At 50.6% G+C, this 54,051-nt stretch carries 63 protein-coding genes, 1 other RNA gene and 2 pseudogenes (1 of these 66 only partly in view); 47 read left to right on the plus strand and 19 right to left on the minus strand.

The window, feature by feature from the left end:
• The 5 genes and pseudogenes from AC2CGP_RS17935 to AC2CGP_RS17955 all read left to right on the plus strand — a co-directional run.
• Positions 1-186, plus strand: partial view of a DUF1272 domain-containing protein gene (locus AC2CGP_RS17935; RefSeq protein ID WP_213759432.1) — the 3' portion only. Its footprint begins 42 nt before the window's first position; only the last 186 of its 228 coding nucleotides appear in the window; the start codon falls outside the window, past its left edge; its stop codon occupies positions 184-186.
• 309 nt (positions 187-495) lie between these two features.
• A complete protein-coding gene (locus AC2CGP_RS17940) occupies positions 496-1,332 on the plus strand; it encodes an AraC family transcriptional regulator (protein WP_142689252.1) in 837 nt (278 codons plus the stop codon).
• Between the two features lie 75 nt (positions 1,333-1,407).
• Positions 1,408-1,770, plus strand: a complete 363-nt coding sequence (locus AC2CGP_RS17945) for a cupin domain-containing protein (protein WP_015370120.1) — start codon at positions 1,408-1,410, stop codon at positions 1,768-1,770.
• 199 nt (positions 1,771-1,969) lie between these two features.
• Positions 1,970-2,500, plus strand: coding sequence for a dihydrofolate reductase family protein (locus AC2CGP_RS17950; RefSeq protein ID WP_213759433.1), 531 nt, complete (start codon positions 1,970-1,972; stop codon positions 2,498-2,500).
• Between the two features lie 145 nt (positions 2,501-2,645).
• A pseudogene (locus AC2CGP_RS17955) lies at positions 2,646-3,139 on the plus strand (phage polarity suppression protein).
• Between the two features lie 631 nt (positions 3,140-3,770).
• Here AC2CGP_RS17955 and AC2CGP_RS17960 read toward each other — a convergent pair.
• The 7 genes and pseudogenes from AC2CGP_RS17960 to AC2CGP_RS17990 all read right to left on the minus strand — a co-directional run bounded on the left by AC2CGP_RS17960 (position 3,771) and on the right by AC2CGP_RS17990 (position 11,344).
• Positions 3,771-4,679 (minus strand): hypothetical protein, encoded by a 909-nt coding sequence (locus AC2CGP_RS17960; protein ID WP_196338342.1) that lies wholly within the window; start codon positions 4,677-4,679, stop codon positions 3,771-3,773.
• A gap of 2 nt (positions 4,680-4,681) precedes the next feature.
• Positions 4,682-5,749, minus strand: a complete 1,068-nt coding sequence (locus AC2CGP_RS17965; protein ID WP_196338343.1) for an AAA family ATPase — start codon at positions 5,747-5,749, stop codon at positions 4,682-4,684.
• Positions 5,742-6,938, minus strand: a complete 1,197-nt coding sequence (locus AC2CGP_RS17970) for a DUF262 domain-containing protein (protein WP_196338344.1) — start codon at positions 6,936-6,938, stop codon at positions 5,742-5,744. Before AC2CGP_RS17970 ends, AC2CGP_RS17965 begins: the two co-directional genes overlap by 8 nt.
• Positions 6,939-6,946: 8 nt before the next feature.
• Positions 6,947-8,133: pseudogene (locus AC2CGP_RS17975) on the minus strand (integrase domain-containing protein).
• Between the two features lie 352 nt (positions 8,134-8,485).
• A complete protein-coding gene (locus AC2CGP_RS17980) occupies positions 8,486-9,679 on the minus strand; it encodes a hypothetical protein (protein WP_447864625.1) in 1,194 nt (397 codons plus the stop codon).
• A gap of 8 nt (positions 9,680-9,687) precedes the next feature.
• Positions 9,688-10,710 carry a site-specific integrase gene (locus tag AC2CGP_RS17985; RefSeq protein WP_447864626.1) on the minus strand — a complete coding sequence of 341 codons (1,023 nt, stop codon included), beginning with the start codon at positions 10,708-10,710 and terminating at the stop codon, positions 9,688-9,690.
• A gap of 1 nt (position 10,711) precedes the next feature.
• Positions 10,712-11,344: a phage repressor protein CI gene (locus tag AC2CGP_RS17990; RefSeq protein WP_484502404.1), complete on the minus strand. Its 633-nt coding sequence runs from the start codon at positions 11,342-11,344 to the stop codon at positions 10,712-10,714.
• A gap of 119 nt (positions 11,345-11,463) precedes the next feature.
• Between AC2CGP_RS17990 and AC2CGP_RS17995 the strand changes: the two genes are divergently transcribed.
• From AC2CGP_RS17995 to AC2CGP_RS18045, 11 genes are all read left to right on the plus strand, one after another.
• Positions 11,464-11,709, plus strand: coding sequence for a Rha family transcriptional regulator (locus tag AC2CGP_RS17995; RefSeq protein WP_484502405.1), 246 nt, complete (start codon positions 11,464-11,466; stop codon positions 11,707-11,709).
• Positions 11,710-11,744: 35 nt separating this feature from the next.
• Positions 11,745-12,254, plus strand: coding sequence for a phage regulatory CII family protein (locus AC2CGP_RS18000; RefSeq protein ID WP_484502406.1), 510 nt, complete (start codon positions 11,745-11,747; stop codon positions 12,252-12,254).
• 7 nt (positions 12,255-12,261) lie between these two features.
• On the plus strand, positions 12,262-12,462 hold the full coding sequence (locus AC2CGP_RS18005) for a phage filamentation protein Fil family protein (protein WP_484502407.1): 201 nt from the start codon (positions 12,262-12,264) through the stop codon (positions 12,460-12,462).
• A complete protein-coding gene (locus tag AC2CGP_RS18010) occupies positions 12,426-12,767 on the plus strand; it encodes a DUF5347 domain-containing protein (protein WP_347290295.1) in 342 nt (113 codons plus the stop codon). Before AC2CGP_RS18005 ends, AC2CGP_RS18010 begins: the two co-directional genes overlap by 37 nt.
• A gap of 67 nt (positions 12,768-12,834) precedes the next feature.
• Positions 12,835-13,068 carry a DUF2732 family protein gene (locus AC2CGP_RS18015; protein WP_484502408.1) on the plus strand — a complete coding sequence of 78 codons (234 nt, stop codon included), beginning with the start codon at positions 12,835-12,837 and terminating at the stop codon, positions 13,066-13,068.
• Positions 13,068-13,295 carry a TraR/DksA family transcriptional regulator gene (locus tag AC2CGP_RS18020; protein WP_484502409.1) on the plus strand — a complete coding sequence of 76 codons (228 nt, stop codon included), beginning with the start codon at positions 13,068-13,070 and terminating at the stop codon, positions 13,293-13,295. Before AC2CGP_RS18015 ends, AC2CGP_RS18020 begins: the two co-directional genes overlap by 1 nt.
• Complete coding sequence (locus AC2CGP_RS18025; protein ID WP_484502410.1) at positions 13,292-13,594, plus strand: hypothetical protein; 303 nt, start codon at positions 13,292-13,294, stop codon at positions 13,592-13,594. Before AC2CGP_RS18020 ends, AC2CGP_RS18025 begins: the two co-directional genes overlap by 4 nt.
• Positions 13,591-13,887, plus strand: a complete 297-nt coding sequence (locus tag AC2CGP_RS18030; protein ID WP_484502411.1) for a DUF3850 domain-containing protein — start codon at positions 13,591-13,593, stop codon at positions 13,885-13,887. The genes AC2CGP_RS18025 and AC2CGP_RS18030 overlap by 4 nt, the downstream gene beginning before the upstream one ends.
• Positions 13,884-14,756, plus strand: coding sequence for a DNA adenine methylase (locus AC2CGP_RS18035; protein ID WP_484502412.1), 873 nt, complete (start codon positions 13,884-13,886; stop codon positions 14,754-14,756). Before AC2CGP_RS18030 ends, AC2CGP_RS18035 begins: the two co-directional genes overlap by 4 nt.
• A complete protein-coding gene (locus AC2CGP_RS18040) occupies positions 14,753-15,583 on the plus strand; it encodes a hypothetical protein (protein WP_484502413.1) in 831 nt (276 codons plus the stop codon). The genes AC2CGP_RS18035 and AC2CGP_RS18040 overlap by 4 nt, the downstream gene beginning before the upstream one ends.
• The gene (locus AC2CGP_RS18045; RefSeq protein ID WP_484502414.1) at positions 15,580-17,991 is read left to right on the plus strand and encodes a replication endonuclease; all 2,412 of its coding nucleotides are present in this window, start codon (positions 15,580-15,582) and stop codon (positions 17,989-17,991) included. Before AC2CGP_RS18040 ends, AC2CGP_RS18045 begins: the two co-directional genes overlap by 4 nt.
• An 18-nt stretch (positions 17,992-18,009) precedes the next feature.
• Here the strand turns inward: AC2CGP_RS18045 and AC2CGP_RS18050 are convergent, their stop codons facing one another.
• Positions 18,010-18,237: a hypothetical protein gene (locus AC2CGP_RS18050; RefSeq protein WP_046669924.1), complete on the minus strand. Its 228-nt coding sequence runs from the start codon at positions 18,235-18,237 to the stop codon at positions 18,010-18,012.
• Between the two features lie 136 nt (positions 18,238-18,373).
• Here AC2CGP_RS18050 and AC2CGP_RS18055 point away from each other — a divergent pair, with 136 nt between their 5' ends.
• Positions 18,374-18,562: a hypothetical protein gene (locus AC2CGP_RS18055; RefSeq protein ID WP_063090871.1), complete on the plus strand. Its 189-nt coding sequence runs from the start codon at positions 18,374-18,376 to the stop codon at positions 18,560-18,562.
• A 572-nt stretch (positions 18,563-19,134) separates the two neighbouring features.
• On the opposite strand, the gene AC2CGP_RS18060 is transcribed toward AC2CGP_RS18055, so the two are convergent.
• Entirely contained in the window at positions 19,135-20,004 is an 870-nt protein-coding gene (locus tag AC2CGP_RS18060; RefSeq protein WP_484502415.1) for a hypothetical protein, read from the minus strand.
• Positions 20,005-20,960: 956 nt separating this feature from the next.
• On the opposite strand from AC2CGP_RS18060, the gene AC2CGP_RS18065 reads away from it, so the two are divergent.
• Positions 20,961-22,727, plus strand: a complete 1,767-nt coding sequence (locus AC2CGP_RS18065; RefSeq protein WP_484502416.1) for an AIPR family protein — start codon at positions 20,961-20,963, stop codon at positions 22,725-22,727.
• 50 nt (positions 22,728-22,777) lie between these two features.
• Here AC2CGP_RS18065 and AC2CGP_RS18070 read toward each other — a convergent pair whose 3' ends face one another.
• Positions 22,778-23,815, minus strand: coding sequence for a phage portal protein (locus AC2CGP_RS18070; protein ID WP_484502417.1), 1,038 nt, complete (start codon positions 23,813-23,815; stop codon positions 22,778-22,780).
• On the minus strand, positions 23,815-25,581 hold the full coding sequence (locus AC2CGP_RS18075; RefSeq protein ID WP_063447425.1) for a terminase ATPase subunit family protein: 1,767 nt from the start codon (positions 25,579-25,581) through the stop codon (positions 23,815-23,817). The genes AC2CGP_RS18070 and AC2CGP_RS18075 overlap by 1 nt, the downstream gene beginning before the upstream one ends.
• 143 nt (positions 25,582-25,724) lie before the next feature.
• On the opposite strand from AC2CGP_RS18075, the gene AC2CGP_RS18080 reads away from it, so the two are divergent.
• The 11 genes from AC2CGP_RS18080 to AC2CGP_RS18130 all read left to right on the plus strand — a co-directional run bounded on the left by AC2CGP_RS18080 (position 25,725) and on the right by AC2CGP_RS18130 (position 31,160).
• Complete coding sequence (locus AC2CGP_RS18080; protein ID WP_484502418.1) at positions 25,725-26,558, plus strand: GPO family capsid scaffolding protein; 834 nt, start codon at positions 25,725-25,727, stop codon at positions 26,556-26,558.
• Positions 26,559-26,574: 16 nt separating this feature from the next.
• Complete coding sequence (locus AC2CGP_RS18085; protein ID WP_484502419.1) at positions 26,575-27,639, plus strand: phage major capsid protein, P2 family; 1,065 nt, start codon at positions 26,575-26,577, stop codon at positions 27,637-27,639.
• Between the two features lie 3 nt (positions 27,640-27,642).
• Complete coding sequence (gpM, locus tag AC2CGP_RS18090; RefSeq protein ID WP_045895157.1) at positions 27,643-28,293, plus strand: phage terminase small subunit; 651 nt, start codon at positions 27,643-27,645, stop codon at positions 28,291-28,293.
• A gap of 93 nt (positions 28,294-28,386) precedes the next feature.
• Positions 28,387-28,851 carry a head completion/stabilization protein gene (locus AC2CGP_RS18095; protein ID WP_484502420.1) on the plus strand — a complete coding sequence of 155 codons (465 nt, stop codon included), beginning with the start codon at positions 28,387-28,389 and terminating at the stop codon, positions 28,849-28,851.
• A complete protein-coding gene (locus tag AC2CGP_RS18100; protein ID WP_181626913.1) occupies positions 28,851-29,054 on the plus strand; it encodes a tail protein X in 204 nt (67 codons plus the stop codon). Before AC2CGP_RS18095 ends, AC2CGP_RS18100 begins: the two co-directional genes overlap by 1 nt.
• A gap of 3 nt (positions 29,055-29,057) precedes the next feature.
• Positions 29,058-29,273 carry an HP1 family phage holin gene (locus AC2CGP_RS18105; protein ID WP_241221344.1) on the plus strand — a complete coding sequence of 72 codons (216 nt, stop codon included), beginning with the start codon at positions 29,058-29,060 and terminating at the stop codon, positions 29,271-29,273.
• Positions 29,254-29,769 (plus strand): lysozyme, encoded by a 516-nt coding sequence (locus tag AC2CGP_RS18110; RefSeq protein ID WP_484502421.1) that lies wholly within the window; start codon positions 29,254-29,256, stop codon positions 29,767-29,769. Before AC2CGP_RS18105 ends, AC2CGP_RS18110 begins: the two co-directional genes overlap by 20 nt.
• Complete coding sequence (gene lysB, locus AC2CGP_RS18115) at positions 29,766-30,194, plus strand: Rz-like lysis system protein LysB (RefSeq protein ID WP_484502422.1); 429 nt, start codon at positions 29,766-29,768, stop codon at positions 30,192-30,194. Before AC2CGP_RS18110 ends, lysB begins: the two co-directional genes overlap by 4 nt.
• Positions 30,085-30,327 carry an Rz1-like lysis system protein LysC gene (lysC, locus tag AC2CGP_RS18120; protein ID WP_484502423.1) on the plus strand — a complete coding sequence of 81 codons (243 nt, stop codon included), beginning with the start codon at positions 30,085-30,087 and terminating at the stop codon, positions 30,325-30,327. The genes lysB and lysC overlap by 110 nt, the downstream gene beginning before the upstream one ends.
• Positions 30,290-30,721 (plus strand): phage tail protein, encoded by a 432-nt coding sequence (locus AC2CGP_RS18125; RefSeq protein WP_484502424.1) that lies wholly within the window; start codon positions 30,290-30,292, stop codon positions 30,719-30,721. Before lysC ends, AC2CGP_RS18125 begins: the two co-directional genes overlap by 38 nt.
• Positions 30,714-31,160: a phage virion morphogenesis protein gene (locus AC2CGP_RS18130; protein ID WP_484502425.1), complete on the plus strand. Its 447-nt coding sequence runs from the start codon at positions 30,714-30,716 to the stop codon at positions 31,158-31,160. The genes AC2CGP_RS18125 and AC2CGP_RS18130 overlap by 8 nt, the downstream gene beginning before the upstream one ends.
• Here AC2CGP_RS18130 and AC2CGP_RS18135 read toward each other — a convergent pair whose 3' ends face one another.
• Positions 31,161-32,060, minus strand: coding sequence for a DUF2971 domain-containing protein (locus tag AC2CGP_RS18135; RefSeq protein ID WP_484502426.1), 900 nt, complete (start codon positions 32,058-32,060; stop codon positions 31,161-31,163). It abuts the gene before it with no gap.
• 99 nt (positions 32,061-32,159) lie between these two features.
• Between AC2CGP_RS18135 and AC2CGP_RS18140 the strand changes: the two genes are divergently transcribed.
• From AC2CGP_RS18140 to AC2CGP_RS18205, 14 genes are all read left to right on the plus strand, one after another.
• Complete coding sequence (locus AC2CGP_RS18140; protein ID WP_484502427.1) at positions 32,160-32,738, plus strand: phage baseplate assembly protein V; 579 nt, start codon at positions 32,160-32,162, stop codon at positions 32,736-32,738.
• Positions 32,735-33,094 carry a GPW/gp25 family protein gene (locus AC2CGP_RS18145; RefSeq protein WP_484502428.1) on the plus strand — a complete coding sequence of 120 codons (360 nt, stop codon included), beginning with the start codon at positions 32,735-32,737 and terminating at the stop codon, positions 33,092-33,094. Before AC2CGP_RS18140 ends, AC2CGP_RS18145 begins: the two co-directional genes overlap by 4 nt.
• Positions 33,081-33,989 (plus strand): baseplate assembly protein, encoded by a 909-nt coding sequence (locus tag AC2CGP_RS18150; protein ID WP_484502429.1) that lies wholly within the window; start codon positions 33,081-33,083, stop codon positions 33,987-33,989. Before AC2CGP_RS18145 ends, AC2CGP_RS18150 begins: the two co-directional genes overlap by 14 nt.
• Positions 33,982-34,587, plus strand: coding sequence for a phage tail protein I (locus AC2CGP_RS18155; RefSeq protein WP_484502430.1), 606 nt, complete (start codon positions 33,982-33,984; stop codon positions 34,585-34,587). The genes AC2CGP_RS18150 and AC2CGP_RS18155 overlap by 8 nt, the downstream gene beginning before the upstream one ends.
• The gene (locus tag AC2CGP_RS18160) at positions 34,584-36,506 is read left to right on the plus strand and encodes a phage tail-collar fiber domain-containing protein (protein ID WP_484502431.1); all 1,923 of its coding nucleotides are present in this window, start codon (positions 34,584-34,586) and stop codon (positions 36,504-36,506) included. Before AC2CGP_RS18155 ends, AC2CGP_RS18160 begins: the two co-directional genes overlap by 4 nt.
• Positions 36,506-37,126: a tail fiber assembly protein gene (locus tag AC2CGP_RS18165; RefSeq protein ID WP_213706792.1), complete on the plus strand. Its 621-nt coding sequence runs from the start codon at positions 36,506-36,508 to the stop codon at positions 37,124-37,126. The genes AC2CGP_RS18160 and AC2CGP_RS18165 overlap by 1 nt, the downstream gene beginning before the upstream one ends.
• Positions 37,127-37,259: 133 nt before the next feature.
• Positions 37,260-38,432 (plus strand): phage tail sheath protein, encoded by a 1,173-nt coding sequence (locus AC2CGP_RS18170; protein WP_484502432.1) that lies wholly within the window; start codon positions 37,260-37,262, stop codon positions 38,430-38,432.
• Positions 38,433-38,441: 9 nt separating this feature from the next.
• Positions 38,442-38,957 (plus strand): phage major tail tube protein, encoded by a 516-nt coding sequence (locus tag AC2CGP_RS18175; RefSeq protein WP_063447388.1) that lies wholly within the window; start codon positions 38,442-38,444, stop codon positions 38,955-38,957.
• 54 nt (positions 38,958-39,011) lie between these two features.
• Positions 39,012-39,314, plus strand: a complete 303-nt coding sequence (locus AC2CGP_RS18180; RefSeq protein ID WP_484502433.1) for a phage tail assembly protein — start codon at positions 39,012-39,014, stop codon at positions 39,312-39,314.
• 14 nt (positions 39,315-39,328) lie between these two features.
• Complete coding sequence (locus AC2CGP_RS18185) at positions 39,329-39,448, plus strand: GpE family phage tail protein (RefSeq protein WP_012440340.1); 120 nt, start codon at positions 39,329-39,331, stop codon at positions 39,446-39,448.
• Entirely contained in the window at positions 39,441-42,515 is a 3,075-nt protein-coding gene (locus AC2CGP_RS18190) for a phage tail tape measure protein (RefSeq protein WP_484502434.1), read from the plus strand. Before AC2CGP_RS18185 ends, AC2CGP_RS18190 begins: the two co-directional genes overlap by 8 nt.
• Positions 42,512-42,997 carry a phage tail protein gene (locus tag AC2CGP_RS18195; protein ID WP_032706391.1) on the plus strand — a complete coding sequence of 162 codons (486 nt, stop codon included), beginning with the start codon at positions 42,512-42,514 and terminating at the stop codon, positions 42,995-42,997. The genes AC2CGP_RS18190 and AC2CGP_RS18195 overlap by 4 nt, the downstream gene beginning before the upstream one ends.
• Positions 42,994-44,094, plus strand: coding sequence for a phage late control D family protein (locus tag AC2CGP_RS18200; protein ID WP_484502435.1), 1,101 nt, complete (start codon positions 42,994-42,996; stop codon positions 44,092-44,094). Before AC2CGP_RS18195 ends, AC2CGP_RS18200 begins: the two co-directional genes overlap by 4 nt.
• Positions 44,095-44,159: 65 nt before the next feature.
• Positions 44,160-44,378: an ogr/Delta-like zinc finger family protein gene (locus tag AC2CGP_RS18205; protein ID WP_484502436.1), complete on the plus strand. Its 219-nt coding sequence runs from the start codon at positions 44,160-44,162 to the stop codon at positions 44,376-44,378.
• Between the two features lie 181 nt (positions 44,379-44,559).
• Here AC2CGP_RS18205 and ssrA read toward each other — a convergent pair.
• Positions 44,560-44,922: a transfer-messenger RNA gene (gene ssrA / locus AC2CGP_RS18210) on the minus strand.
• A 143-nt stretch (positions 44,923-45,065) separates the two neighbouring features.
• Positions 45,066-45,548 (minus strand): SsrA-binding protein SmpB, encoded by a 483-nt coding sequence (gene smpB / locus AC2CGP_RS18215; RefSeq protein WP_015370247.1) that lies wholly within the window; start codon positions 45,546-45,548, stop codon positions 45,066-45,068.
• A 153-nt stretch (positions 45,549-45,701) separates the two neighbouring features.
• Here smpB and AC2CGP_RS18220 point away from each other — a divergent pair, with 153 nt between their 5' ends.
• Both AC2CGP_RS18220 and AC2CGP_RS18225 read left to right on the plus strand, forming a co-directional pair.
• On the plus strand, positions 45,702-46,139 hold the full coding sequence (locus AC2CGP_RS18220) for a type II toxin-antitoxin system RatA family toxin (protein WP_015370248.1): 438 nt from the start codon (positions 45,702-45,704) through the stop codon (positions 46,137-46,139).
• The gene (locus tag AC2CGP_RS18225; protein ID WP_015370249.1) at positions 46,129-46,419 is read left to right on the plus strand and encodes an RnfH family protein; all 291 of its coding nucleotides are present in this window, start codon (positions 46,129-46,131) and stop codon (positions 46,417-46,419) included. Before AC2CGP_RS18220 ends, AC2CGP_RS18225 begins: the two co-directional genes overlap by 11 nt.
• Positions 46,420-46,482: 63 nt before the next feature.
• Here the strand turns inward: AC2CGP_RS18225 and bamE are convergent, their stop codons facing one another.
• The 3 genes from bamE to nadK all read right to left on the minus strand — a co-directional run bounded on the left by bamE (position 46,483) and on the right by nadK (position 49,595).
• A complete protein-coding gene (bamE, locus tag AC2CGP_RS18230) occupies positions 46,483-46,821 on the minus strand; it encodes an outer membrane protein assembly factor BamE (protein ID WP_020078157.1) in 339 nt (112 codons plus the stop codon).
• A gap of 147 nt (positions 46,822-46,968) precedes the next feature.
• A complete protein-coding gene (gene recN / locus AC2CGP_RS18235) occupies positions 46,969-48,630 on the minus strand; it encodes a DNA repair protein RecN (RefSeq protein ID WP_213759435.1) in 1,662 nt (553 codons plus the stop codon).
• 86 nt (positions 48,631-48,716) lie between these two features.
• The gene (gene nadK, locus AC2CGP_RS18240; protein ID WP_015370252.1) at positions 48,717-49,595 is read right to left on the minus strand and encodes an NAD(+) kinase; all 879 of its coding nucleotides are present in this window, start codon (positions 49,593-49,595) and stop codon (positions 48,717-48,719) included.
• A 123-nt stretch (positions 49,596-49,718) separates the two neighbouring features.
• Here nadK and grpE point away from each other — a divergent pair, with 123 nt between their 5' ends.
• Positions 49,719-50,309 (plus strand): nucleotide exchange factor GrpE, encoded by a 591-nt coding sequence (gene grpE, locus AC2CGP_RS18245; RefSeq protein WP_015370253.1) that lies wholly within the window; start codon positions 49,719-49,721, stop codon positions 50,307-50,309.
• A 103-nt stretch (positions 50,310-50,412) separates the two neighbouring features.
• On the opposite strand, the gene AC2CGP_RS18250 is transcribed toward grpE, so the two are convergent.
• Complete coding sequence (locus AC2CGP_RS18250) at positions 50,413-51,699, minus strand: HlyC/CorC family transporter (RefSeq protein ID WP_026612238.1); 1,287 nt, start codon at positions 51,697-51,699, stop codon at positions 50,413-50,415.
• Between the two features lie 17 nt (positions 51,700-51,716).
• Positions 51,717-52,508: a cytochrome C assembly family protein gene (locus AC2CGP_RS18255; RefSeq protein ID WP_015703199.1), complete on the minus strand. Its 792-nt coding sequence runs from the start codon at positions 52,506-52,508 to the stop codon at positions 51,717-51,719.
• 166 nt (positions 52,509-52,674) lie between these two features.
• Here AC2CGP_RS18255 and ffh point away from each other — a divergent pair, with 166 nt between their 5' ends.
• The gene (ffh, locus tag AC2CGP_RS18260; protein WP_020078159.1) at positions 52,675-54,039 is read left to right on the plus strand and encodes a signal recognition particle protein; all 1,365 of its coding nucleotides are present in this window, start codon (positions 52,675-52,677) and stop codon (positions 54,037-54,039) included.
• Positions 54,040-54,051 lie beyond the last annotated feature (12 nt).

Genomic DNA, 54,051 nt, shown 5'->3' on the forward strand with positions numbered 1-54,051 from the left:
TTGCCTCCTGAATCGAAAGAGGCATACATCTGTTCATTCGAATGCACATTTTGCATTGATTGCGTGACCCAACGGCTTAATGGCCAGTGCTCGAACTGCGGAGGGGAACTGCTGCGACGTCCAATACGCCCCGAAGCATCTCTCCTGCGATATCCTGCATCCAGTCAGCGTCACTATAAACAGTAGAGATGAAAACTATGTTTGCTCTTTGCTTATAACGTCCTAAGTGATCCTGCTAGTCGTCTGCTGAGTACCAGAAACGGTTGTTAAGTATTGGGGCTCCATCATTGTATTGCTTTATGCAACTGCTGATTATGGTTGCTATGGCAGGCATTTTTCCACCGGAAAAAAAGCCGTAACCTAAGATTACAAGGATTACCCTGGGTTTGAGATGCCCCTTCCTGAAAGATTTCGAAGAAGAACCTTTACGCACTTTCATCATACTTCTTTCAAAACTGCATCCTAAACGTTTATGGTGTGGATTCTCCTACAATTATGAAACAGATGTTATTGATGCCGAATGCACAAAAGAATAAAGACTGGGTCAAGCTTGCACACACGCCAGGGAAAATAGAGCGCCTGGAGGCGTATTTCAGCGGGCATGGTTATGAACCTCATCGGCACGATACATATGCGATCGGCAGGACATTGTCTGGTGTGCAACGTTTCCGTTATCGTGGCAGTAAACAACATAGTTTACCTGGTGGGACGATGGTCTTACACCCGGATGAAATTCATGATGGAGAGGCAGGAACGCTCGAGGGATTTCAGTATCGGATGTTTTATATCGAGCCCGCTTTAATTCAGAAAATTTTAGGCGGCAAACCGTTACCATTTATTCACAGCGGGATCTCATCTGATCCCCGGTTGTTTGCCGCTACCGGGCCGCTTTTAAAAGCGCCAGAAGATTCTATTGATACGCTTGAAGAGGAGGATGCCCTTTACGATCTTGCCCAGACTCTGGCAGTCGTGTCAGGGCAGCGATTTCGTCGATGCCTTGTGGATTATCAGTCTGTCGAGCGCGCTCGCGAATATATACAATCTGAATTCAGCCAGAACATCACGCTGGATACGTTGTCCTCCGTCTGTGGTAAAGATCGCTGGAGCCTGAGCCGGGATTTTCGAACCCTTTTCGGAACGAGTCCTTATCGCTACGTAACAATGCGCCGTCTCGCATACTGTCGACATCTGATTCAGTTAGGCCTGTCACTTGCGGAGTCTGCATTGGAGGCGGGGTTTTCAGATCAAAGTCATATGACACGCCAGTTTATAAAAGCATATGGCATTTCACCGGGTCGTTGGCAAACATTTATTCAAAAACGCCGTCCCTGAGTTGCACGATCGTTCAATACCGGTACCGCAATATTATTTATCCTCGGCGTTTCTTAGCCATTAAGGAATGTCATCATGTACTCACCTGTAAATCTGGAACAGAAGTTCTCTCTCTTCGATACTCACTGGCAACCAAAAGTCATCGCGCAGATGAACGACTACCAATTCAAAATCGTGAAAATAGCGGGCGACTTTATCTGGCACTCACATCCGGAAACCGACGAATCCTTTATCGTAGTTGAGGGGGTTTTGCGTATTGATTTTCGTGACGGGTATGTTCTTGTCAAGCCAGGAGAAATGTTTGTTGTACCTAAAGGTGTTGAGCATAAAACGTCAGCTGAGACGACGGTAAAAATGATGATGATAGAACCCTGTGGTGTCAGGAATACCGGGCATGAAGGTGGGGAACGCACCGCAGAAAACGATATTTGGATTTAATTTGGGGAGATTTTAAGCCAGCCGATCGGCTGGCTTAAATAGTAGAAAACAGGTACATCGGCTTTTCTCCTCACTCAGCTTTGCTTCATGCCTGGAGCGGACGTTGCTAACCTGGTGATGTGGCTTTATCGGGGCATATCAATATCGCTAACATTGCTAAACTCAACGAGATATATGCAACCTGAATACGGAGCTCTTAATGGTCACCACACATGTTTTCATCGCGGTCAGTCTTGATGGTTATATCGCCCGACAGGATGGCGATATCGACTGGCTGTTGAAGCGCGATGACCCGACAGAAGATCATGGCTATGCCGCATTTATCGCAGACAAAGATTGGATCATTATGGGGCGAGGCAGCTATGAGAAGGTGCTGACCTTTGACGAATGGCCTTATGACCGACCCGTGCTGGTGCTTTCCCGTCAGCTAACTGATACTCCCGTGCCCGAAGCGCTGAAGGGTAAGGTGCAGTTTTCATGCTTCACGCCAGGGGAGGCTCTTGCTCACCTGAAGGAGAAAAACGTGCACAGGGTATATATCGATGGCGGGCAGTTAATACAGTCGTTCCTGCGCGAAGGTTTGGTCGCCGATATCGTTGTCACTATCGTTCCTGTTCTGCTCGGTTCGGGAAAACCGCTGTTCGGAGTCCTGCCCCATGATATCGATTTGACGCTATTATCCAGCCGCAGCTTCCCGTCGGGTCTGGTGCAGTCGCACTATCGGCTGTGAATCTGAGCATAGTGGTGACCTCCGCCGATAACCGCTGTGGTGATTGTGAGATCAGCCGAAAAGGATGCCATCTCTACAGAGACACGTGACCACTGTGACATTGCAGCAGGTCTTTGAGGCCTGTCAGACAAACAAAAACACCTAGCTGAAACGTAAAGCCGAACTGGCAGACCTTGAACGGGAATACCGTGAACAGCTCCTTGCCGGTGACGAACAAATCCCGTATAGAATGCAGGATTTACGCGACAATATTGACGTGAAAAAAAGGGAGATTAATCAGGCCGCCGATCGCTATATCCGCTCACATGAGGAGGTGCAGCTGTAAGCATCCGCAATCGGCTCCATGACTTTATGCATCAGCACGGCGCGGAGCTGGTCCCTGAGCTGATGGGATATAACGAACATCTCCCCGCAGTAAAACAGAGCGCCATGCAGCACTCGGTTGATTATCTGCGTGAAGCCCTGTCGGTGTGGCTGGCCGCAGGTGAAAAAATTAATTATTCCGCGCAGGACAGCGATATTTTAACGGCCATCGGGTTCAGGCCTGATGCAGCCTCGCGGGATGATAATCGCCAGATATTCACCCCGGCACAGAACCTGATTTATACCCGCCTACGTGCAGAACTGGCCGCATGGTAGCACGCAAACAAATCCGCGAAAATTCCGCTATTTTTCCCGAAAAAAGCCATGCATACTTAAGGTGCATGGTTTTGCATGCAAATCCCCATATTTTATTTCCCCCACCACGCCAGTACCGATGCGGCTTGAGCCGGTTCGTGCATCTGCATTAAAAGCGACTTCTTAAGCGGGCGGGCGTGGCGGGGAGAGCATTGCGCGCCAGCAGTAATGTGCATATTTTTACTGTTGTTGTTGAGATTCAAACAAGAGAGCTATAAGTAGTGACAACAAGTTATTGGTAGGTAGGGGGATGTGGGATACTTACAGGACGAGGGGGGCTCGCATCGTGAAGGCATACTTATTGGCGTCATGATCGCAACTCATAGATTTTAGAACGAATTATATGTGTACGTGCAATAATCTATCTTTGCAAATTAGATCCTGACACGTACTCTTACATTAAAATCGGCCCACGATGTAGATTGTGTGATATTTAAGAAGAAATTATTCTGCCGCTATACATGTGAATATTGTTACTGATTTATTTATTTGAAAAAAAAGTGCTGATTTTTATTAGGGGGGATTCTATTAAAATGAATAGGTGCCACTTATCATGAGTGATTAAAGTGGCAGCTTAATATTGAGGTGCTAATTAAGTTGATAAGTGTTTGCACACAATGCCAACTATTAGATGACCTTCACTTAATTTATTTATTTTTTCGCTCAGGCTTGAGCCTATATGAAAATGGATTCTACCTTTTTCTCTACTGAGTTTGGTGTGTAATTCAAAGAAAAGAGCCTCCTCATTTATTTTTTTTGTTCTTTCTTTAACTGCATCTTGGTTTCGTTTTGTACTACTGCTTTCTCTAGATAGTTCTACACCATGAGAAAGTGCTTTTTGCTCAAACTGTTCTGGATCTATAAGGTAGTCATATTGTGCATGATCATTAAGATATGATAAATGCTTTATAATAACCGAAAGTTTCGTGTCGTTTTTTTCGCTAATATCTGTTTTAGAAAAATCTCTCGCATCATCGAGAAAATATATATTAGGAAAGCATTTCTCTAGATAACTATCAAATTCGTCTAGACCCATATTGTGGTAAATAGGAAGTTTTCGGAATAAAGAAAGTATTTTATCTTGGCAGTCAATTAATATCATAGAACTATCATCCCACCAAGGTAATTCTTCATTTTCTTTATATAAAAGGCCGCCTGTCTTATTATAGTGTAAAGCCGCGTGAGCTTCTGAATTATATGCGTGATTTTCAGGTTTGTCTATTTCATAACTATCAGTTTCATCAATGATTCTTGCCAGTCTTAAAAGGTAATCCCTTAAATCAGGATCTTGAGTTAAAGGGCCATATAAGATGTCACATAAATTATCGTGACCGCATTTAATTATCCATATATTTGAGGTGAGAGAGAGGCTTGAACGTCCGCAGCTTTTCTTAACAGCTTCGGCCAATTCTAAGAAACACTCAAGTTCTTTGGAGTTATCTTGAATATTAGCACATAACTCCACCACCCATCTCTCATCTAAGTAGTTGATTATATTCATTTTTATTTTTTTGCTAATTTAGATAAATTAATTGTGCTTTGGTCAAAGAAACCTTCTGGCCAGCTTGTGAGCTTCCCATCTTCTTTTATTCTGATTTTCTCTATTTTTGTATCCTTATCTTTCTCACGCGTAAAATAATAAATGATACTTTTTTGAGCCAGTGTAGCACCTACGTTTTTGACTGCTAATCGAACGCCATCAATAAAATGGTCACTATGTGTTTCAACAATTATCTGGACACCACAAGAAGATGCTATAGCTAACAATAATCCGAGAGCTGTTTGGCCTTTTGGGTGCAAATGCGCCTCAGGATTTTCTATTATTAAAATTTTATTTTTATTAGAATGCCATGCTTTCATTTTTGACTGCTTGAAGCTATCTAGGGGAGCCTCTGAAGACATTACTAATGCACTTAACACGATCGGGAGTGAATAACTTATTCCAAACCCTGTATTAGTTGCTCTGAAACCATTAACCCCTAGATGGGAAATATCTTGCTCTTTCGTAACGGAGAAATTCAAATCAACACCAGGTGATATTTCTCCCATCCAGTGATTAATTTGATGCTTTAACGTATTTCCTGTTGAATTAGCATGGCGAAGTTTTTCAGGTATTATAACACTTTCAAATTTTGAGTAATAATCTGCAAAGTACTCACCTTTTTCACCAACAGTAATATCATCAATATCCTGAGGCATAATAGGTAATGTTACGCATGGACCATGTCTATCAGCTGAGATATATTCTACCGAAAACCTATCTATTCTTGTTCTGTGTTTGTTTATATTTTCTCTTAGTGATAGATATAGATAGTTTTTCATTTCTTTACTAGAAAGAAGAATCTGCACAGGCTTTTGTTGAGAGGTCAATTTTGATTTGAGATCGGTAAACCCACCAAATCCTTGAATATAAGGTGAGTGGTCTTTATCTACTAATTTGCACATTCTTATTGCTTGTAGAACTGAACTTTTACCACTGCTATTTAGCCCAGTGAGTACAGTTATGTTAGAAAGTTCTAACTTTGAATAGATAAAGGATTTAAATGATTTTAAAACAAGTTTATCAAGCATTGATTACTCTCTTTAGTAAGTCCAAAAGACAATCTTTACGAAATTTAGCGCCTTGTACTCCAGCACCATGTCGGCTTATTGAATTCATAAACTCATAATTTTTAAGAAGGTCTTTATATTCATTCAGTAAAATATCTTTTTTCAAGATGATTTCGTCATATGAGTCTTTTTTAGCTCTTGTTAATAAGTACAACCATAGTTCGAAAAGAGATTTGTTAACGGGTGTTTTTCTGGTATCTCCAGGTAACGATTTTCGAAAAGAATGTTCTCCAAAAATCTCATATGTTCGGTGCAAACCTAATTCGAACGTGTTAATGATAACGTCATCCTCAGGTATATCAATTAAAGGGAGTTCTTTAATTTTCTCATTATTTAAAGCTTTCATTGTGTTTGATAAAAAATCATCCATATCTCCATAATAATTATGGTAGCCGAATAATGTAAAAGCTAAATACCTTAGTATAAGCTCTCTACCAGCCATTCTGTCATCTTTGACTGTTCTACCTACAACATCATTATAAACATCATTTTCAACCATGGATTTCAATAGTATGCTGGCGCGCCCTTGATATAACGCATGTCTAATCTCTTGATTTGATAGCCGCATTCCACCTGTGTTGATTCTCTTGAAAATATTTCTCTTAACTTTTTCTGGTGTTTCAGGGTTTATAATGATGAATGATAGTTCAGTCTCCATAATATTATTGATTATTTTTATATTTTCATCATTCTTCTCTAAATTAAAATAATCATAGCCATCATATGGAGTGCTCCAGAACTCTAATCCAGATAATTTAAATCCTTTACCATCATAGTCTGGTCCTAAAATAAAATCTTTAATAGTAGTAAGGCGCTGCAATCCATCAACAACTTCCCATACACCATTTTTATCTTCAGAAACATAAAACATCGGTAATGGAATCTTCAGCATCATTGATTCAATTAACTGACTTTTCCTTTTTTTATCCCAAACATAACTACGCTGAAAATCTGGAGCTAGTTTTATTGTATTATTTTTTATACGGCGTAAGACAGTATCCAATGCTACTGTCTTAGGAGTAATTGAAATTGAATCTGTATCGAATGGCTCCTTGTCGGAGTTGTCATCCTGAGACATCTCGTCTTCGAGTTCTACGCCTGAGTAGACCCCTTCTCCTGCTAATTCCTCAATTCTATCGAAGTCGCTCATAATTTTATCTACTTACTTGGTTTAACTATTTCCGCCCACCAACTCATCAACTTTCTCCGTTGACTCAAGTAGGTTGACCTGTTGTATGCTCTACGAACTTCATTTTTATCAATATGCGCAAGAGCTGATTCAATGATATCAGCATTCCAACCATGTTCGTTCATGGCCGTACTTGCTATAGAACGTAATCCGTGAGCGACCAGTTTCCCACCATAGCCTATGCGTTTAAGTGCCGCATTAGCCGTCTGACTATTCATATTTTTTAGGATCATTTCTGCTTGGGAAAACATACTCCCTATGTTTACTGATAGGTTCCATTGTATCAAGTAATTCTAATGCTTGTGCTGATAATGGGACAATATGTTCTCGCTTAACCTTCATTCGTTCGGCGGGAATCATCCAGAGTTTGGCATCGAGATCGATCTCTTCCCATCGAGTACCGGAAGCCTCAGAAGGGCGCACAACTGTCAGGAGCTGCCATTCAATAAGGCAACGAGTCGGAACGGATAGGTTTGACATGACCAAAGAACGCATCAGCGTAGGTAATTCTTCTGGTCGTAGCGTGGGCATGTTCTGCTTTTTGGGTTTCTCAAATGCCATTCCAACACCTGATGCAGGGTTAGCATCAATCAGGCCGGTGTTGACTGCGTAAAACATTATTTCGTTAATGCGCTGGACCAAGCGACGAACAGTCTCTAATGCGCCGCGCGCTTTTATTGGCTCCAGTGCTTCGACAATCGTTCTGGCTTTAAGATCCTGCACTGGTATTGCTCCGATCGCAGGGAACACGTCTTTATCTAGTGAGCGCCAAGTCTCTTTCGCATAATCCTCTGTGACGCTTCTGCTTTTTAACTGGAACCAGTTAGCGGCCACAGTTGAGAAAATGCTATCAAGCTCAATCTGACGCTGTTCTGATGCCTGCTCTTGTTGCTGCTGCGGATCTATCTCTTGTGCGAGCGCGGTTAAGTGCTGGCGCGTAACTGACGAGCGGCTGCGACAGTAAGAGCAGGGTATGAGCCGAGACTCAAATTGGTTCGGCTGCCATTGACCGGACGTTGATAGAGGAAGCTCCAGAGTATTTTACCGGTGGTTTTGACGAGCAAGAACAGGCCATCACCATCATTAAGGGTGAAGTCTTTTCCCGAGATTTGGCTTTAAGGATTTCGTTGTTAGTGAGGGGGGGGATAAGCGCCATGTCTGGATCCCTTCCATAATTGATACACGTTTAATGGACCACAGTATAGTGTGTACCTAAACGTGGACCGATTTTCTCTGGGTTTAGCCGAATATCCTCGGACAACGATAGGCACAAAAAAGCCCGTAGGGCTTGCGCCGTGCGGGCTTTCAGGACTTCATCGGATGACTCTGGTAATCACCGATGGAGAATTTTGGTGGAGCTGGCGGGAGTTGAACCCGCGTCCGAAATTCCTACATACCATTTATACACTAATGAAAACATACATTTATTTTTAAAATCATCATCTTATTGTTTTTCCTATCTGTTGGGTTTTATGTGATTTTAAGTCTTTGCCGCCAAAATGCCGCCATCATTTCTTATCTTCGATGACGCCATACTCAAGCAAGTTATCCATACACTTTTCGAGTTTATGGAAGTCAGTGAGTGGATAGAGGTGAACAATGCTATCGTCAAAATTTTTGATCCCTGACAGACGTTCATTGCGCCTCAAAAACCTTGAAGCCGATTTGGCTTTATCTCTCTCATCTGGGTCGCATGTGTAATCTAGTGTTTTGAGTACTTGCCAAGATACTGGGGGGGTTAGCTTAAACATTTTAATTAATTTGGGGCAAAAATCCTTTGAGATTGTTTGTTGGTAAGTAACTTTTGGTGGGAGTACAACATTGATTGACTTATCTCCATCATTTGTTTTAACCATTTTAGTTGATCTGTAAGCGATACCAACAATGTTAGATTTTCCTCGGCGACTGATCCATTGCATTAATAAATTAGGGATGATGTATTCCTGAGTGAATGATGTGCTGTTGTTCTTTTTTTTAAAATTGCAAGCATAAATTAATGGCATCAAACAAATATATGACATTTTTGTAAGATATGACATTTCATCGTCATTGACTATGCCATAAAAAGATGAGTATAGGATTTCGGAGGTGAAGTCTAAAATTTTAGAATCTTCTTCATTTGATGAGTAAGAAGATATATATAATTTATCAAAATCTGGTTTGTCCATTTCTAGCCAGCAGACATATAAGGAAGAACCAAGATATAAACAGGGCAAGCCTGCAACTGAGTATCTTTGTGCATTAACTAGATGCCGCATAGAGAAAGGAATGTGAAACATCTCTTTTCTATCTTTTATAGAGGAATCGGATTTTCTGACGCGAAAAAGAGGCTTGGATTTGTTGCATATTTTATTAAGTGGGGTTGATATATGATGGATGTAACGAGATGTAGCCTTATCAGAGAATGTTTTGTCAAAATGGTCATATGCTGATTTTATGTCACCAGATAAGAATTTTTCTAGGGAGAAGACTATGCCAAAATATATCTCACTTATTTTTTCTAAACGTCTGTCGATTCTCCTGGATAAAGCATTGTCATTATTTTCAGCATAGTTATTTAGAATGCTGAAGTAGATTTGACATTTGTCTTTGAAATCACTAATTATGTCGGACTCTACTGTAAATGGTAAATTTAATCTTTTCTCCTTGGCTGCAATTGCAAATATTTTATTTAAACCATTAGATAAACTATCGCTTTCCATTTTTATCCTTACAAATAGTTTAATGAATATAGTGGGTTCTTTGTCACAGCATCTTCAAGATGATCAGGTGCAAAATGGGCGTATATCATCGTCATTTTTATATCTGCATGGCCCAGAATATCGCGAAGCACAAGGATGTTTCCACCGTTCATCATAAAATGGCTGGCGAAAGTATGGCGCAGGACGTGGGTGCATTGGCCCTCTGGCAAGTCAATGCCAGCTCGTTTCACTGCACGTTCAAAGGCTTTTCTGCATGGCGTGAATAACTTCCCTCGGTTCTTTGGCAGTTCGTCATACAGAGCCTGTGATATGGGCACAGTACGGTTTTTCTTGCCTTTGGTTTTTGTGTAGGTGATTCGGTATTTTGATAACTGATGGCCCTGCAGGTTTTCGGCTTCACTCCAGCGGGCGCCGGTAGCTAAGCAGATTTTTGCAATCATGAGCAGACTGGGGTTTTCTGAATCGCCGCAGGCATCCAGCAGGCGTTTAATTTCTTCCGGCGCTAGGAATGCTAACTCGCCTTCTGCGATCTTGAATGTTGGTAGTCCGGCGAGTGGGTTGGGTGCTGACCAGTGGCCCAGCTTTTTCAGCGTGCCGAAAACTGATGATAGATTTCGCTGTTCTAGGTTTACCGTGCGTGGCTTAACTGGTGACATAGGAACGCCATCTTCATTTTTGACCTCACCTTTTAGACGCGCTTCACGGTATTTAGTAAAGTCTCCGGCAGTCAGCTCGGAGGCAATTGGATCGCCCAGGCCATTACAAATAATACTGAGTTTCGCCATCAGGCGCTTAGGGTCCGCAAGAGTCTGCCCGTAAAGCGAATGCCATTGTTGAATCACTTCTGACAACTGACGCCTATCATCCTTTTCACCTAACCATGGCTTTTTGTTCACTTCATCCATTGTGAAGTTTTCGAATGCTATGGCCTCGCCTTTCGTCGCAAATTGCTTACGCACACGCTTGCCATCGCGCCCGCTAGGGTAGCACTCGCACAACCATTTTCCGTTTGGCTGCTTTCTGATAGTCATATCAAAGGCTCTTGATTATTTTTAATGCGCGGCCTACTACCTCGATATCATCAAGGCTGCACTCAAAGGATGATTCGTCTTGATGGACCACCAATCTGTTCCCTGGTAGCCGTGTTAACTTCACGATGCTTTTTATTCCGTCAATATCTACCAACCACATACCGTTAACTGGTGGTGTCTGGCTGCGGTCCACTAAATAAGAATCTCCAGAAGTATTCACCAGCAATAGGTTGCTTGGGTCTGAGGGGAGCAGGCTGCTATCAATGATTGCTTTTCCAGCATCGACCAATAAACCACCGTTGAGAGTCGCCTTATCAATTTCGGGGGAAACAAGCTCAGAAAGGGGTTTAACTTTGCTAGAGTTCACGAAATTGATATCTTTTTTGGGGTCAATGTTTGAACCTATCTCGCCCTGTCCGGTAGTGAGCCACAGTAAAGAAACCCCTGTCTCCAAAGCACACTGAATCACCCATTCTGCTGGGAAACTATCTCTTAAGTATCTGTTTGCCATAGTGCTTTTTGATGCGCCTAGGTGATCGCACAGTTGCTGTCTGGACTTGAAATCATAGGCAGCCATTAGCCTATGGATAGCCTCTCTTCCACCGGTATTCTCACCAGCTTTCACCTGTATCATTTTTTAATCCTATTGACGTATCAAATATTGGATCGTAGTATCTCGATGTATCAATTATTGAATCAAATAAAACAAGATAAAACGACGTAAACCAAACCTTAATCGAGAGATACTGCACTATGAGCACAGAGATTTCAATTCGTGTACCAAAAGTGATAGCGACGCCAGCCGAATTTGCTGAATGGGAAGGCTATTCCCGTGGTTCGGTTTATCAGATGATTCATAGCGGTAAACTGGCTAACTACATTGAAAAGAAAGAAAAAAATAAAGGTCGCGTGTTCATTCTTTACCTCAAATATAAAAAGGAACAGGCACGTAAAAACATGGACCAATCAGCCTTTAACTACAACGTAGTTGTCGGTTAGTAAGTTCAATTATGAGAACTTTCTAAGGGGGTTACATGTTTGATTATAAGATTTCCAAACATCCGCACTTTGACGAAGCCTGCCGCGCTTTCGCGCTACGTCACAATATGGCGAAGCTGGCAGCCAGCGCCGGAATGAACGTCCAGACTCTGCGCAACAAACTGAACCCGGACCAGCCGCACCAACTGACGCCGCCGGAAATCTGGGTGCTGACGGATATTACTGAGGATTCCACGCTGGTTGATGGTTTCCTGGCACAAATCCATTGCCTGCCGTGCGTGCCGCTGAATGAAGTGGCAAAAGAGAAAATGCCGCAGTACGTCCTTAAAGCAACGGCTGAGATTGGGCACGTCGCTGCCGGTGCTGTTTCTGGTGAGTCACTGACGACTGCAGGACGCCGCCAGATTATCGACAGTATCAACTCTGTTACTCGCCTGATGGCATTAACCGCGGTATCGATGCAGGCGCGCCTGCAGTCCAGCCCGGCTATGGCTAGTGCCGTTGATACAGTGACGGGCCTTGGCGCGTCGTTTGGCCTGCTGTGAGGTGCTTATGCTGACTAAAGAGCCATCTTTTGCATCGCTGCTCGTTAAGCAAAGCCCGGCCCCGCATTACGGTCACGGCTGGATCACTGGAACGGATGGCAAGCGCTGGCATCCCTGCCGCTCGCAGGATGCGCTGCTGGCTGACCTGTCCACCACGAAACAGGGGAAACCATGGCTATTGAAGGCGATGCTGCGACTGTTCCGCTAAGCGCTGGCCTCCGCCTTAATGGGTTAAACCACATCGCGGAATTAAGGGCGAAAGTGTTTGGCTTAAATATTGATTCAGAATTAGGGCGCTTTATTAGCGATATGCGGGACCAACGGGATATTAACCATGAGCAGAATAAACGCGCACTAGCCGCAATATTCTTTATGGCAAAAATTCCAGCGGAACGTCATAGCGTCAATGTTAGTGAGCTGACGACTGACGAAAAGCGGGAGCTGATTAAAGCAATGAACCATTTCCGTACAGTGGTGAGCTTATTTCCAACTCGGCTAGCCATGCCGAATTAACCAACCACAGAAATTAAAGGCGTAAACCCGCCGGGCATTCCTTTGCCCAAATTCAGGAGAACGAACGATGCGAAATATTGAAACCCGATTCACCAAAAGCGGCCCAGATGATGCTGGCCTCAACCAGATGCTGACGGATGCGCGTATGGAAGAACGCCGCGCGCGTGCTGCAGCAATGGCTGCCCGTCTCGATAGCCTGGCTAGCCGTATTACTTCCCGTCAGCTTAACCATGTTGAGGCGGCAGAGCTGCTGCGTGTCGCAGCTGAAAACATCCAGAACGAAGCGCAGGAGATCCACTGATGGCTGATTCTATGGACCTTGTACAGCAGCGCGTTGAAGAAGAACGCCAGCGCCATATCCACACCGCCCGCAATAAAACGCCGGGCGTTTCTCGCGTCCTGTGTATCGACTGCGGTGCACCGATCCCGCCAGCTCGCCGCCGCGCTTTGCCGGGTGTGCAGTGCTGCGTCACCTGTCAGGAAATCGCTGAACTGAAAGGCAAACATTACGTGGGAGGTGCTGTATGACTACCGAGAAATTAACTAATCCGCTTACTGATAGCGAATTAGCGCGGCTGATTTGGGGCCTGACAGCGGAAGGGTTTCACCCGCGTCTGCTGGCTGGGTTAGTCGAACTGCAGCAGCGCCGTATGAACGATGGTCAGTTAGTGGGGGGTGACCTTGAGAGCGCAGTGGATCGGCTGACTGAGAAGCGTGATAGAACGAAAGGCGGATGGAACACCATGGAGCAAGTCGCGAATTACGAGGGTTTTCGTGCGGGTGCTAAGGCTGGGTTAACAGCCAGATTCGACGGGAGCACATTATGAGCGTAATTCATGGCGTAAAAATAGGGCCGCTTTTTTTCAATGCCGTATCCAATGGCGAGAAAAAAGCAGAATTGCGAGTTAATGACCGTAATTATAAATGCGGTGATTTTCTGTTGTTGCGCGAATGGTCGGGGGATTATTCGGGAAATAAACTGGTAGTAAAAGTTACGCACATATTACCGCTTGATGGCTTGAACATCGCTGGCGGTAATTGGGTGATGATGTCTATTGCCCCACTCGACGAAAATGACGTTCAGGCGCTTTCGATGGCTGCGGTTGGGGGTGTTGAATGAGCACCATCCTAAAATGGGCAGGCAATAAAACTGCCATCATGCCGGAACTGAAAAAACACCTGCCAGCAGGTCAGCGTCTTGTTGAACCTTTCGCAGGTTCGTGCGCTGTCATGATGGCGACAGACTATCCTCATTATCTTGTCGCAGATATTAATGCTGATTTAATTAACCTATATCGCCAGATAAAAGAGAATACGGAATGGTTTATCAATACTGCGCGTGAGCATTTTGATAAAGATAATACGTCAGAAAGGTATTATGTTGTTCGTGAGTTATTTAATTATTTAACGTCTATTTCAGCAGTGGAAAAGGCGGCAATGTTTTTATACCTCAATCGCCATGGTTATCGTGGCCTTTGCCGCTATAACAAGAAAGGCCATTTCAACGTTCCATACGGTAATTACAAAGCACCTTATTTCCCAGAAAGCGAAATTAGAGCATTTGCCGAAAAGGCAGAGCGTGCCACCTTCATCTGCGCCAGTTATGACGAAACGTTAGCAATGCTGAAAGTCGGCGATGTGGTGTACTGCGATCCACCGTATGACGACACTTTCACTGCATATCACACTGACGGATTTACCGAGGATGATCAGTATTATCTGGCGTCTATCCTTGAACGTCGCTCATCAGAAGGTCATCCGGTCATCGTGTCCAATAGCGATACGCCCCTGACTCGCTCCCTTTATCGCAACTTCACCCGCAATCGCATCAATGCAAAACGCAGCATGGGCGTGGCTGCCGGTGAAGGTAAATCTGCAGTTGAAATCATCGCCGTTTCTAAAGCACCCGTTATCTATTCGGATGAATTTCCATGGTTTGGTGTTGATTTAGCTAAAGCAGCATCTGGTGCTGCTGAGGTGCGGAAGTGACTCAGTTACAGCTCGGCGTGCATCATTTTCATGGTACGCCTGTTTGGGGAGGCGCTGGTGATGTTCATCGTATTGCGGTGAGCAGATCTGGTGCTTTCGTGTCTTATGCGAGACCGGACCAAATCGAAGCATCTATCAAATTTGCCGAGCTTGTCGGTATTGATAATGGTGCTTTTTCGGCATGGAAGCGTGGCCTGCTGATCGACTGGGCGAAGTTCTATCAATGGCTGCTGGCTTACTACCACCATCCGAAAGTGAGTTTTTATGTTATTCCCGATGTGGTGGAGGGCGGCGAAAAGGATAATGACGTCCTGATCCGGCAGGTGCCGGCAATGCTACGCGGCAAGGCCGTACCTGTTTGGCATCTTCATGAATCTATCGATAGGCTTGTTGAGCTTTGCCGTGAATGGCCCACCGTTTGTTTCGGTTCATCTGGTGAATTTGCCGTAATCAGAACACCGCGCTGGCATCGTCGTATGCAGGATGCTTTCGAGACCATCTACTGTAAATATAACTTTCAGACCCGCATTCATGGCCTGCGTATGCTGGATGGGCGTGTGCTGGGGAATTATCCGCTAGCCACTGCAGACAGCACCAACCTTGCCTGTAATGTTCCTAAGTTCAATACAAAATATCCAGAACTGACTCGTGCGATATGTGAGGCGGAATATTCCCGTGGGCTTTCAGAAAAGGAGCTTAAGGCAACCATTTTAAAAAACAGGTGCGCCATTCTTAAAGGGGCTATTGAAGCCGTACAGCCTCCGTCAATTTCTGAATGGGTGTCAAAAGGGTTACAGCCTTTCCAGCTTGAGCTGGAGATAGCATGAGCAATTACCGCCATTCCTGGAACGCCGAAAAAAAAGCGGTTAATCCGTATCTCGCCCCGACGGAAGTTGCGCCGGTTTCTGCGCTTTCAAACCTGATCACTCTTTACGCGGCTGACAACGAGCAGGAAATGCTACGCCGGGAAGAAATGAGTGATGAGGTCTGGGAACGCTATTTCTATAACGAAGCCCGTGATCCAGTTCTGCGTGAAATGGAGCAGGACCGACTGATCAGCGGCGCCAAAATGGCACGTGAGCAGCAGCGGTTTAACCCCGATCTGGTCATTCTGGCAGACGTAAGCGCTGAACCATCACACATCAGCAAGCCTCTGCTTGAGCGCATTAAATATTTTCATTGTCTGGGCCGTCCGCAGGCATATTCCCGCTATTTGCGCGAAACCGTAAGGCCATGCCTTGAACGGCTGGCGCTTGCTCGTGACAGTCAGGTGTCTGCTTCCTTCCGATTCATGGCGAGCCATGAAGGGCTGGAAGGGCTGCTGGTTCTGCCTGAAATGAATCAGGATCAGGTCAAGCGCTTGTCCACGCTGGTTGCGGCTCATATGAGCATGTGTCTGGAGGCTGCCTGCGGTGATCTCTATTCCACTGACGAAGTGAAGCCGGAAGAAATCCGCCAGGCGTGGGAACAGGTTGCTGCGGAGGCTATGCGCCTTGATGTTATCCCGCCAGCGTTTGAGCGTCTGCGCCGTAAGAAACGCCGACGCAAGCCTGTGCCCTATGAGCTTATTCCCGGCTCGCTGGCGCGTATGCTGTGCGCGGATTGGTGGTATCGCAAATTGTGGCAGATGCGCTGCGAATGGCGCGAGGAGCAGTTGCGCGCGGTATGTCTGGTTAACAAAAAGGCGTCGCCGTACGTTAGCTATGAGGCGGTGATCCATAAGCGTGAGCAGCGCCGCAAATCGCTGGAGTTTTTCCGTTCGCATGAACTGACCAATGAGCAGGGCGATACGCTGGATCTGGAAGATGTGGTAAACGCCAGCGCCAGCAACCCGGCCCACCGCCGCAACGAAATGATGGCCTGTGTGAAAGGGCTGGAGCTGATTGCGGAAATGCGCGGCGACTGTGCTGTATTTTACACCATCACTTGCCCGTCACGTTTCCACGCCACGCTCAACAATGGCAGGCCAAACCCGAAATGGACCAGCGCCACAGTACGGCAGAGTAGTGATTATCTGGTTGATACGTTCGCGGCATTCCGTAAGGCCATGCATAAAGCCGGGTTGCGCTGGTACGGCGTGCGAGTGGCTGAGCCTCATCATGATGGCACTGTGCACTGGCATCTGCTGTGCTTTATGCGCAAGAAACACCGCAAAGCGATCACGGAACTGCTGCGCAAGTTTGCCATTCGTGAGGACCGCGAGGAGTTGGGAAACAATACCGGCCCGCGCTTTAAGTCCGAGCTAATCAACCCGCGCAAAGGCACGCCAACCAGCTATATCGCTAAATACATCAGTAAGAATATTGATGGGCGCGGCCTGGCTAATGAAGTCAGCAAGGAAACCGGCAAATCATTACGCGATAACGTGGAGAACGTGAACGCCTGGGCATCACTGCATCGCGTCCAGCAATTCCGCTTTTTCGGTATTCCGGGCCGCCAGGCTTATCGTGAGCTGCGATTGCTGGCGGGCCAGGCTAAACGCGACCTTCCACCATTAAAACCCGTACCGGGGAAACCTGAACTGACGCCAGAGATTCTGGCGGCCCTTGCAAATGCGCGGCCTGTTATCGGCAACCCGCGTCTTGATGCTGTGCTGGCTGCGGCTGATGCCGGTTGCTTTGCCACTTACATCATGGCACAGGGCGGCGTGCTGGTCCCTCGCAAACACCACCTGGTCAGAACTGCCTATGAGCTGAACGATGAGCCGAGCGCCTACGGCGATCATGGTATCCGTATTTATGGCGTCTGGTCCCCTATTCAGGAAGGGCGGATTTGTACGCACGCGGTGAAATGGAAAATGGTTCGTAAGGCCGTTGACGTTGACCTGCAGGAGGCGTCAGCCGACCAGGGCGCTTGCGCCCCTTGGACTCGTGGCAATAACTGTCCCCCTGTTGAAAATTTGAACCAGGCAGGGGGGGATCTACCCGATATTAAAACCATGGATGAGCAGGAATTGCATGATTACCTCCACAGCATGAGCCAGAAGGAACGCCGGGAACTTACCGCGCGACTAAGGCTGGTGAAACCGAAGAGGAAGAAAACATACAAACAGAACATTTCGGAAAAGCAGCGCCTGCAGCTTGAGGCAGAACTCAGCTCCCGGGGATTTAATGCAAGCGATGCTGAAGTGGATCTACTTTTACGTGGCGGCAGCATTCCGTCAGGTGCCGGGCTGCGTATTATTTACCGTAACCACCGGCTGCAGGAAGATGACAAATGGCGGCAGTGGTACTAAGCCGCCTCAAATTGAAGGTTACAAACCAGCCAGACTTTTGCCGCGAATGCGGGCAACTTCATACTTAAGTTCGACAGCTTTGGCCTCGCAAAGCCTTAAAGATTTAAGCCATTGTTCTGTTGTGGGCTTACCAAATATGTCTTCCATTACTACAACCAAGTAAAGGCAGCGGCCAGTGCCTAGTTCGCCTGCAACCAGACAGGCTGCGTTAGTTCCTGCCATAAGTTCAATACATGCTTTACGCATCGATTAATTCCTCATTCCGTTGTCTCTTGTAAAGCATCGCACTTGAGCCATCTGTTTGAAACATAGAAAAAACAATTTACATTTAAAGGTTAACTATATACTGTGTTTATATACAGTTATTTTGATGGAGGGGAAAATGCAGGACTATTTTTTGGAGTCGTTGAAGCTCCAGCGCATTGATTTTTTTGTGAAGCTTGTAGCTGCTAGTGAATGCGATGATGAAGAGAAGCGGCTTGCTATCCAGTGGGTATCAGAGTTGACAGATGAACTGATGGCGAAAATCCGTGCGCATGAGTACAACCGTTCAATGGATCTCCCCAGTTAGGTATAGGAACGTTGCTGGCGTTAGGACTTGATTCTGACGCTAGCAAGGTTGAACAACGAGCCATGCGAGGCGTTAGTCATGGGCAAAATGATAGTAACTTCGTGCTAGGTATTGAGTAGTTTTATCGCCAGAGAGGCTGTGAGCGCTCAAACTACTAATGGGGCCACGCCTTAGATGAGTGATTTGGCTTAAGCTATGATTACATAGTTTCGCTGTACGGCGGCCTTGCTTTTTATTGAAGCGACCAGACTGGAACAACGGCTAAAGGAGACTAACGATACTCACCAATTTTTTGAAAAGGTACAGTTATCTAGATTGGTTGCCAATTTTCGTTGAAACCTGACATACCATTAGGTCATTGCTTTAGAAAAATTAATACTTGATGTGAGAATTGCTTCAAAACATCTAGAATTAAAGTTTCTTTACTAGTATGCTTCATCGCTTGGTCGTTGGGTTGAGTGCAAAAGCTAAGGCTGATGCCCAGTACGCTATCCGCATTATTGCCAGAGAACCGATTCGAAACCGGAATCTGGCAGAGCATGGGCGCAAGTGCTGGCTTCCCAACGGCCTCGTTATTTATAATATGCTGACTTCAAAACCACTCGTCTTTCAACCTGCTGTGATAGCATTACCGCGTTAGTCCAATCTTTTGGATACCTTATTTCTTCTATAACACGAATATAAGCACATACTTTATTTTTTTCCTCTCCTTTGGCATAAGTAACCTCTAGATTATTAAACTTCAATAAGTGCTCTCTTCTTTGGTAAGTAAAACAGCCGTAATCACGGACATCAGAGGAAGTAATAGCATGAGTTGAAGGAAACCGAACTAGTAAATTTCCCAAGTAGGGAATAATGTCCAAACTTGTTGCTTTGTTTTCTTCTCTGCGACTCTTTCTGAACATATGTCTCCAACCAAGCCGTGTAAGCTCGATTTTCCCAAGCACCGGAGATGTTATTTCTTTTTGATCAGAATAACGCTTTTTAACAAACGCTCGCCGATTTTTAAGTAGTGAGTTTCTTCTTCTTACATGGATTCCTTTTGCCCCAGATTCACCTGCACGTACCATGGACATACAGCGAGCCAGGTCAAAACGTGTAGCCGGAGTGATTAAGTGATATTCTCCATAAGTTTGGTTTTTAAGGGTAGTATTTGGATGTATATAGGCCCAAAACGCTTTACGATTAGTTCTGTCAACCCAAACGACACATATATGGTGAGTTGTCCTTTTGGCTGCTTTTTTTGCGGCCGAATTTAATACAAAACCTTTCTCTAATAAATGACCATAAGTTGCCCCTGATTTAACTTGCGACAATATAAGCATTCTTTCTTTTGATGCCCATGGATGTTCGAAGGATAATATTAAATCTATTTTTGAATTGTCGTCTTCCCTGGAACCCCAGTGTCCCTCTCCTCTACAAGCAAGAATGAATTGACTCATTGCATAAGATTCGGCGTCACTGCCGTTAACTGAGTTAAACTGTCTTGTTTCTAACACAGTTGGTATTGGTCGTGATGCAAGTAAACTGAAAGATCCCACTTATAGTTCTCTCCAAAAAATTGCATAATCTTGAACGCTAAAAAATCGTATACAAACTAAAGTATTTTTTCATTTAATTCAATGTATTGGCTGAAATTAAGACATTTATAGCTATATGTACTAGATAACATAGCGTTGTTTTCCTTTTGGAATCCCTTCTTGTGGTAACACAACAGTATTTACTCAAGTAGTTTGTCACTGCATAGGGAGATTTCGCTATGTCCGCGGCATCATACAGATGCGATAGATTTTCAGCATGACCTTGGGTAGCAAATCTGTAGGTATCATCCATTGCACCTCAAAGTAACTCTGGTGCATACCTATGCTGCATGAAAATGAATGATCGCTAGTGGATCGTTTATGTCGAAGCCCGCCAGTTCTGACGGGCTTTTGCTTATGTTATGCAACTGCATGAAAACCACTACACAAAGCGGGCAGGCGTGGCGGGGATACGAGCGCGCGCCACAGGGTTGAACCGCTAAAGATCTGCACCTTGTGCTAACGATGGGATACGGAATGAATTATCAGAACGGAATAACACTTAGCTTGAGGTCAACCGTTACATGGTGAAGTTATAGGGTAGTTTTTTGATATGACTGGACCATAAAGGGATTGTGATAGGAAGTTGTCACGCAAAGAGACATCTTTATGCAAACCATATCTTCATCCATGTTCATGACTGTACTTAGGGGCTTGGCACTTTCTACGCAATTTTTCGTAATGTATGTGAGTTCACAAAAGGTGAAAGCTTAATCATTGATATATCGATATTTAGCGGTTTGGTGTAGTACCATTACTATTAGAGATCAAACTTTTAATAATTCTAACTCTGTCACAAATTCTATGAGGAAAAGGAAATGGCATTCGTTGTAGACCTTCGAGTTGAGGATAACGCAGTAGCTGCCCCTGCGACGGCGCAAGTCATAGCCCAAAGGCTAGGAGGCGTTTTGAAAGAAAGGTTTGAGGATTTTATTCATAAGCGAGAGTGCCTGCCGACTCAACAAGATTACAACATCAAAATGGCGAGTAGGGCGTTGGCGGCGTTTACGATGTACCAGCTAGGGGGGGTTGATGAAAAGCATGCCGGGGAATCAGTTTGTGATAGCACTGATGATGGTGGTATTGATGGTATTGTTATAAATCATAGTGAAAAAATAGTAGTAGTTGTCCAGTCAAAATTTAACCAGGCGGGTAATGGTACCTGGAGCCGGCCTGATTTTGTCTGCTTCAAGGATGCTTGCGAGAAATTACAGAATGAGCGATACGAACTTTTCGACCAGATTCTTCAGGATAAAAGTTCAGATATAAGTACTGCTCTTAATTCATTTGATTATAAATTTGTCTTTGCTATGACTCATACAGGGAAAAAAGGTGCGTCAGAGGATATTCTACGTGACATGCAAGAGTGGCAAAGAGAGTTAAATGAAGCCTCTTTTACTTCGACTGAAGCACCAAAAGAAGAGTGGGGTTTTCAAGTTCATTTGATTTCATCAGAGGATTTAGTTCATTGGTTGCAGACAGGTTCAAGGGGCCAAATCGATTTACATGGCGTAGAGGTGGAACGCTATGGGTTCATCAATGAACCGTACAAAGCATTTTATGGAACCTTAGCTGGAGACCAAATTGGTAGTTGGTGGAAACAATATGGAACCCGCCTTTTTACAAAAAATATAAGAAATATGCTAGGGAAGACTGATGTCAACGAAGAAATAAAAAAAACAGCAACTGACAATCCCGAAATGTTTTGGTTTTATAATAACGGTATAACATTGTTAGTGAATGAGGTGATTCCTCATAGACGAAACGCTGCTGCAGGTACTGAGCGAGGTGTTTTCGATTTGAAAGATGTTAGTGTTATAAATGGCGCGCAAACTGTAAGTAGTTTAGGTAGTGTAATGGATGCTTTAGGTGATAGAATTTATCAAGTTAAAGTTCCTGTTCGTTTTATTGAAATTACCAATGATGTAAATGATCTCAATGCAAATGCAATAACCAGAGCTAATAATTTTCAGAACAGAGTATTAGGCAGAGATTTTGCTTCGCAACAACCCGATCAGCACAGGCTATCAAGAGAGCTCATTCTTGAAGGATACCAGTACCAATTATTGCGAACAGACGAAGACTATTCGCAATCTAACGTTAAAGTTATTGATCTTGATGAAGCTCTGAATGCTTTAGCTTGTTTGAGCAAAAACAACACAATTGTTGCAACTTTGAAATCTAATCGCGGCAGGTTTTTTGAGAATTTTGAAGGCTCACTTTATAAAACCATCTTCAATCCACGATTAAGTGGTGTGAAGTTAATAAATGCTGTTAACCATTTCCGTGTGATTGAGCGCGCTATTAGTGCAACTTTAGCTGCTACAGATAAATCAACCCATAGTCGCCGTCATTTAATAATAACGCATGGTAATCGATATTACGCATCGGTATTGTTAAATTCCGTGGCTAGTTTGCATAGTAGTACTAATCAATTGACTCCTGATGTAGCGCAACTTACTGCTGATTTAAATGAGTTGATTACCAGGACAGAGAGCTATATAGAAGCGGGTTATCCAAATGCTTATCCTGCAAGGTTTTTTGCTAATCCAGCAAAAATACAAGAGTTATATGATAATAATTAATGCATAAGGGGGGGCTCCCCCCTATTCTTTTATTGAATTGTCTCATTGATTTACAGGTCTAGTCTGTAGTCATCAAAGTTTATTACGTCTTCTTCCAGCCATTCATTCAACTCCTGCAGCCGTTTCTGTAGTGGCATTAGTTCATTACGTACAAACACCCGACTAGCCTTCTCCACATCCCCAAACCCTCCAACATTACTCGGCATAATACCCATCATCTGAGGCGGAACGCGGTGAGCCGCCATCATGTCATCCCGACTTACGTTCTTGATGTTCAGAAACTCATCCTTTGCTGCCACCTCTGACAGCGGGATGATCTGAATCCCATCCTTCTTGCCGTTGGGCGAGTACATAAACAGGTTGCGGAAGTTGCCCGGTCCTTTGGCGCTTTTCATTGCCTGGCGGATGTTGTTTACGTCCTCCTGGTTCTGCGCCGCATCGGTCATGTACATGATGAAACCCGCGTGGCTACCGTTGATGTAATACTTCCGGCGGAACAGGGTGGCGGACTCATTCAGTAGGGCGGAGGGGACGGCTGACAGGTATTCCGGCAGACCGTAAATCTCCTGGTTTAAGTCCGGTTCCATCAGGTGGAAGATGCTGCCTTTGGTGAACTCGTAAGGCTGCGTGCTCATGCCGTATTGCACAAACCAGTAGGTGTCGAGATCGATCCCGCGGCGGGTATATTTCGCCAGTGATGGCTCCAGCGACAAAATACCGCCCAGCCGGTTCGTTCGTTTTTCCAGATAGGCATTACCAAACACCAGGTAATCCTGCACAAAGCGGCTGAATGCCTGTTGGCTTAGTAACGGGTGCGGGATAAACGTGCTTGTCAGGATGTTGCGCTTCACCGCAATTGGTGAGCTGTGATGCACGGCGGCGCGATAGGTGCGGGCCAGTCCGTCAAAGCTCACCGGCGGCTCATACCAGCGGTCCATCTGCACGCATTCCACATAGTCCAGCAGCTCGCGGCGGTCCAGCACCGGGATTGGATCACCAAAGCTGAAAGCCTCGGCAGTTACGCCTGCGTTTTTAGGCGCCGTATCTTCTGTTGGCGTTGTTCTGGTTAAGGCTTCGAGTTCACTCATCAAAAAATCTCCACAATATTGCTGGTATTGGCGGATTCGCCCTGCAACGGTTCGTTAAACAGTGCGTGCATTGTTGCCCAGGCCAAATCTGCGTGGCTGGCTTCTTCGCTGCGGCTGGCTTCGTAGGTAGGACGGTTTCCGCTGGCGGTGGTGGCGCGGCGGATAGCCATAAAGGATTGCGCAATGTCGGTGTGCCCGGCGTCAAACTCCAGACGACGGTGGCTGATAATGTCGTATGCCTTGAGCACCAGGGCGTTTTTGACGTTGGGGTTGTAGACAAACTCCCGCACGGCAGGAAAGAACGCTTTCACGTTCTCGTAGACACCGTGACCGACACCGGTAGAGTCGATGCCGATATAGGTCACGTTATACTGCTGCGTCAGCTTTTTGATTGCGTCAGCCTGGGCGCGGAAGTCCATTCCGCGCCACTGGTGCCTCTCAAGAATGCGGAACTTACCGCCCGGTACGGTTGGCGGTGCCACCACCACGCACCCGGCGCTGTCGCCGTTCTGCGTACCTTTCGCTGGGTCGTATCCGATCCAGACTTCGCGCCAGCCAAACGGGCGCAGCGCCAGCGCCTGAAAATCAGCCCAGACTTCCCAGCTGTCCACCATGCATGCCTGTAACTCGCTGAGCGGGAACACTGACGCCAGATCGTCAATAAATTCACACATCAGCAGGTTCTGGTATTCGTCCGGGCTGTACTCCATGCGCAGCTGGTCGAGGTCGAACAGATTACAGCCGCCGCGCACCGCATCCTCCACGGTGACGATCTGGCGATACTGTCCGTCCGGGCAGAGCACGCCGCGCGCAAGGTTGCTGTGGGTCAGGTCAATATCCACCTTGTCCGCTTTGGCGCGGCCCCGGTTGAACAGTGCGCCGGACCAGAACGGATAGGCGCTGTGGGTCAGGCTGGACGGCGTGGAAAAGTAGGTTTGTCGCCATTTCTTGTGAATGGCCATACCGGAGGCAACCTTGCGCAGCTCCTGGAATTTCGGTATCCAGAAATATTCATCAAGGTACAGGTTGCCGTGGTAGCTCTGCGCCGTACGGGCGTTGGTGCCGAGGAAGTACAGGCACGCGCCGTTGCTGAGGGTCATCGGGTCGCCTTTCAGCTCAACATCCACCTCTTTTGCAAAGTCGATGATGTATTGCTTAAAAACGTGCGCCTGTGCCTTACTGGCTGAGAGAAAAATCTGATTGCGCCCCGTGGTGATGGCGTCAATCAGAGCTTCGCGGGCAAAAAAGTATGTTGCCCCGATCTGGCGTGATTTAAGCAGGTTGCGAATGCGGTGTTTTACGCCAGCCTGCCACCAGTGGCGCTGATATTCGAACATGCCGTTGCGGAATATTTCTTCCAGCTTTTCGGTCTGTTCATCAGTGAAAACATTCTTTTCGGGCTGGCGGCGTGGCCCTTTGTTACGGTTGGCAACTTTCGGATTTAAGTCTGCTTCGTTCCCGCCATCGTTAAACTTACCGATCCGGGCGTGGCGCTCTGACTGGCGCGCCAGCAGGTCAATTTCCTTGAAGTCTTTCCCTTCTTTCTGCTCCTTCATGATGAGCTGGCAGTAACGTGCGGCGGTGGTGAGCTGCATCTGATCCAGCGGCCCATACTCGCCCCATTTATCGCGCTTCTTCCAGCTGTGAACGGTTGCAACTTTTTCGCCCAGCATTTCAGCAATGCGGGCTACGCGGTATCCCTGAAAGTACAGCAGCATAGCCTGCCGACGGGGATCGAGGTCTGCGGGGGTCAGTGTCGTGTTCATGGCCCCCAACATACGGCCTAGCCTGACGGCTTTCCCCGGCTGCGGTTTGTGTGGCTGACCGTACAAGTGCCGCGCGTTGTTTCACTCCCCCCATCACCGCAAACATAAGGCTCCAGTAAGTTTTTTCTAACGGAGCACGGCTCATGACAGTGAAAGCAAAGCGTTTCCGTATCGGGGTGGAAGGTGCCACCACTGACGGGCGCGAAATCCAGCGTGAATGGCTGGTACAGATGGCTGCCAGCTACAACCCGACGGTCTATACCGCGCTGATTAACCTTGAGCACATCAAGTCTTATCTGCCGGACAGCACCTTTAACCGTTACGGCAGGATAACGGGGCTGGTTGCAGAAGAAATCAAGGACGGGCCGCTGGCGGGCAAGATGGCGCTTTATGCCGATATCGAACCTACGGACGCCCTGGTGGAACTGGTGAAAAAGGGCCAGAAGCTTTTCACCTCCATGGAGGTCAGCACGAAGTTTGCCGACACCGGCAAAGCCTACCTTGTGGGGCTGGGTGCGACGGACGATCCGGCGAGTCTGGGCACCGAAATGCTGGCATTCAGCGCCAGCGCCGCGCATAACCCGCTGGCGAACCGTAAGCTGAACCCTGAAAACCTGTTTTCGGAAGCAGTTGAAACGCTGATCGAACTGGAAGAAGCCCAGGACGAAAAGCCGCCCCTCTTTGCCCGCATCACCGCGCTGTTAACCAAAAAAGAGCAAACCGATGAGGCGAGTTTCTCCGACGTGCATAAAGCCGTGGAACTGGTTGCCACCGAGCAGCAGAACCTGAGCGAGCGCACGGATAAATCCCTGACCGAACAGGACAAGCGCCTTTCTGAGCTGGAGTCCTCACTGCAGGAGCAGCAGACCGCCTTTGCCGAGCTTGAGCAGAAGCTGAGCCGTGAGGACAGTCGTAAAGACTACCGCCAGCGCGCGCCGGGCGGTGACGCACCGGCAGGCACCCTGACCAATTGCTGATGGAGCATAAAACCCAATGAAAAAGAATACCCGCTTTGCCTTTAACGCTTACCTGCAGCAGCTGGCGCGTCTGAACGGTGTGGAAGTTGAAGAACTGTCCAGCAAGTTCACCGTGGAGCCGTCTGTGCAGCAGACGCTGGAAGACCAGATCCAGCAGTCCGCTGCTTTCCTGACGCTGATTAACATCACGCCGGTCACTGAGCAGTCCGGGCAGTTGCTGGGGCTAGGCGTTGGAAGCACCATTGCCGGGACCACCGATACCACCACCAAAGAGCGCGAGCCTACCGATCCGACGCTGATGGAAGACGTGGAATACAAATGCGAGCAGACCAACTTTGATACGGTGCTGACGTACGCAAAACTGGACCTGTGGGCGAAATTCCAGGACTTCCAGGTGCGTATCCGCAACGCCATTGTTAAGCGTCAGGCACTGGACCGCATCATGATCGGTTTTAACGGCGTGAAGCGCGCCAAAACCTCCAATCGTGCTGAAAACCCGCTGCTGCAGGACGTCAATAAAGGCTGGCTGCAGAAAATCCGCGAAGACGCGCCGGATCACGCCATGGGCAGCAAAACAGCAGAAGACGGCACCACTACTGCAGAACCGGTAAAAGTAGGTCCGGGTGGTAAGTATCTAAATCTTGACGCCGTGGTGATGGATGCTGTCAATGAGTTGATCGATGTGGTTTATCAGGATGATGACGATCTGGTTGTCGTCTGCGGACGTGAACTGCTGTCTGACAAGTATTTCCCGCTGGTCAACAAAGAGCAGGACAACAGCGAGAAAATCGCCGCCGAACTGATCATCAGCCAGAAACGCATGGGCGGCCTGCAGGCTGTGCGCGCGCCTTTCTTCCCGGCAAATGCCCTGCTGATCACCCGTCTGGATAACCTGTCCATCTACTGGCAGGAAGACACCCGCCGCCGTTCCGTTATCGACAACCCGAAACGTGACCGGATTGAAAACTTTGAATCCGTCAACGAGGCGTATGTGGTCGAGGACTACCGCTGCGCGGCGTTGGTTGAAAACATCGAAATCGGTGATTTCAGCGCGCCTGCCGTACCTGAAGGTGGGGAATAACGCATGAGCCTGAGTCCCGCACGGCAGCACCGCCTGCGCATTCAGGCCGAACAGGCCGCCCGTGAGGGCGGCAGTGTTCGCCATGCGTCGGGCTATGACCTGATGCTGCTGCAACTTGCAGAAGACCGCCGCCGCCTCAAGGGCGTCCAGTCCACGGTGAAAAAGGCGGAAATCAAGGTGGAGCTGCTGCCGAAATATTCCGCCTGGGCGGAGGGGGTGCTGGCTGCCGGAGGTGCGCAGCAGGATGACGTGCTGATGTACGTGATGCTGTGGCGTATCGATGCCGGTGATTATGCCGGTGCGCTGGAAATCGGGCGTCATGCGCTGCGCCATGGCTGGGTGATGCCGCTGGGCAACCGTAACGTGCAGACCGTGCTGGCAGAAGAAATGGCAGACGCGGCGCAAAGCGCTCTGCTAGCCGCTGCCGGTTTTGATGCCGATCTGCTTTTGCAGACGCTGGATCTGACAGCCGATCTGGATATGCCGGACCAGTCGCGGGCGCGTCTGCATAAAGCCATCGGCGCTGTACTGAGCGAAAGCAACCCGGCATCTGCCCTGAATCACCTTACCCATGCGCTGCAGCTCGATCCCCGCTGTGGCGTTAAAAAAGAAAAGCAGCAGCTGGAGCGCAGACTGCGCAATGACAGCCGCTAAAGAACGTGCCCCGCGCACGGGCGGCACGGGGTGGCGAAAGGCACTGCCACATCAAAATCCCGTCCACCGCCCACTTATTCAGGAGAACGCCGCATGAAGTTTGTTGCGCCAGAACAGGTACCGGAACAGGCGGAGGTCATCAAAAATACACCGTTCTGGCCTGATGTGGACCTGTCGGAATTTCGCAGTGTGATGCGTACTGACGGCACGGTGACGCAGCCGCGTTTAAAGCAGGTTGTGCTGACGGCTATTTCTGAGGTTAACGCTGAGCTGTACGACTTCCGCAAGCGTCAGCAGATGCTGGGCTGGCAGACACTTGCAGACGTTCCTGCAGCAATGCTGGACGGCAAAAGCGAGCGTATCCAGCACTACCACAACGCTGTTTTTTGCTGGACGCGCGCTGTGCTCAATGAGCGTTATCAGGACTATGACGCCACGGCGTCAGGAGTGAAGCAAGGGGATGAGCTGGCGGACGCCAGCGGCGCTCTGTGGCGTGATGCCCGCTGGGCAATCAGCCGGGTGCAGGATGCGCCGCACTGTACGGTGGAGCTTATCTGATGAAAGTGCGTGCGCATCAGTATGACACGGTGGACGCGCTTTGCTGGCGTCATTACGGGCGCACGCAGGGTGTCACTGAGCAGGTTCTGCAGGCAAATCCGGGGCTGGCTGAGTACGGCCCATTTTTACCGCACGGGCTGCAGGTGGAGCTGCCGGACATTACGGCGTCATCCACGGCGCAGACCGTCCAGCTATGGGACTGAATTATGACGCTTGAACGAATCAGCGCCTTTATCACTTACTGCATCGCCGTGCTGCTGGCATGGCTGGGCGATCTGTCGCTCAAGGATGCGTCAACGGTTGGTGGTGTACTGATTGGTGTGCTGATGCTGGCTATTAACTGGTACTACAAACACCAGTCTTTCAAATTGTTACGTGGCGGCAAGATTTCGCGGGGGAAATATGAATCCTTCAATCGTTAAGCGCTGCCTTGTCGGGGCGGTGCTGGCTACTGCTGCCACGCTACCCGGTTTCCAGTCGCTTCATACCTCCGTTGAGGGGCTGAAACTGATTGCCGATTACGAGGGGTGCCGCCTGCAACCTTATCAGTGCAGCGCGGGCGTGTGGACCGACGGGATCGGCAATACGTCCGGTGTGGTGCAGGGCAAAACCATCACGGAAAGGCAGGCGGCGCAGGGACTTATCACCAACGTGCTGCGCGTGGAGCGGGCGCTGGATAAATGTGTGGTGCAGCCGATGCCGCAAAAAGTCTATGACGCGGTAGTGTCGTTTGCTTTCAATGTGGGCACCGGCAACGCCTGCAGCTCCACGCTGGTTAAGTTGCTGAAGCAGCGGCGTTGGGCAGATGCCTGCTATCAGCTGCCGCGCTGGGTATATGTCAAAGGTGTGTTTAATCAGGGGCTGGACAATCGCCGCGCGCGGGAAATGGCCTGGTGCCTGAAAGGGGCGGGCGCATGACGCGCATCCTGGCTGTGATGCTGGCACTGGTACTGGTGGCGCTGGGCTGGCAGTCGTGGCGGCTTAATAATGCGAGCCACACTATCGAAACCCAGGGCGTAGCGCTGGAAAGCAAAAGCCAGGAATTGACGAAGAAAAACAGCCAATTGATCGGCCTGTCCATTCTGACCGAAACCAACAGCCGGGAGCAGACGCGGCTTTATGCAGCGGCAGAAGATACGCGCGCAATGCTGCATCAGCGCCAGAACCGGATCGAGGAGCTTAAACGTGAAAACGAAGATTTGCGCCGCTGGGCTGATGCTCTTTTGTCTCCTGATGTTGTCAGGCTGCGCGAAAGACCCGCCATCATCGGAGGTACAGCTTACCGTGAGTGGCTGTCCAAAGGTGACGCAGTGCCGCCTGGAAAGATCAGCGCCGCGCAGTAACGGCGATCTGCTGACTCTACTGGATGAAACGGAGGCCGCCTGGGCAGTCTGTGCAGATAAAGTGGACACCATCGTGTCATGCCAGGAGCGAGACAGTGAACAAGCCGCAATCCCTGCGAGCAACGCTAAATAAATCGGTGGCCTACGTCCGGAGGAACCCGGACAAGCTGCACCTGTTTGTGGATAAAGGCTCCCTGGTGACAACCGGTGCCAGCTCCATGTCGTGGGAATACCGCTACACCCTGAATGTGGTGATTGAAGACTTCAGCGGCGATCAAAATCTGCTGATGGCCCCGGTGTTGCTGTGGCTTATGGAGAATCAGCCGGATGCCATCAATAACCCTGAACTGCGCGAAAAGCTGTTTTCCTTTGAGGTGGATATTCTGCGCAACGACATTTGCGACATTAGTCTGGACCTGCAACTGACGGAGCGCATTCTGGTGAGCGCTGAGGGCGGGATCTCAATCGTTAAGGCGGAGCCAGAGCCAGAAGAACCAGAAGAAATGTGGACGGTGACGCATGGATGAACTGCAGAAAGTCGATACCTGGCTGACAGCGTTGCTGGCAAATCTTGAGCCAGCGGCGCGCAAGCGCATGATGCGGGAACTGGCGCAGCAGCTACGCCGGATTCAGCAAAACAACATTCGACTGCAGCGCAATCCTGATGGCACCGGCTACGAGCCGCGCCGGGTAACTGCCCGGACGAAAAAGGGCCGCATCAAGCGGCAGATGTTCGCCAAACTCCGCACCACTAAATACCTGAAAACTGCCGCCACTGCCGACTCTGCCAGCGTGCAGTTTGCCGGGCAGGTGCAGCGCATTGCTCGGGTGCATCATTACGGCTTACGTGATCGTGTAAGCCGTAAGGGGACTGAGGTGCGTTATGCAGAGCGGCGGTTACTTGGCCTTAATCAAAAAACGAATGACATAATTCAGGATTTGATTTTTAGCTGGTTGAACAAATAATCATAAACGCCACTTTGTTATTTTACTCATTGGGTGATTTTTAAGCATCCAATTAGCTAATTCACCTAACGTACCTTTTTCTTTTGCAAAAATCTCAGCAGTGCGAGGGGAAATTATCGGCATTGAATTGCCTATGGGGTCTTCAAATTTGATTGGTTCGTAACGAAACTTATACTTCCAGTTGGCTAAGGCTGCTAAACTCAGAGCGATATGTGTGTCTTTAATTTTGTAATAGGTTTTTCTTGCTGTGTCTAAAGAGCATCTTTCGCCAAGCGTGATTGCTTTTATTGCGTCAAGTGGAATTTCATTGGTATATATGTCGAAAGCTTTTGCTTTTCCTTTCGCCTTTTTGCAGTATCTAAATGGTTTTACTAATCTCCATTCTTTTTCGTAACTCCATACATCCGGCTTTATACACAAGTCAGCCACTGGAATGGTTTCATTTTCTAAGAAGTAGTTTATGTGAATCATAGGTCTTTCTTGACGGTATTTTACTTCAAACAATCCATTAAAATAGTCATGATTTTCATCGAATTCGATAACTGCGCCACTGTATTCATCCGCATAGTGAGCCCACATTAAATGAGAGTCGGAATTTCTAGATAAACATAATATTCCAATTTCTTTATTCAAGTTACTGATTAGCTCTCTTGAGAATATGTCATTGCAATTTTCATGTTCGAAATCATCTTCAAGAAAATAGTTGTCAATAAATCTTTCATTCGTGTTTGTGTCGAAGCGTAGGTTTATTCTTTCCTCAGGGTTTGTGGTTACGTCAGGATTGAATACTTCAAGAGCCAATTCAAACGGATCGTTAAACCCCCCTGGCTGAGTGAATCGAATAGAACCGTTGAGAATGAACTCTAACGTATTTGCTGTTACATATTTGTATAACGACATCTAGAATATCCCCGTTTTTTGATGTCGTGATTATTGTGTCATTTCCCGTACAAGATCAACCAAATGCGCGCTATGGGGAGTTATTGCATTCTAAGTCTTATGAACGCACAACTGACCGAAATCATGCGCCTTATCACCAACCTGATCCGCACCGGAACTGTAACGGAAGTGGACCGGGACAACTGGCTGTGCCGGGTGAAAATGGGCGAGCTTGAAACCAACTGGATTAACTGGCTGACGCTGCGTGCCGGTGGTGCCCGTACATGGTGGTGCCCGTCGCCGGATGAGCAGGTGGTGGTGCTGAGTATGGGCGGCAATCTGGAAACCGCTTTTGCGTTGCCTGCCATCTACTCCAATCAGTTTGCGCCGCCGTCGGATTCTGTGAACGGCTGCGTGACGGAGTACCCGGACGGAGGCTGGTTTGAGTATGAACCCGCCACCGGGCGGTGGCATGTCCGGGGCATCAAATCCATGGTGATCGAGGCGGCGGACAATATCACCCTCAAAACTGGTGAGTTTGTGGTGGAGGCTGACACCACGCGCATTAACAGCGAAATGGTGATCAATGGCGGCGTCACCCAGGGAGGCGGCGCGATCAGTTCTAACGGGATCGTGGTGGATAAACACGCTCACACCGGCGTGAAGTCCGGCGGCGATACATCAGGAGGCCCGGTATGATGCTGTATATCGGCATGAGCCAGGGCAACGGCAAAGCTATTACTGATATGGACCATCTGCGCCAGTCAGTGCGGGATATTCTGCTGACGCCGCAGGGCAGCCGTATTGCCCGCCGGGAATATGGTTCCCTACTGTCTGCCCTGATTGACCAGCCGCAGAATCCGGCGCTACGCCTGCAGGTCATGTCTGCAGTCTATGTGGCGCTGAGCCGCTGGGAGCCACGGCTTACGCTGGATTCCATCACCATCAGCAGCAATTTTGACGGCTCCATGGTGGTTGAGCTTACCGGGCAGCGCAATAACGGCGCGCCGGTTTCCCTTTCGGTATCAACAGGAGCAGAAAATGGCAGTAATTGACCTTTCCCAACTGCCCGCGCCGCAGATAGTGGACGTGTCGGATTTTGAGACGCTGCTGGCTGAGCGCAAGGCCGCTTTTGTGGCCCTTTATCCGCTGGATGAGAAGGACGCTGTACGGCGCACGCTGGCGCTGGAATCTGAACCCGTTACCAAGCTACTGCAGGAAAGTACCTACCGCGAAATCCTGTTGCGCCAGCGTATTAATGAGGCAGCGCAGGCGGTCATGGTGGCGTATGCCATCGGCGGCGATCTCGATCAGCTGGCAGCCAACTACAACGTGAAACGCCTGACGGTAACGCCTGCCGATAACGACGCAGTGCCGCCTGTTGCTGCCGTCATGGAAAGCGATGAAGCGCTGCGCCTGCGTGTTCCGGCTGCGTTTGAGGGGTTGTCCGTTGCGGGGCCGACGGCGGCCTATGAGTTTCACGCCAGAAGCGCGGACGGGCGTGTGGCAGATGCCAGCGCAACCAGCCCGGCACCGGCGGAGGTGGTACTTACTGTACTGAGCCGTGAAGGTGACGGTACGGCAGAGGCTGATCTGCTGGCGGTGGTGGAGCAGGCGCTTAACAGCGAGAACGTGCGCCCGGTGGCAGACAGACTGACGGTGCGCAGCGCCGAAATAATTCCGTACAGCGTGGATGCGACGATCTTTCTTTATCCGGGGCCGGAGGCTGAACCGGTGATGGCGGCGGCAAAAGCCAGCCTGCAGAAGTATATCGCCAGTCAGACGCGCCTGGGACGTGATATCCGTCGTAGTGCCATTTATGCCGCGCTGCACGTTGAGGGTGTTCAGCGTGTGGAGCTGGCCTCCCCGCTGGATGACGTGGTGCTGGATAAGACGCAGGCGGCATCCTGTACGGAATGGAGCGTAACCAACGGGGGCACGGATGAATAGTCTGCTGCCGCCCGGTTCATCGCTGCTTGAACGCCGGTTGGCGCAGACCTGCAGCGGGATTTCCGATCTGCAGGTGCCGCTGCGCGATTTATGGAACCCGGCAACGTGTCCGGTCAGCTTCCTGCCGTATCTGGCGTGGGCGTTTTCCGTTGACCGCTGGGACGAAAGCTGGACGGAGAGTGTCAAGCGCAGGGTGGTACAGGACGCTTTCTATATTCATCAGCATAAGGGGACAACCAGCGCAGTACGGCGCGTGGTCGAGCCGTTCGGCTTCCTGATCCGCATCATTGAGTGGTGGCAGACCGGCGAGCAACCGGGTACGTTTCGCCTGGACATTGGCGTGCAGGAGCAGGGGATCACAGAAGAAACTTATCTGGAGCTGGAGCGCCTGATTAGTGACGCCAAACCCTGCAGCCGCCACCTGATCGGTATGTCCATTAATCTGCAGAGCAGTGGTCCCTTTTTTGTGGGGGCCGCCACTTACACGGGAGAAGAAATTACGGTTTACCCGTATATCAACGAAACCATTATTTCCGGCGGCACCGCTTACGAGGGCGGGGCGGTCCATGTTATTGACACAATGAGAGTGAATCCATGAGCGCAAAATTCTATACCCTGCTGACGGATATCGGCGCGGCGAAACTGGCAAGCGCCGCCGCGCTCGGTGTTCCGTTGAAAATTACCCATATGGCGGTGGGAGATGGTGGCGGCGTGCTACCCACGCCCAGCGCACAACAGACAAAGCTGGTTGCTGAAAAGCGCCGGGCTTCCCTCAATATGTTGTATATCGATCCGCAGAATAGTAGCCAGATGATTGCTGAGCAGGTGATCCCCGAAACTGAGGGAGGATGGTGGATACGCGAAATTGGTCTGTTCGATGAAACCGGCGCACTGATCGCCGTGGGCAACTGCCCGGAGAGTTACAAGCCGCAGTTGGCGGAGGGGAGTGGACGCACGCAGACCGTACGCATGGTGTTGATTACCAGCAGCACCGACAATATCACTCTCAAAATTGATCCGGCAGTCGTGCTGGCTACCCGTCAGTATGTGGACGATATTGCGATTGAGGTCAGGCTCTATACGGATGAGGCGATGAAAGCCCACCTGGCGGAGGCTAACCCGCATGCTCAGTATTTGCAGGCAAAAAATAACCTGTCAGAACTGACCGACAAATCAAAAGCGCGTGGCTTGCTGGAGCTGGGAAGCGCAGCGACAAAAGATGTCGGAACAGAGGCAGGTAATGTGATTGGGGTCGGCGGCTTTGGTCTGGGTGCGGATAAAATTAATACCGTTGCGATTGATTTTAAAACCCGCGTTTTCCGCGCAGGCCAGTCTCTGCTTCTCAAAATGGAGAGCTGCACCAACGTCCCTGATGGCCTGCCGAAAGGTCCAGGCGAATATGTTTACGCGCATTGTTTAGGTGTCAGGGATAACAGTTACGGTTGCACCGTTATTTTTATCGCTCACAACTCGGCAAATATTACTTTTATCGGTACCCGATATAACAATACAAACAGTGGATGGGTATTAATGCGCGTCGGCAATCAGGCCGAACTGTCGAAATACCTCTCTTTAGCCGGTGGTGATATTACCGGGCGTCTCGGTGTCGGTGGTGTCCTTCAGGTCGGTAAAACGGGAACGGAATCACTTATCACTCTCGGTGCGTCAACTGTGATGAGGGATAACGCGAATAATGCGCTGGTTATCAGCAGCGAGTCGGGTGCGGGAACGAAAGCGGGTGTATTTTTACGCCCTATCGCCAGCACTGACAGCACCATGCAAATGCAGGGTAATGCTGATGGCTGGTTTACTGACAAGTTCACTCCAAAAAGTCTCAAAATAACCGGAACAGACGCCATCAATAAAAGCGGCGCGTATTCCTACACCGATGGAAGCCAAAAATTTAATCAGACTGATGGTCTGTTTATGCTGGGCGTTGGTGAGCAGTACGGAAAAATCAGATTCACCGAAATGGTGGGGAAAAGGGCTTTTCTCGGTTTTGAAATCAAAGGAGGGGATACCACTGCCTGGGTCGAGTTCCGGCAGGACGGGAGCTTTGTCATCAACGGTACCGATGTTTCCCCTGTTGGTATTCCCCAGCCGTGGCCTCTGACGAGCGCCCCGCTTGGCTGGCTTATCTGTAATGGTGCGGCCTTTGACAAGGCGATGTATCCCTATCTGGCTGCGGCTTATCCATCAGGCAAATTACCTGACCTGCGCGGTGAGTTTATTCGTGGCTGGGACGCCGGGCGCGGAGTGGACGCAGGGCGAGCCATTTTGGCTGCGCAGGGCGACGCTATCAGAAATATTACTGGTTCAATTAATGGTTTAGGTGGAGAAGGTGGCGCGATCTATTACAAATCCACTCCAGCGAAAACCTCATGGGTGCATTGGGGAGGCGATAATACTTTCCACGATGTGCTGTCATATGGCTTTGACGCTTCTCGTGTAGTCCCCACCGCATCAGAAAACCGACCACGCAACATCGCATTTAACTACATCGTGAGAGCAGCATAATGAGCAAATACAATACTGAATTACCTGTCGCAAAACTGAATAAAAACGGCATTGCTACTATTGCCGGCTGGCTCACGGTGTACAGCGTAGAGCCTCATCAACGCGAGTTTCAGTCGGTAACAATGGAATATTTAGCCGCGGGCGTGGGTCTGCCTGCTTTCGGTTATGCCGATAAACCAGATTTACCGGGCGACGGCTTTGCACTGGTACGCAGCGCGGATGAAAAACAGTGGGAAACCATGGCGGATTATCGCGGTTTAACGGCTTACAACACTGAGACCAGGCAACCGGAAATCATCGCTTTTCTTGGTGAGTTGCCGGATACGTTGACGTTACTGGCACCTGTCACGGCGTATGATAAATGGGATGGTAGCCAGTGGGTGACCGACACGGCGGCGCAACATGCTGATGAGATTGCTGTTGCAGAACAGCAAAAGCAGGCTCTGCTTTCTGAGGCGCAGCAGCAAATCAGCGGATGGCAAACAGAGCTGCAGCTCGGCATCATCAGTGATGATGATAAGGCCAGACTGATTAGCTGGATGAACTACATCAAAGCCGTGCAGGCAGTGGACACCTCTAAAGCGCCGGATATTAGCTGGCCTGAGCGTCCGGAAGATTAATCCCGTCCCCGCATTCGCGAGGATTTTTATTCCCCTTTCATTGTGCCATGACCCACACATAGCCCGCAGCGTGCGCCGCGTGCATATCAACCAGAACATAGGCGTACCCCCTGTAAACCGGAGAGACTGCCTTATGGCTCAGGATTACCACCACGGGGTGCGCGTTGTTGAAGTCAACGAGGGCACCCGATCCATTACCACGGTGAGCACCGCCATCGTGGGCATGGTCTGCACCGGCGATGATGCTGATGCGTCCATGTTTCCCCTCAATAAGCCTGTTCTGCTGACCGATGTGCTGACCGCCAGCGGCAAAGCGGGCGAGTCCGGCACGCTGGCCCGCTCGCTGGATGCCATTGCCGACCAGGCTAAACCCGTGACCGTCGTTGTGCGCGTGGCGCAGGGCGAAACCGAAGCGGAAACCACCTCCAACATTATCGGCGGCGTGACCGCTGACGGTAAAAAAACGGGCATGAAAGCGCTGCTTTCGGCGCAGTCGCAGCTCGACGTTAAGCCGCGCATTCTCGGCGTGCCGGGGCACGACACGCAGGCGGTTGCCACTGAGCTGCTGGGCGTGGCGCAGAGCCTGCGTGGGTTTGCTTACCTGTCAGCTTACTGCTGCAAGACGGTGGAGGAAGCGATTGCTTACCGTAACAATTTCAGCCAGCGCGAGGGGATGCTGATCTGGCCTGACTTTATCAACTTTGACACCGTGCTGAATGCCGATGCGACGGCTTATGCCTCCGCCCGTGCGCTCGGCCTGCGTGCCAAAATTGACGAGCAGACCGGCTGGCACAAAACCCTGTCCAACGTGGGCGTGAATGGTGTCACCGGTATTTCCGCTGATGTGTTCTGGGATCTGCAGGACCCGGCAACCGATGCGGGGCTGCTGAACCAGAACGACGTCACCACGCTTATCCGCAAAGATGGCTTCCGCTTCTGGGGTTCCCGCTGCCTCAGCGATGATCCGCTGTTTGCTTTTGAGAACTATACCCGCACGGCGCAAGTGCTGGCTGACACCATTGCAGAGGCGCACATGTGGGCGGTGGATGGCGTGCTTAACCCGTCGCTGGCCCGCGACATTATCGAAGGTATCCGCGCCAAACTGCGCAGCCTGAAAACGCAGGGCTACATCATCGGCGCAGACTGCTGGCTGGATGAGGCGGTGAACGATAAAGACTCCCTGAAAGCCGGGAAGCTCACCATTGACTACGACTACACGCCAGTGCCGCCGCTTGAAAACCTGATGCTGCGCCAGCGCATCACCGATCGATACCTGCTGGATTTCTCCAGCCAGGTCAGCGCGTAAGGGGACACCATGGCTTTACCACGTAAGTTAAAACACCTGAACCTGTTCAACGACGGGAACAACTGGCAGGGGATCGTTGAGTCTCTGACCCTGCCGAAATTCACCCGCAAGTTTGAGAAGTATCGCGGCGGCGGTATGCCGGGCGCGGTGGACGTGGACATGGGGCTGGATGACGGCGCACTGGATACGGAATTTTCAATCGGCGGCACCGAACTGCTGTTATTCAAGCAGATGGGCAAGGCTACCGTTGACGGCATCCAGTTGCGTTTCACCGGCTCCATTCAGCGTGACGATACCGGCGAAGTGCAGGCCGTTGAGCTGGTTGTGCGCGGGCGTCATAAAGAAGTGGATTCTGGCGAGTGGAAAACCGGAGAGAGTAGCGCCACCAAAGTCAGCAGTACCAACAGCTACGCGAAGCTGACCATTAACGGTGAGGTGCTCTATGAGGTTGATGTGGTCAACATGATTGAAATCGTTGACGGCGTGGACCTGATGGAAGAACACCGTAATGCCCTCGGCCTCTGATTAACCATAACGGCGCGGGAAGCCGCGCCAGTATTTCATTAACAGGAAACGAACATGAGCGACAAGCTGACTGAAAAGACCGTAAAACTGGATACGCCCATCATGCGCGGTGAAACGGAAATTACCGAAATTGTGCTACGTAAGCCGCAGTCCGGCGCACTGCGTGGCACCCGTCTGCAGGCCATTATGGATATGGACGTGGGCGCAATGATGACTGTGATCCCTCGCATCTCCACCCCGACGCTGACCGCGCAGGAAATGGCTGAGCTGGACCCTGCCGATCTCACCGCGTTGTCGGTTGAGGTGGTGACTTTTTTGTTGAAGAAGTCGGTGCTTGCCGGTTTACCGACAGCCTGACGGTTGATGATCTGGTGGCAGATATTGCCACCATCTTTCACTGGTCGCCGTCCGTCACTGACGTTATGCCGCTGACTGATGTGCTGGAGTGGCGGCATAAAGCGATTCAAAGAAGTGGGGCCAGCGATGAGTGACAACAACCTGCGTCTGCAGGTGATTCTTAATGCGGTTGACAAGCTCACCCGCCCATTCCGAACCGCGCAGACCAGCTCAAAAGAGCTGGCTGCAGCCATTCAGCAAAGCCGCGCCCGTTTAAAAGAGTTAGATGCCCAGGCGGGCCGTATTGACGGTTTCCGCAAGGCCAGTGCTCAGTTAGCAGTCACCGGCAACAGCCTTAAAGCCGCACGCGAAGAAGCGGCTAAACTTGCCACGCAATTCTCTGCCACCAACCGCCCGACGGCGGCGCAGGCGCGGCTGCTTGAGCAGGCAAAAAACCGTGTTACAGAGTTGCAGAGTAAATATAACGGCTTACGTCAGTCGGTACAGCGCCAGCGTCTTGCGCTCAATGAAGCTGGACTGGACACGAAAAAGCTCAGTAGTGCACAACGGGAACTGCGGCAGAATGCCGACGAAACCCGGCAGGCGCTGGACCGGCAGCAGAAATCCCTGAAACGCCTGGGCGAACAGCAAGCGAAAATGAATGCCGCACGTGAGCAATACTCACGCAGGCTTGAGGTGAGGGATCGTATTGCCGGGGCAGGGGCAACCACAACAGCAGCGGGGCTGGCAATGGGCGCGCCGGTCATGGCAGCGGTGAAAAGCTACGCCAGCATGGAAGATGCCATGAAAGGCGTGGCAAAGCAGGTAAACGGGCTGCGGGACGATAATGGCAACCGCACAAAACAGTTTTATGACATGCAGGCTGCCATCAAGGCCGCCAGTGAACAGTTGCCGATGGAGAATGGCGCTATAGATTATGCCGCGCTGGTTGAAGGTGGCGCACGCATGGGTGTCATCAATCAGGACGATCCTTACGAAGACCAGAAGCGTGACCTGCTGGCCTTTGCATCCACGGCGGCAAAAGCAGCAACGGCGTTTGAACTACCCGCTGACGAACTGGCGGAAGGTCTGGGTAAAATTGCGCAGCTGTATAAAGTCCCCACCCGCAATATTGAACAGCTGGGTGATGCGCTGAATTACCTGGACGATAACGCCATGTCAAAGGGTGGGGATATTATCAACGTGCTGCAGCGCATGGGTGGCGTGGCTGACCGCCTCGACTTCCGAAAGGCTGCCGCGCTGGGTTCAACCTTCCTTTCTCTGGGCGCAGCGCCGGAAATTGCCGCGAGTGCCTCAAATGCCATGGTACGTGAGCTTTCCATTGCAACCATGCAAAGCAAGCGCTTCTTTGAAGGTATGGACTTGCTTAAACTCAACCCCGCAGAGATTGAGAAACAGATGACCACCGACGCAATGGGCACTATCCAGCGCGTTCTGGAGAAGGTCAACAAGCTACCCAAAGATAAGCGCCTGTCTGCCATGACCATGGTTTTTGGCAAAGAATTTGGTGACGACGCAGCAAAGCTGGCTAACAATCTGCCGGAATTACAACGTCAGCTAAAACTCACCTCAGGCAATGAAGCGAACGGCTCCATGCAGAAAGAATCTGATATCAATAAAGACTCTTTATCTGCGCAGTGGTTGCTGGTTAAAACAGGTGCGCAGAACGCTTTCAGTAGTCTGGGCGAAACGCTACGCCAGCCACTGATGGACATTATGGATTCTGTAAAATGCATCACCGGCGCACTACGTCGCTGGGTGGAGACCAACCCGCAGTTGGCAGGCACGCTGATGAAAGTTGCAGCGGCGACTGCCGCGATCACCGTTGCGCTCGGTACGCTGGCCGTGGCGGTAGCTGCTGTGCTGGGGCCGCTGGCGGTGATCCGGTTGGGCCTGTCTGTGCTGGGTGTAAAAACTTTACCTTCTGTCACTGCGGCTGTGACCCGCACCGGTAGTGCATTGTCATGGCTGGCAGGCGCGCCGCTTTCCCTGTTACGTCGTGGCATGTCCTCATCCGGCGGTAGTGCCAGTCTGCTGAGTGCTCCCCTTCATTCCCTGCGACGTTCTGCCGGACTGGCTGGCAACGCACTGAAAGCGGTAGCAGGTGCACCGCTTACCATGCTACGCGCGGGAATGTCAGGCATACGTAATGTTATTGGTATGGTGATGAATCCGCTGGCGGCGCTGCGGGGTGGGTTATCTGCCGCTGGCAGCGTGCTGCGCTTTTTGGTTTCCGGCCCGATGGCATTACTTCGCGTTGCGCTGTACGGGATTTCCGGCCTGCTGGGTGCGCTGCTCAGCCCAATAGGGCTGGTTGTAGCTGCGCTGGCTGGTGTGGCGCTGGTTGTGTGGAAATACTGGCAGCCCATCAGGGCATTTTTGGGTGGTGTGGTGGAGGGGTTTAAAGCCGCAGCTGCACCGATCAGTGCTGCCTTTGAGCCATTGCTGCCTGTTTTTCAGTGGATTGGTGACAGGGTGCAGGCTTTGTGGGGATGGTTTACTGATTTGCTCACGCCGGTTAAATCCACTTCCGAAGAACTGAACAGCGCAGCGGCAATGGGGCGCAGGTTTGGTGAGGCGCTGGCGGAAGGTCTGAATATGGTGATGCACCCGCTTGAGTCGCTTAAATCAGGCGTATCGTGGTTGCTTGAAAAACTCGGTATCGTCAGTAAGGAGGCGGCAAAAGCAAAACTCCCCGAACTGGTTACACGGCAACAGCCCGCCACGGTGAACAGTGACGGTAAGGTAGTGCTGCCGCCAGGCGGATTTCCGTCTATGGGGTTTGCTGGCATGTATGACAGCGGAGGCACGATCCCGCGTGGTCAGTTTGGCATCGTTGGGGAGAACGGCCCTGAAATAGTGAACGGTCCCGCAAATGTGACCAGCAGACGGCGCACTGCCGCGCTGGCTTCCGTCGTTGCCGGTGTCATGGGCGTAGCTGCAGCGCCTGCAGAGGCCGCACCTCTGCATCCGTACAGCCTACCAGCAATGGCATACAAACAAAGTCAACCTGTGAAATCTGCCAGCGTACCGTCAGTGATCCGTTATGAGATTAACGCGCCCATTCATATCACTGCCCAGCCTGGGCAGAGTGCGCAGGATATTTCCCGCGAAGTCGCGCGGCAACTTGATGAGCGCGAGCGCAAAGCCAGGGCGAAAGCGCGCAGTAATTTCAGCGATCAAGGGGGATATGATTCATGATGATGGTGCTTGGGTTATATGTCTTTATGTTGCGTACCGTGCCCTATCAGGAGCTGCAGTATCAGCGAAGCTGGCGACACGCCGTAAACAGCCGGGTGAACCGCCGACCATCAACGCAGTTTCTTGGACCGGATAACGATTCGCTGACGTTATCTGGTGTACTGCTGCCGGAAGTCACCGGCGGCAGACTGTCATTGTTGGCACTAGAGCAAATGGCTGAGCTGGGCAAAGCGTGGCCCCTGATTGAGGGGAGCGGGACCATTTACGGCATGTTTGTGATCGAGGGGCTGAGTCAGACAAAAACTGAGTTTTTTGCAAGCGGAATGCCTCGCCGTATTGAGTTTACGCTGACCCTGAAAAGGGTTGATGAGTCGCTGTCTGATATGTTCGGTAATCTCAGCGATCAGCTCAGTAATCTGCAGAACTCTGCAACGTCTGCAATAGGTAATATTAAAAACACGGTTGGAGGGATGCTGCAGTGAATGTTAGTTCTGAACTTTTTGATCCCAACAGCAAAAGCCCGGCTTTCAGTATCACCATTGAAGGTAAGGACGTGACTACCGTACTGGATGCACGTCTGCTGAGTCTGGCGCTGACCGATAACCGGGGTTTTGAAGCAGACCAGCTTGATTTGGAGCTGGACGACGCTGACGGGCAGATTGTTCTGCCGCGACGTGGTGCCGTTATCCAGCTGGCGCTGGGATGGAAGGGCCAGCTGCTTTTCCCAAAAGGAGCATTCACTGTGGATGAGATTGAGCATAGCGGTGCCCCTGATCGTCTTACCATCCGGGCGCGGAGTGCAGATTTCCGGGAAACCCTCAATACCCGGCGTGAAAAGTCATGGCACCAGACAACGGTGGGGGAGGTTGTAAAGGAAATTGCCGCCCGGCATAAGCTCAAAATGGCGCTGGGTAAAGACCTGACAGATAAGGCGCTGGATCATATGGACCAGACCAATGAAAGCGATGCCAGTTTTCTGATGAAACTGGCGCGCCAGTTTGGCGCGATTGCTTCCGTTAAGGATGGAAACCTGCTGTTTATCCGGCAGGGGCAGGGAAGAACGGCGAGCGGTAAGCCATTGCCTGTTATCACCATTGAGCGTAAAACCGGTGACGGTCATCGTTTTACTCTGGCTGATCGTGGTGCTTATACCGGCGTAATTGCCAGTTGGCTGCATACTCGCGAACCTAAGAAAAAAGAAACAACGAAAGTTAAGCGCCGTCGGAAGAAAACCACCACATCTAAAGAGGCGGAAGCAAAACAGGGGGATTATCTGGTGGGAACGGATGAAAACGTGCTGGTACTAAATCGCACCTATGCAAACCGCAGTAATGCTGAGCGTGCGGCAAAAATGCAGTGGGAGCGCCTGCAGCGTGGTGTTGCGTCATTCTCCCTGCAGCTTGCAGAGGGCCGGGCAGATCTCTATACCGAAATGCCAGTAAAGGTGAGCGGTTTTAAGCAGCCTATCGACGAGGCCGAATGGACCATTACAACTTTGACGCATACCGTCAGCCCGGATAATGGCTTTACTACCAGTCTGGAGCTTGAAGTAAAAATTGATGATTTAGAAATGGAATAAATGGGTTCTCAATATTGATTATGCGTGTATCATTATTGAGAACTTAAGGTGGTGGAGAATAAAAAATGATGAATTGCCCAAAGTGTGGACATGCGGCGCATACCCGGAGCAGTTTTCAGGTTACGGACAGCACGAAGGAGCGTTACTGTCAGTGCCAGAACATTAATTGTGGCAGCACATTTGTCACCCATGAAACGGTAGTGCGGTTTGTCGTAACGCCGACATTAATTAATAATGCACCACCGCACCCTTTGCCGGGTGGTCAAGGGCACATGAATTTTTAAACCAAGAACCTGCTGAGGCAGGTTTTTTTATGCGTCAGGAGTTTCACCCGTTCATGTGAATCACATTCATTATCTAAACGGACACAGAAGTTGTTGAGCATTGGGTAAAGCGGCTGCCGCCATTTTGCCGCCACCATCAAAGAAAAAAGGGTTACGTTTTCACGTAACCCTTTGTTTTGTTTGGTGGAGCTGGCGGGAGTTGAACCCGCGTCCGAAATTCCTACATCCTCGGTACTACATGCTTAGTTTGTCTTTACATTCGCACGCCAGCTGCGGACAGACACGCCACTAACGAACTAGCCTGATTAGTTTTAGCACTTCAACCCCAGGCAGGGCATCCGCGCGATCTCTTTTGGGTTTGACCTCTCTTGATCCCCGTCCTAAGAGCGGAGGCTAGGGAGAGAGGGCTCTAAGCAGGTTATTAAGCTGCTAAAGCGTAGTTTTCGTCGTTTGCGACTATTTTTTTGCGGCTTTTTACGAGGCCAACCGCCCCTCGGCATGCACCTTGGGTTTCGCGAATCCCGTCGAATCCAGAATCAGCCCCAATGTGTACTTGAAGTATAACAGATTTGTGAAGGTGGTTACCAGCCCCCGAAGCGAGGATTCTGGCGGCATATCGAGTGAAAAAGCAGCGACAACAGCAATATAGCATGGGGCCAGAGGGAGCTGGCCCGCAGAGAGGGGGGATTACCGGCCGGCGTTCTTCATGATGCGCGCCTTATCGACCGCCCATTCACGATCTTTCACATCGGTGCGCTTATCGTGCTGTTTCTTACCTTTCGCCACGCCGATTTTCACTTTGCACCAGGCGTTCTTCCAGTACAACGACAGGGCGACGACGGTATAACCTTCGCGGTTGATGCGGCCGTATAGCGCATCGAGCTCGCGCTGATTGAGCAGCAGCTTGCGGGTACGGGTCGGATCGCAAACGTAATGCGTGGAGGCGACCGCCATTGGCGTAAAGTTGGCGCCGAAAAGATAGGCTTCGCCATCTCTCAGAATGACATAGCTATCACCGATGTTGGCTTTGCCGGCACGCAGAGATTTCACTTCCCAACCCTGCAGCGCGAGGCCTGCCTCGTATTCATCTTCGATAAAGTATTCGTGACGGGCGCGTTTATTCAGCGCAATGGTGGCTGATCCAGGTTTGTGGGCTTTTTTCTTAGTCATAATGTCCTGAAGTCATCGCTAGTTCTAAACATTGTTACCTCAATCCTTCCTGCGAGGCGTAATGGGCTATCTTAGCACGAGTTATGGTACAGCGTTTTTTTTAGCAGCAGATAAATGATATTATTTGTCCCGTGTTTAAATGTGGAACCTGCTATGCCTCAGATTAGCCGTACTGCGCTGGTGCCTTTCAGCGTGGAACAGATGTATCAACTCGTAAATGATGTGAAGTCCTATCCCGATTTCCTGCCTGGCTGCACCGGTAGCCGAGTACTGGAGGCCGGGCCGACGCAAATGACGGCGGCGGTTGATGTGTCCAAGGCCGGCATCAGCAAGACTTTCACGACGCGTAATACACTGACCGATAACCAGAGTATCCTGATGAGCCTGGTCGATGGGCCGTTCAAAAAGCTGATTGGCGGCTGGAAGTTTATTCCGCTCAGCCCGGATGCGTGCAAAATTGAGTTTCATCTCGATTTTGAGTTCACCAACAAGCTGATTGAAATGGCTTTTGGTCGCATCTTTAAAGAGCTGGCCGCCAATATGGTGCAGGCGTTCACCACGCGCGCCAAAGAGGTGTATCGTGTCGGCTAATATTGTGGTTGAAGTCGCCTATGCGTTGCCGGAAAAACAGTACCTGCAACGCGTGAAGCTGCAGGCTGGGGCAACGGTCGAGCAGGCGATTATCTCCAGCGGTATTCTGGCGCTGCGCGAAGATATCGATCTGGCGAAGAATAAAGTCGGCATCTACAGCCGTCCGGTCAAGCTGCATGACGAAGTCCATGATGGCGACCGCGTAGAGATTTATCGCCCGCTGATTGCTGACCCGAAAGAGCTGCGTCGGCAGCGAGCTGAAAAGCACGCTGAGAAATAAGCGGGAAGGCACAATTAAAAAAAGCGCTCATTGAGCGCTTTTTGCATTTCAACTGGCCTGAGATTACTTGGTCAGCGCCGGTTTGTTATCAATGTTGGTTAACACACCGCTGCTGTCGAAGGTCAGCGTCAGTGTCTGCTGGCTCACTTTCTCATGGCCCGGCTGCTGGCGGAAAACGTAGAACCAGGTGTTGCTACCAAATGGATCTGACATCATCGGCGTACCCAGCGCATAAGCAACCTGCTGTTGCGTCATGCCAACACGGATTTTTGCGACATCATTAGGTGCCAGATAGTTACCCTGGTTGATATCAGGACGGTAAACCACTCGTTCCAGAGTGGAACAGCCTGCGGTCAACATAAGGAGAACCGCTGCGGCAGCAGTCAGCGTTTTACAGCGCATAGTGATTTGATTCCTTTTTGGGCCCGAGCAATACGTGGCTCATCTGTAATATGCCGATAATAATAGACCTTTGCCCGGTTGGGAACCTTCGACTGCAGGTCTATTGGCAATTTGCTGTTCACTATGACTCTGTGAAAATCAAAAAGTTTACGCCGCAAGCAACTCTTTCGCGTTCGCGAGGGTGTTGCGGGTCACCTCGCTACCGCCCAGCAGACGGGCCAGTTCCTGCAGTCTGGCGCGTTTATCCAGCGCATGCATGTGCGTCTCGGTCATCTCGCCATCGGTCTCTTTGCAGACGAAGAAATGATGGTGACCACAGCCAGCAACCTGCGGCAGGTGAGTCACGCACATGACCTGCGTGGATTCTCCCAACTGGCGGAGCAGTTTGCCGACCACCGCCGCCGTCGGGCCGCTGATGCCGACATCGACCTCATCGAAAATCAGCGCCGGGGTCTCCATTTTACGAGCGGTAATAACCTGAATAGCCAGTGCGATACGCGACAGCTCGCCGCCGGAGGCCACTTTAGCGATCGGCTGCAGCGGTTGCCCCGGGTTGGTGGTAACGCGGAACTCAATATGGTCGGCGCCTTCGGCGGTCAGATGGCGTTCATCAAAGGCGACATCAATGGCAAACACCCCGTGAGGCATAGAAAGTGAGTGCATACTTTCAGTAATCAACTGGGTGAGTTCGTCGGCGCTGCGCTGACGCAGGGCGTGCAGTTCTTGCGCCGTTTCCAGCGCCTGGCGGTGATGCTCAACGACCAGCTGGCTCAGCGACTCCAGCGAACCGGCGCTGTCGTCCAGCAGGCGCTGCTCATCCAGCATGGCCTGATAGAACGCCGGCAGCTCTTCCGGGGCAATCTGATGCTTACGCGCCAGCGCAATCTGCCGGGAAATGCGCTGTTCCAGCTCGAATAGACGGTTAGGGTCGAGATCGAGACGGTCATTGTAGTGGCGCAGCTCATCGGTCGCCTCGCTGAGCTGAATAGAGGCTTCTTCCAGCATATCGAGCACGCTGGAGAGTTTGCTATCCATACCGACCAGCTCGCTAACCAGCTGTTTAGCGGTATAAAGCTGGCTTTGCAAATTGGCCTCTTCACCGTCGGCCAGTACCGTTAACGCATGCTGACAGGTACTGAGCAGCTGGCCGCTGTTGGCCAGACGTTTGTACTCTTCATCAATCTGTTCGAACTCGCCCGGCAGAGGATTAAATTCGTTCAGTTCTTTGAGCTGGTATTGCAGCAGGTCTGCGCGGGCGGCGCGCTCCTGGCTCTGCTGCTGATGCTGCGCCAGCTCCCGGCAGCTCTGGTGCCACTGGCGGTAGCGTTCCGCCATGCGTTGAGTAAGCGCATACTCACCGGTATAACCATCAAGCAGCGTTTTCTGATGTTCGGCTTTGGTGAGTAACTGATGGGCATGCTGGCCGTGGATCTGGATAAGCAACTGGCCCAGCTCGCGAAGCTGAGAAAGAGGCACGGCGGTGCCGTTGATGAAACCGCGGGAGCGGCCGTCAGCGCTGATCACGCGGCGAAGTAAACACTCACGCCCGCTCTCCAGTTGGTTTTCTTCCAGCCAGCGCTGGGCGGCAGGGGTATTTTTCAGCGCGAAGCGCGCGCACAGGTCGGCACGGCTGGCGCCGCGGCGCACCATGTCAGCTTCGGCTCGGCCGCCGAGGCACAGCCCCAGCGCGTCGATGGCAATGGATTTCCCTGCGCCGGTTTCCCCGGTGATGGCGGTCATGCCGCTGTGAAAATCAATTTCCAGTTCACGAACGATAGCGAAATTGCTGATGGTGAGTTGCGCCAACATAGCTGCCTTCCTGTATGAAAAACCATTACTGTGTTTTCGTACAGTATAGACTGGTTTTTTATCCAGTAAAGAGGCAGCTTGTAAAATCAGAACAATTTTTTCGACCAGCCCAACTTAGTGCTTAATGTATTGAAATAGCTGTAGTCTTTCGGGTGAATCAGATTGAGGTGATAATCACAGCGGCGGATGAGCACATCTTCGCCGTCCTGGATGGGTAGCGCAATCTGGCTGTCGCAGCTGATTTCCAGATCGTTGCAGCGCTGCGAGAAGCGCAGGCGAATGGTGCTATCGCCGTTAATCACCAGCGGCCGCGCTGATAGCGTATGCGGGAACATCGGCACCAGGGTGATGGCGTCCAGAGAAGGGGTGAGAATAGGGCCGCCGGCAGAGAGCGAATAGGCCGTCGAACCGGTAGGCGTGGAGATGATCAGGCCGTCGGAGCGCTGGGAGAAGGCGAACACTTCATCGATATAGACCTCGAACTCAATCATGTGCGCGACTTTACCCGGATGCAGCACTACTTCATTGATAGCCGTGCTGATGCGCTTCTGGCAGTCATGCTGGCACACCTGGGCTTCCAGCAGAAAACGTTTTTCGGCGATATAGTGGCCTTCAAGTACGTCGGCCAACTGCTGGAGCGCGTTATCCGGGTCAAGGTCGGTAAGAAAACCAAGATTGCCGCGGTTAATGCCGATGACGTTGATGTCATAGCGCGCCAGGGTACGCGCCGCGCCGAGCATATTGCCGTCACCGCCGACTACCACCGCCAGATCCGCCTGCTGGCCGATTTCCGCCAGCGTGCCGGTTTTAACATTGCTAAGCTGGAGTTCATGGGCGATTTGCTGCTCGACCAGCACCTCATAGCCTTTGCCGCATAGCCAGCGCCAGAGCATTTCATGTGTGGTCAGGGCGGTTGGGTGACGAGGGTGTCCCACAATGCCGATACACTTGAAATGGTTCTTCATGATCTGGATGTCCTTGGGTTAAATGAATGATGACAATCTGTCTGCTTCCCTTGAATCCCGGAAACTGATCCCCATAATAAGCGAAGTTAGCGAGATGAATGCGAAAAAAACGCGGAGAAATTCATGAGTAGTAAAGAACAGAAAACGCCTGAGGGGCAAGCCCCGGAAGAAATTATCACGGAGCAGCACGACAACGTAGAGGCGGTAGAGCCTGAGGTTTCTGCTGAGCAGGTGGATCCGCGCGATGAAAAAATTGCGAATCTGGAAGCACAGCTGGCCGAAGCGCAAAAGCGTGAACGTGATGTGATGCTGCGCGCAAAAGCGGAAGAAGACAACCTGCGTCGTCGCACCGAACAGGATATCGAGAAAGCGCATAAATTTGCCCTGGAGAAGTTCGTCAACGAACTGCTGCCGGTTATCGATAGCCTGGATCGCGCGCTGGAAGTGGCTGATAAAGCTAACCCGGATATGGCGCCGATGGTTGAAGGGATCGAACTGACTCTGAAATCGATGCTGGACGTCGTGCGTAAGTTTGGCGTGGAAGTGGTTGCCGATACCAACGTACCGCTGGATCCTAACGTGCATCAGGCTATCGCCATGGTCGAGTCTGACGATGTGGCTGCCGGTAACGTACTGGGTGTTATGCAGAAGGGTTATACCCTGAACGGTCGTACTATTCGCGCCGCAATGGTAACCGTCGCGAAAGCGAAGTAATTCGCTAGTTCGCCAGTAACGGCTGCCTGCGGGTGGCCGTTTTTATTGGCTTTAAATAAAAAAACGGCGAACCGAAGTTCGCCGTTGTTCTTTGCTGGCTGCGCTATTCGGCCACGCTTTCGCGTAATGATTTCACCGGCATCACCTTCACCTGCTTAATCATATTGTCCTGTACGTCGAGAATATCGATATCATACTGTTCGATACGTACGCGGGTTCCAGGGACCGGGATCTCCTCCAGCGCTTCCAGAATGATGCCGTTAACGGTACGCGCGTCGTCTTCCGGCAGGTGCCAGTTGAACGCTTTGTTGATTTCCCGCACGTTGGCGCCGCCGTCAATAATCACCGAGCCGTCATTAAGCGGCGTCACTTCTTCGGCAAGGGTCGGCGACATCGAGGTGGTGAAGTCTCCCACAATCTCTTCAAGAATATCCTCAACGGTGACCAGCCCCTGAATATCACCATATTCATCAACCACCAGGCCGACTTTCTTTTTATTACGCTGGAATTTCACCAATTGCGTGCTGAGCGGCGTACCTTCCGGCACAAAGTAAATCTCATCTGCCGCTCGTAACATGATCTCTTTTGTGAACTCTTTCTTTTCCGTCATCAGCCGATAGGCTTCACGGACGCGCAGCATACTGATGGCATCGTCCAGCGAATCACGATACAGCACGATACGGCCATGCGGCGAGTGGGTTAGCTGGCGGACGATAGATTTCCAGTCATCGTTGATATCGATACCGACGATCTCATTGCGCGGCACCATGATGTCATTAACGCTGACCTTTTCCAGATCCAGGACCGACAGCAGCATGTCCTGATTCCGCCGTGAGATTTGTGAACGGGATTCATTCACAATCGTTCGCAGTTCATCTTTACTCAATGCGCCGCTAATAACGTGATCGGTCTTAATGCCCATCATGCGCATCAGTACGCGGGTAATGGTGTTCAACAGCCACACCAGCGGCATCATCAATACCTGTAGCGGCGCCAACAGGAAACTGCTGGGGTAGGCGACCTTTTCCGGGTACAGGGCGGCAATGGTTTTAGGTAAGACTTCGGCAAACACCAGCACGACAAAGGTGAGCACGCCGGTGGCGATAGCCACGCCGGCGTCGCCGTACAGACGCATGCCGACGATGGTTCCCAGCGCCGAGGCCAGGATATTGACGAGGTTGTTGCCGATGAGCACCAGGCTAATGAGGCGATCCGGCTTACGCAGCAGCTTTTCCACCCGCTTAGCCGGGCGGTTGCCTTGTTTCGCCATATGGCGCAGCCGATAGCGGTTCAGCGTCATCATGCCGGTTTCGGAACCGGAGAAATAGGCGGAGATAATCACCATGATGATCAGCGTGACGATCAGCGTGGTGGTAGAAATGTGTTCCAGGAGAGACTCCTTAGTCTTTAACTAACAAACTGCTGCAGGACGCGGCTGCCAAAATAAGCCAGGGTCAGCAGCCCGGCTCCGGCGACGTTAAACCAGACCACCCGGCGGCCGCGCCAGCCTTCGTGGTAGTGCCCCCACAGCAGTACGATATAGACAAACCAGGCCACGATAGACAGCACTGCCTTATCAATATTTTCGGTATTAAACAGGTTGTGCATATAGAACAACCCGGTGCACAGCGTCAGGGTCAGCAGCACGACGCCAACCTGGGTGATATGAAACATTTTACGCTCAATACTCATCAGCGGTGGCATTTCGCTGCTGAAAGCCAGCTTTTTATTTTTAAGCTGATAGTCAATCCACGCCAGCTGCAGCGCGTACAGCGCGGCGATGATAAGCGTGGCGTAGGCAAAGAGCGACAGGCCGATATGCACCAACATCCCCGGGGTGGTTTCGAGGTGGGTGATGTACTCGTTAGGCACGAAGGTGGCGAAGGCGAGGTTGATCAGCGCGAAGGCGTATACGATCGGTAGCAATAACCAGCCGCGATTACGCGAGGCGACGATGGTCATCACCGTACAGATCATCAGGCTGACCAGCGAGCCGACGTTAAGTAAGCTGAGATTTTGCCCACCTTCGCCGCCGGGGAAAATACGTGACTCCAGCGCGAAGGCGTGGCAAATCAGCGCTATCGTCGCGGAGAGAATCGCCATCCGCCGCCAGCTGCTGTTTTTTTGCAGCAGGCCAGGGATGATCAGCGCAAGGCTGATGGAGTAGGCGACAAGGGCAAGTAGAGCAAACACAGGCATAGGAGCGTCGACTGTTGACTAAATAAGAAAGAGAAGCAGTATAGCGTCACGCGACGTCTGCTCCAACCGTTGCAGCACATTCAGGTTTATGTCGTGTTATACTGCGCCAAATTCGTATTTTTGTGTCGCTGCGGCGACCGACCGTTTCCACCTCAGGCGAGAGACAATGTTTGATAATTTAACCGATCGTTTGTCGCGTACGCTGCGCAACATTAGCGGCCGCGGACGCCTTACCGAAGACAACATTAAAGACACCCTGCGCGAAGTGCGCATGGCGCTGCTGGAGGCCGACGTCGCGCTTCCGGTGGTGCGTGATTTCATCAGCCGCGTCAAAGAGAGCGCGGTAGGACATGAAGTCAATAAAAGCCTGACGCCAGGTCAGGAGTTCGTCAAGATTGTTCGCAACGAGCTGGTTGCGGCGATGGGCGAAGAAAACCAGACGCTGGATTTAGCCGCGCAGCCGCCGGCCGTCGTCCTGATGGCGGGCCTGCAGGGTGCGGGTAAAACGACCAGCGTCGGTAAGCTGGGTAAATTCCTGCGCGAGAAGCACAAGAAAAAAGTGCTGGTCGTTTCCGCGGACGTATACCGCCCGGCGGCGATTAAACAGCTGGAAACGCTGGCAGAGCAGGTCGGCGTGGATTTCTTCCCGTCCGACGTTGGCCAGAAGCCGGTTGATATCGTCAACGCGGCGCTGAAAGAAGCGAAGCTTAAATTCTACGACGTGCTGCTGGTGGATACCGCCGGCCGTCTGCACGTCGATGAAGCGATGATGGACGAAATCAAACAGGTCCACGCCGCGATTAATCCGGTTGAGACGCTGTTTGTCGTCGATGCGATGACCGGTCAGGATGCGGCGAATACCGCGAAGGCCTTTAACGAAGCGCTGCCTTTGACCGGCGTGGTGCTGACCAAAGTAGACGGCGATGCCCGCGGCGGCGCGGCGCTGTCGATTCGTCATATCACCGGCAAGCCGATTAAATTCCTCGGCGTCGGCGAGAAAACCGAAGCGCTGGAGCCGTTCCACCCGGACCGTATCGCTTCCCGTATTCTCGGCATGGGCGACGTGCTGTCGCTTATCGAAGATATCGAGAGCAAAGTTGACCGCGCGCAGGCCGAGAAGCTGGCATCCAAGCTGAAGAAAGGCGACGGTTTCGACCTGACCGACTTCCTTGAGCAACTGCGCCAGATGAAAAATATGGGCGGCATGGCCAGCCTGATGGGCAAACTGCCGGGCATGGGGCAAATTCCCGATAACGTGAAAGCGCAGATGGACGACAAAGTGCTGGTGCGTATGGAAGCGATCATTAACTCGATGACAATGAAAGAGCGCGCCAAGCCGGAAATCATCAAAGGTTCGCGTAAACGCCGTATCGCCGCCGGTTGCGGGATGCAGGTGCAGGACGTGAACCGCTTGCTGAAGCAGTTCGACGACATGCAGCGCATGATGAAGAAGATGAAGTCGAAAGGCGGCATGATGAAGATGATGCGCGGGATGAAAGGGATGATGCCGCCAGGATTCCCAGGCCGCTAATACGCGTCATAA

The sequence above is a fragment of the Klebsiella sp. SYXHC3 genome (assembly GCF_057196925.1).

What these genes read in the sequence shown, in the direction of transcription:
- AC2CGP_RS17940 (WP_142689252.1), top strand. Translation starts at nt 496, where the DNA reads ATGAAACAGATGTTATTGATGCCGAATGCACAAAAGAATAAAGACTGG.
- AC2CGP_RS17945 (WP_015370120.1), top strand. Translation starts at nt 1,408, where the DNA reads ATGTACTCACCTGTAAATCTGGAACAGAAGTTCTCTCTCTTCGATACT.
- AC2CGP_RS17950 (WP_213759433.1), top strand. Translation starts at nt 1,970, where the DNA reads ATGGTCACCACACATGTTTTCATCGCGGTCAGTCTTGATGGTTATATC.
- AC2CGP_RS17960 (WP_196338342.1), bottom strand. Translation starts at nt 4,679, where the DNA reads ATGAATATAATCAACTACTTAGATGAGAGATGGGTGGTGGAGTTATGT.
- AC2CGP_RS17965 (WP_196338343.1), bottom strand. Translation starts at nt 5,749, where the DNA reads ATGCTTGATAAACTTGTTTTAAAATCATTTAAATCCTTTATCTATTCA.
- AC2CGP_RS17970 (WP_196338344.1), bottom strand. Translation starts at nt 6,938, where the DNA reads ATGAGCGACTTCGATAGAATTGAGGAATTAGCAGGAGAAGGGGTCTAC.
- AC2CGP_RS17980 (WP_447864625.1), bottom strand. Translation starts at nt 9,679, where the DNA reads ATGGAAAGCGATAGTTTATCTAATGGTTTAAATAAAATATTTGCAATT.
- AC2CGP_RS17985 (WP_447864626.1), bottom strand. Translation starts at nt 10,710, where the DNA reads ATGACTATCAGAAAGCAGCCAAACGGAAAATGGTTGTGCGAGTGCTAC.
- AC2CGP_RS17990 (WP_484502404.1), bottom strand. Translation starts at nt 11,344, where the DNA reads ATGATACAGGTGAAAGCTGGTGAGAATACCGGTGGAAGAGAGGCTATC.
- AC2CGP_RS17995 (WP_484502405.1), top strand. Translation starts at nt 11,464, where the DNA reads ATGAGCACAGAGATTTCAATTCGTGTACCAAAAGTGATAGCGACGCCA.
- AC2CGP_RS18000 (WP_484502406.1), top strand. Translation starts at nt 11,745, where the DNA reads ATGTTTGATTATAAGATTTCCAAACATCCGCACTTTGACGAAGCCTGC.
- AC2CGP_RS18005 (WP_484502407.1), top strand. Translation starts at nt 12,262, where the DNA reads ATGCTGACTAAAGAGCCATCTTTTGCATCGCTGCTCGTTAAGCAAAGC.
- AC2CGP_RS18010 (WP_347290295.1), top strand. Translation starts at nt 12,426, where the DNA reads ATGGCTATTGAAGGCGATGCTGCGACTGTTCCGCTAAGCGCTGGCCTC.
- AC2CGP_RS18015 (WP_484502408.1), top strand. Translation starts at nt 12,835, where the DNA reads ATGCGAAATATTGAAACCCGATTCACCAAAAGCGGCCCAGATGATGCT.
- AC2CGP_RS18020 (WP_484502409.1), top strand. Translation starts at nt 13,068, where the DNA reads ATGGCTGATTCTATGGACCTTGTACAGCAGCGCGTTGAAGAAGAACGC.
- AC2CGP_RS18025 (WP_484502410.1), top strand. Translation starts at nt 13,292, where the DNA reads ATGACTACCGAGAAATTAACTAATCCGCTTACTGATAGCGAATTAGCG.
- AC2CGP_RS18030 (WP_484502411.1), top strand. Translation starts at nt 13,591, where the DNA reads ATGAGCGTAATTCATGGCGTAAAAATAGGGCCGCTTTTTTTCAATGCC.
- AC2CGP_RS18035 (WP_484502412.1), top strand. Translation starts at nt 13,884, where the DNA reads ATGAGCACCATCCTAAAATGGGCAGGCAATAAAACTGCCATCATGCCG.
- AC2CGP_RS18045 (WP_484502414.1), top strand. Translation starts at nt 15,580, where the DNA reads ATGAGCAATTACCGCCATTCCTGGAACGCCGAAAAAAAAGCGGTTAAT.
- AC2CGP_RS18050 (WP_046669924.1), bottom strand. Translation starts at nt 18,237, where the DNA reads ATGCGTAAAGCATGTATTGAACTTATGGCAGGAACTAACGCAGCCTGT.
- AC2CGP_RS18055 (WP_063090871.1), top strand. Translation starts at nt 18,374, where the DNA reads ATGCAGGACTATTTTTTGGAGTCGTTGAAGCTCCAGCGCATTGATTTT.
- AC2CGP_RS18060 (WP_484502415.1), bottom strand. Translation starts at nt 20,004, where the DNA reads ATGAGTCAATTCATTCTTGCTTGTAGAGGAGAGGGACACTGGGGTTCC.
- AC2CGP_RS18065 (WP_484502416.1), top strand. Translation starts at nt 20,961, where the DNA reads ATGGCATTCGTTGTAGACCTTCGAGTTGAGGATAACGCAGTAGCTGCC.
- AC2CGP_RS18070 (WP_484502417.1), bottom strand. Translation starts at nt 23,815, where the DNA reads ATGAGTGAACTCGAAGCCTTAACCAGAACAACGCCAACAGAAGATACG.
- AC2CGP_RS18075 (WP_063447425.1), bottom strand. Translation starts at nt 25,581, where the DNA reads ATGAACACGACACTGACCCCCGCAGACCTCGATCCCCGTCGGCAGGCT.
- AC2CGP_RS18080 (WP_484502418.1), top strand. Translation starts at nt 25,725, where the DNA reads ATGACAGTGAAAGCAAAGCGTTTCCGTATCGGGGTGGAAGGTGCCACC.
- AC2CGP_RS18085 (WP_484502419.1), top strand. Translation starts at nt 26,575, where the DNA reads ATGAAAAAGAATACCCGCTTTGCCTTTAACGCTTACCTGCAGCAGCTG.
- gpM (WP_045895157.1), top strand. Translation starts at nt 27,643, where the DNA reads ATGAGCCTGAGTCCCGCACGGCAGCACCGCCTGCGCATTCAGGCCGAA.
- AC2CGP_RS18095 (WP_484502420.1), top strand. Translation starts at nt 28,387, where the DNA reads ATGAAGTTTGTTGCGCCAGAACAGGTACCGGAACAGGCGGAGGTCATC.
- AC2CGP_RS18100 (WP_181626913.1), top strand. Translation starts at nt 28,851, where the DNA reads ATGAAAGTGCGTGCGCATCAGTATGACACGGTGGACGCGCTTTGCTGG.
- AC2CGP_RS18105 (WP_241221344.1), top strand. Translation starts at nt 29,058, where the DNA reads ATGACGCTTGAACGAATCAGCGCCTTTATCACTTACTGCATCGCCGTG.
- AC2CGP_RS18110 (WP_484502421.1), top strand. Translation starts at nt 29,254, where the DNA reads ATGAATCCTTCAATCGTTAAGCGCTGCCTTGTCGGGGCGGTGCTGGCT.
- lysB (WP_484502422.1), top strand. Translation starts at nt 29,766, where the DNA reads ATGACGCGCATCCTGGCTGTGATGCTGGCACTGGTACTGGTGGCGCTG.
- lysC (WP_484502423.1), top strand. Translation starts at nt 30,085, where the DNA reads ATGTTGTCAGGCTGCGCGAAAGACCCGCCATCATCGGAGGTACAGCTT.
- AC2CGP_RS18130 (WP_484502425.1), top strand. Translation starts at nt 30,714, where the DNA reads ATGGATGAACTGCAGAAAGTCGATACCTGGCTGACAGCGTTGCTGGCA.
- AC2CGP_RS18135 (WP_484502426.1), bottom strand. Translation starts at nt 32,060, where the DNA reads ATGTCGTTATACAAATATGTAACAGCAAATACGTTAGAGTTCATTCTC.
- AC2CGP_RS18140 (WP_484502427.1), top strand. Translation starts at nt 32,160, where the DNA reads ATGAACGCACAACTGACCGAAATCATGCGCCTTATCACCAACCTGATC.
- AC2CGP_RS18145 (WP_484502428.1), top strand. Translation starts at nt 32,735, where the DNA reads ATGATGCTGTATATCGGCATGAGCCAGGGCAACGGCAAAGCTATTACT.
- AC2CGP_RS18150 (WP_484502429.1), top strand. Translation starts at nt 33,081, where the DNA reads ATGGCAGTAATTGACCTTTCCCAACTGCCCGCGCCGCAGATAGTGGAC.
- AC2CGP_RS18155 (WP_484502430.1), top strand. Translation starts at nt 33,982, where the DNA reads ATGAATAGTCTGCTGCCGCCCGGTTCATCGCTGCTTGAACGCCGGTTG.
- AC2CGP_RS18160 (WP_484502431.1), top strand. Translation starts at nt 34,584, where the DNA reads ATGAGCGCAAAATTCTATACCCTGCTGACGGATATCGGCGCGGCGAAA.
- AC2CGP_RS18165 (WP_213706792.1), top strand. Translation starts at nt 36,506, where the DNA reads ATGAGCAAATACAATACTGAATTACCTGTCGCAAAACTGAATAAAAAC.
- AC2CGP_RS18170 (WP_484502432.1), top strand. Translation starts at nt 37,260, where the DNA reads ATGGCTCAGGATTACCACCACGGGGTGCGCGTTGTTGAAGTCAACGAG.
- AC2CGP_RS18175 (WP_063447388.1), top strand. Translation starts at nt 38,442, where the DNA reads ATGGCTTTACCACGTAAGTTAAAACACCTGAACCTGTTCAACGACGGG.
- AC2CGP_RS18180 (WP_484502433.1), top strand. Translation starts at nt 39,012, where the DNA reads ATGAGCGACAAGCTGACTGAAAAGACCGTAAAACTGGATACGCCCATC.
- AC2CGP_RS18190 (WP_484502434.1), top strand. Translation starts at nt 39,441, where the DNA reads ATGAGTGACAACAACCTGCGTCTGCAGGTGATTCTTAATGCGGTTGAC.
- AC2CGP_RS18195 (WP_032706391.1), top strand. Translation starts at nt 42,512, where the DNA reads ATGATGATGGTGCTTGGGTTATATGTCTTTATGTTGCGTACCGTGCCC.
- AC2CGP_RS18205 (WP_484502436.1), top strand. Translation starts at nt 44,160, where the DNA reads ATGATGAATTGCCCAAAGTGTGGACATGCGGCGCATACCCGGAGCAGT.
- smpB (WP_015370247.1), bottom strand. Translation starts at nt 45,548, where the DNA reads ATGACTAAGAAAAAAGCCCACAAACCTGGATCAGCCACCATTGCGCTG.
- AC2CGP_RS18220 (WP_015370248.1), top strand. Translation starts at nt 45,702, where the DNA reads ATGCCTCAGATTAGCCGTACTGCGCTGGTGCCTTTCAGCGTGGAACAG.
- bamE (WP_020078157.1), bottom strand. Translation starts at nt 46,821, where the DNA reads ATGCGCTGTAAAACGCTGACTGCTGCCGCAGCGGTTCTCCTTATGTTG.
- recN (WP_213759435.1), bottom strand. Translation starts at nt 48,630, where the DNA reads ATGTTGGCGCAACTCACCATCAGCAATTTCGCTATCGTTCGTGAACTG.
- nadK (WP_015370252.1), bottom strand. Translation starts at nt 49,595, where the DNA reads ATGAAGAACCATTTCAAGTGTATCGGCATTGTGGGACACCCTCGTCAC.
- grpE (WP_015370253.1), top strand. Translation starts at nt 49,719, where the DNA reads ATGAGTAGTAAAGAACAGAAAACGCCTGAGGGGCAAGCCCCGGAAGAA.
- AC2CGP_RS18255 (WP_015703199.1), bottom strand. Translation starts at nt 52,508, where the DNA reads ATGCCTGTGTTTGCTCTACTTGCCCTTGTCGCCTACTCCATCAGCCTT.
- ffh (WP_020078159.1), top strand. Translation starts at nt 52,675, where the DNA reads ATGTTTGATAATTTAACCGATCGTTTGTCGCGTACGCTGCGCAACATT.